Origin of the sequence: Pseudomonas sp. GCM10022186, from assembly GCF_042656385.1 — a bacterium.
Lineage (GTDB): Bacteria > Pseudomonadota > Gammaproteobacteria > Pseudomonadales > Pseudomonadaceae > Metapseudomonas.
Genome location: NZ_JBHSOU010000066.1, coordinates 271,994 through 324,960 on the forward strand (window position 1 = coordinate 271,994; position 52,967 = coordinate 324,960).

The window sequence follows — 52,967 nt, forward strand, 5'->3', positions numbered from 1 at the left end:
CCGCGCCCTCAGCCTTGTCGCTTCGCCTCGCGATACTCCCCCGGCGTCCGCCCGGTCCAGGTCTTGAAGCTGCGGTGGAAGGAGCGGGACTCGGTGAAGCCCAGGTAGCAGGCGATGTCCTGGATCGGCAGGTCGCTGCGCAGCAGGTAGTGCTCGGCCAGCTCCCGGCGCAGTTCATCGAGTATCTGCTGGTAGCTGGTGCCGGCTTGCTGCAGGTGGCGCTGCAGGGTGCGCACCGTCATGTGGAACTTCTCCGCGACCTTTTCCTTGCGTGGCAGGCCGTCCTTCAGCAGCAGGCGCAGGGCGTTCTTCACCCGTTGCGGCAGCGGTTCGTCGTCGTCCAGCCCCGCCATCAGTGCCAGGGCGTGTTCCTCCAGGGTACGCAGCAGGTTGGCATCCGCCTGGCGCAGGGGGACGGCCAGGTAGTCCAGGGGCACCAGCAGGGCGTTGCAGGGCTGGTCGAAACGTACAGGGCAGCCGAACACCTCTTCGTAGTCGTCCGGTACCGTCCCCTCGGGTTGGCTGTGCTCGAACCAGACTTCCCGCGGCGAGCGCTGCATGTCGGCGATCCAGCGCGCATAGAGCAACCAGGAAGCCAGCACGTTCTCCACCATGTGGCGGCGGATCGCCGGGTCCTGGTGGCGGCAGTTCCAGATCATCCGCACCACATCGTCCGTGGCTTCCATGCGGCTCACCCCCATGTCGCCCACCAGCTTCTCGTAGGGCGCGATGCGGCCCATGGCCTCGCCCAGGGTGGCGCAGTTCATGGTGATGTAGCCCAGCACGCTCCAGGACCCGGGCTGCACGTAGCGCGCCGAATGCAGGCCGAAGAGGGTATCGCCCGACTCACGGATCAGATGGGCCAGCAGGCGCTCGTGGGCTTCGCTGGGCAGGCGCTTGCCGTTGTCCGCCAGGTCCTCTGCACGGATGCCGGCGGCAGCGAGGGTGGTGGCCTGGTCGAGGCCGAGCTGTTCGGCGTGGCGCAGGTATCTGAGCAGGGCGGGAACCGAGGTATAGCCGAGCGAATGCATGGGGGTTCTTGTCATGTCCTGATTGGCGATGGCCACTGTCCCGATCCGACAGTGACGCCTTTGGGCGGGCGGCTAGTATAGGCAGCCATCGAAACCCTCCGAAACAACCCGAACAAGGAGAACGGCATGCGACGCTGGAATGGCTGGGGCGACGAGGCGACTGTGGTGGAGCTGCCCGCCAATGGGGCGGGTTTCCTGGCCGAGCGCATAAGCGCGGGCCAGCCCTTGCCCGATGCCGGCCTGGACCAGGTGCTGGCCCTTGTGCCGGTCTCGCGCCTGCAGGCCCATCCCTTGATCAGCCTGGATGCCGAGACCCGCGTGCGCCATGCCCGTGGCCAGAGCCTGCCGGACTGGCTGGCCATGCGCGAAGGCCGGTTCGGCCAGTTCCCCGACGGCGTGGCCTTCCCGGAAACCCCGGAACAGATCCGCCAGTTGCTGGCGCTGGCCGCCGAGCGCGACCTAGTGGTGATTCCCTATGGCGGCGGCACCTCGGTGGCCGGCCATATCAATCCGCAGGCCGGTGAACGGCCGGTGCTGACCGTCTCGCTGGAGCGCATGAATCGCCTCGTCGAACTGGACGAGGAAAGCCTGGTCGCCACTTTCGGCCCCGGGGCCAACGGCCCGCAGGTGGAAAGCCAGCTGCGCGCCCGTGGCTATACCCTGGGGCACTTCCCGCAGTCCTGGGAGTTGTCGACCCTCGGCGGCTGGGTGGCCAGCCGCTCCAGCGGTCAGCAGTCGCTGCGTTACGGGCGCATCGAGCAGCTCTTCGCCGGCGGCATCCTGGAGACCTTTTCCGGCCCTATGGCGCTGCCCACTTTCCCGGCCTCGGCCGCGGGGCCGGACCTGCGCGAGCTGGTGCTGGGCTCGGAAGGGCGCTTCGGGGTGATCTCGGAAGTGCGGGTGCGGGTCACCCGCCTGGCCGAGCAGGAGGCCTTCTACGCCGTGTTCCTGCCCAACTGGAGCCAGGCGCTCAAGGGCATCCGCAGCCTGGCCCAGGCGCGGGTGCCGCTGTCCATGCTGCGCCTGTCCAACGCCATCGAGACCGAGACCCAGCTGGCCCTGGCCGGCCATCCAGGGCGGATCGCCCTGCTGGAGAAGTACCTGGCCTTGCGCGGCGCCGGCGCCGGCAAGTGCATGCTGACCTTCGGCGTAACCGGCAACCGCGCACAGAACGCCGCGTCGCTGAAGCAGGCCCGGCGGCTGTTGAAAGGCTTCGGCGGGGTCTTCACCGGTACCCTGCTGGGCCGCAAGTGGGCGGAGAACCGCTTCCGCTTTCCTTATCTGCGTCACGCCCTGTGGGACGCCGGTTATGTGGTGGACACCCTGGAAACCGCCACCGACTGGGTCAATGTCGACAACCTCTTGGGCAAGGTCGAGGCCAGCCTGCGCAACGGGCTGAAGGCCGAAGGCGAGCGGGTGCACGTGTTCACCCACCTGTCCCACGTCTATGGCGAGGGGTCGAGCATCTACACCACCTACGTCTACCGCCCCGGTGGCAGCTATGCCGAGGCGCTGGCGCGCTGGCGCAAGCTGAAGGCCGCCGCCAGCGAAACGATCGCGCAGAACCGCGGCACCATCAGTCACCAGCATGGCGTCGGCCGCGACCACGCGCCCTGGCTGCCTGCGGAGAAAGGCCCGCTGGGCATGGCGGCATTGCGCAGCCTGGCGCGGCATTTCGATCCCGAGCAGCGACTCGCTCCCGGCGTGCTGCTCGAGGACTGACCATGGCTGCCTGGAACGCCGAATGGCGCGCCGCCGCCTTGCCGGAACTGGCCAGCCGCGACTGGGACCTGATAGTGGTCGGTGGCGGCATCTGCGGCGCCGGAATCCTGCGGGAAGCGGCCCGGCGGGGCTGGAAATGCCTGCTGCTGGAGCAGCGGGATTTCGCCTGGGGCACCTCCAGCCGTTCTTCGAAGATGGTCCATGGCGGTTTGCGCTATGTCGCCAAGGGGCAGTTCGGCCTGACCCGCGCCTCGGTGCGCGAACGCCAGCGCCTGCTGGCGGAAGCGCCGGGCCTGGTGGAGCCGCTGAGTTTCCTCATGCCCCATCGCGGTGGTTTCCCGGGGCCACGGGTGTTCGGCGGCCTGCTGGCGGTCTATGACGCCCTGGCCGGTCGGCGCAACCACCTCTATTACCCGCTGCAGCAACTGCGCTACCTGGTGCCCGGCCTGGCCGAAGCCGGCCTGCAGGGCGGTACCCGCTTCTTCGATGCGGTGACCGACGACGCCCGGCTGGTGCTGCGGGTGCTGGGAGAGGCGCGGGCAGACGGCAGCGAAGCGCTCAACGGCATGCGCGTGCTGGAGCTCCGGCGCGACCAGGGCAGGGTGACCGGCCTGGAAGCCGAGGATCTGGAAAGCGGTGAGCGCTACGCCTTCCGCGCCCGTGCCGTGGCCTTGGCCACCGGCGCCTGGGCCGATCGACTGTGCCAGGTGCAAGGGGCGGAGCATATCCGGCCCTTGCGCGGCAGCCACCTGCTGCTGCCGGGGTGGCGCCTGCCACTGGCCCATGCCATCAGCTTCATGCACCCGGCCGATGGCCGGCCGGTGTTCGTCTTCCCCTGGGAGGGCGCCACGGTGATCGGCACCACCGACCTCGATCATGGGGAAGGGCTGGACCAGGACGCGCGCATCAGCGCGGCGGAAGTGGACTACCTGCTGGAGGCCTGCGCCCTGCAGTTCCCGACAGCGCGGATCGGCCGCGGCGACCTGCTGTCCACCTGGGCGGGGGTACGGCCGGTGGTGAGCGACGGCGGGGTGCGACTGAAACCCTCGGACGAGAAACGCGAGCACGTCCTCTGGCGCGAACCCGGCTGCGTGACCCTGGCCGGCGGCAAGCTGACCACCTTCCGCCTGTTGGCGCTGGAGGTGTTGCGGGCCTGCGCGGAGTTTGTCGGCCAGGACCTGACGGACGCGGGCGACCCGGTGTTCCGGCCCGTCGCCGTACCGCCCCTGCCGGCCCTGTCGCCGGCCCAGCGCCTGCGCCTGGCCGGCCGCCACGGGGGCGCCTTGCCGGAGCTGTCGCGCTGGCTCGAGTCGCTGGGCAACGAGCGGGTCGGCGCCACCGACACCCTCTGGGCCGAACTGGCCTGGGCGGCGGAAGGCGAACTAGTGCTGCACCTGGATGATCTGCTGCTGCGCCGAACCCGCCTCGGCCTGCTGTTGCCCGAGGGCGCACGTGGCGTGCTGCCGCGTATCCGCGCCCTGTGCCAGCCGCTGCTGGGCTGGGACGACGCGCGCTGGATGCGGGAAGAGGCCGACTACCTGGCGCTCTGGCGGCGCTGCTACAGCTTGCCCGAATGACAAGAACAAGGATGCATCGTGAACGAGAAGAGCTATCTGCTGGCCATCGACAACGGCACCCAGAGCGTGCGGGCGCTGCTGTTCGACCTGGAGGGCAACCTGGTGGGCAAGGGCAAGGTGCCGCTGGAGGCTTACTACTCCCGCCAGCCCGGCTGGGCCGAACAGGACCCGGAGTACTACTGGGCCAGCCTGGGCGAAGCCTGCCGGTTGCTCTGGGAGTCGGTGGACATCGACCGCCGCCTGATTCGCGGGGTATCCCTGACCACCCAGCGCGGCACGGTGATCAATGTGGACGAGCAGGGCCGGGCGCTGCGTCCGGCGATCCTCTGGCTGGACCAGCGCCAGGCCAGCGTGCAGGGGCGCATCAAGGGGGCCTGGGGCTGGCTGTTCAAGGCGCTCGGCCTCGGGCCCACGGTGGATTACTTCCGCGCCCAGGCCGAGGTCAACTGGGTGGCGCAGCATGAGCCCGAGCTCTGGGCGCGCACCCACAAGGTGCTGTTGCTGTCGGGCTTTCTCAGCCACAGGTTGTGCGGCCGATTCGTCGATTCGGTGGCGTGCCAGGTCGCCTACCTGCCGTTCGACTACAAGCGCCTGCAGTGGGCGCCGCCGCGGGACTGGAAATGGCAGTCCATGCCGGTGCGCCGCGAGCAGCTGCCGGAACTGTTCAAGCCCGGCGAGCGCCTGGGCAGCATCACTGCGCAAGCCAGTCGCCATACCGGTATTCCGGAAGGTCTGCCGCTGATCGCCGCGGGCGCCGACAAGGCCTGCGAGGTGCTCGGCGCCGGTGGCGTGGAGCCCAGCGTGGCCTGCCTGTCCTACGGCACCACCGCGACCATCAACACCACCCGGCGCAAGTACCTGGAGACCATTCCGCTGATCCCGCCCTATCCGGCGGCCATACCGGATCACTTCAACACCGAAGTGATGATCTACCGGGGCTTCTGGATGGTCAGCTGGTTCAAGCAGGAGTTCGGCCTGCGCGAGATGCAGCGGGCGAAGGAGCTGGGGGTGGAGCCCGAGGTACTGTTCGACGAACTGGTCGCCGGCGTGCCGCCCGGTTCCATGGGGCTGATGCTGCAACCCTACTGGTCACCTGGCATTCGTGAGCCGGGGCTGGAGGCCAAGGGGGCGATCATCGGTTTCGGCGATGTGCACACCCGCGCACATATCTACCGCGCCATTCTCGAAGGCCTGGCCTACGCCTTGCGTCAGGGCAAGGAGCGGATCGAGAAGCGCTCCGGCACGCCCATCACCCGGCTGCGGGTATCGGGTGGCGGCTCCCAGAGCGATGCGGCCATGCAGCTCACCGCCGACATCTTCGGCCTGCCGGCGGAGCGGCCCCATGTCTACGAGACTTCGGGTCTTGGTGCGGCTATCGACTGCGCAGTGGGCCTGGGGCTGCATCCGGACTTCCCTACGGCGATCCGCGCCATGACGCGGGTGGGGCAGGTCTTCCAGCCGAACCCCCAGGCGCAGCGGACCTACGAGCGGCTCTACCGGGAGGTCTACCAGGGGATGTACAAGCAGTTGCGGCCGCTGTACCGGAAGATCCGCGAGATCACCGGCTATCCGGCGTAATGCATGCTGAGGCCCCCGTAGCGCGTAGGGTGGAAATCCCTTTGGGGATTTCCACCCTCGGTGTCTTGCTCGGCCTCGATGGTGGATAGAAAAGCGCTATCCACCCTGCACGGCACCACCTTGAGGGAGGCAGGTCAGGCCACATCCACCAGCACGATCTCGCTGTCTTCGCTGGCGGTGAAGCTGAGCACTTCCACATCCCTTACCGCGACTCCGTCGCGCGCCTCGGCGGCGACGCCATTGACCTCGTAGCGGCCCTTGGCGGCCACCAGGTAGGCCTTGCGGCCTTTTTCCAGGCGGTACTCGGCGCTCTGGCCGGCCTTGAGGGTGGCCGCGGCAAGCCGGGCGTTGGCGCGGATGTGCAGGGCGTCGCCACCCTCATCGATACCGCTGGCCAGGGTCACGAAGCCACCGGCGCGTTCGCCTTTCGGGAACGGGCGGGTACCCCAGGAGGGCGCCGCGCCGTACTCGGTGGGCATGATCCAGATCTGGAAGATCCTGGTGGTTTCGTCTTCCAGGTTGTATTCGCTGTGGGCGATGCCGGTGCCCGCGCTCATCACCTGTACGTCGCCGGCTTCAGTTCGCCCCTTGTTACCCAGATTGTCCTGGTGGGTGATGGCACCTTCGCGGACGTAGGTGATGATTTCCATGTCCTGGTGCGGGTGCGGCGGGAAACCGGAGTGGGGCGCGATCTCGTCATCGTTCCATACGCGCAGCTGGCCCCAGTTCATCCGCTGGCTGTCGTAGTAGCCGGCGAAGGAAAAGTGGTGACGGGCATTGAGCCAGCCGTGGTGAGCACCACCCAGTTCGGCGAAGGGGCGTACTTCGATCATGTTCGAGTCTCCTGTCTGCTCGCGGAGGGGGTTCTCCGGGAGGAATGGGCAGCATGATCAATCATCATATAAGCAGGTAAAAGCGCAATTTGTTCGAATTATATATCTTGAAATTAGATATATTTGTTGGCCGGGCGATAGTGCATGACGCCATTTCCCTGAGCGCGCGGTCCTATACTCCGGCGATTGCGGATCGATGGAGGTGATCATGGGCGAGCGAAAGGCCTGCTTGATCCTGCACGGCAAGCAGGCCACCAACGACGAGGTGCGCGCAGCGGTGCAGGCGCGCCGCGACGCGGGCTGGGACCTGGCGGTACGGGTCACCTGGGAGAGTGGCGACGCCCGCCGCCTGGTGGACGAGGCCCTGGCGGCGGGCTACCGGACCCTGATCGCCGGGGGCGGCGACGGCACCCTGCGCGAGGTGGCCGAGGCGGTGGCCCTGGCCGGGAGCGACGCGAGCCTGGTGCTGCTGCCCCTGGGCACTGCCAACGACTTCGCCCGCGCGGCGGGCATTCCCCTGGACCCGGAGCAGGCGCTGGGGTTGCTGGATGTGCCGCCGCGCGCCATCGACCTGGGGGACGCCGGTGGCCATCTGTTCCTCAACATGGCCACCGGCGGCTTCGGCTCGAAGATCACCGCCAATACCTCCGAAGACCTGAAGAAGGTCCTCGGCGGGGCTGCCTACTTCCTCACCGGCCTGACCCATTTCGCCGAAGTGCATTCGGCCTTTGGCCGCTTCCATGGCCCGGATTTCGACTGGGAAGGCGAATTCCTCGCCCTTGGCATCGGCAACGGGCGCCAGGCTGGCGGAGGCCACCCCCTGTGCCCGCAGGCGGCGGTCGATGACGGCTTGCTCGACCTGTGCATCGTCCCCGCGCCCCAGGACGTGGTGGGCACTCTGACCACGCTGCTGTCGGGCGGCATCCTCGGGCTGGAGGCGGTGTCCGTTTGCGCGCGGCTGCCCTGGGTGGAGGTGGAGGCGCCGGAGGGGCTGGACCTGAACCTCGACGGCGAGCCCCTGGAGAGCGCGCGGCTGCGCATCGCCGCGCGAGAGCGGGCGCTGCGGGTGCATTTGCCGGAGGATTCGCCGTTGTTGCTGTCCGCCTGAGCGACGGGTGGCTGGCGTCATGGGATTGGCTGCGGCATGATGGCGACCTGCCATGTCTCCAGTTTTCCAGCCGTCTGCCGACACGCTGCCATGGCAATCCAGCCCCATTGCAATCGCAGCAGAGGACCTTCCGTGGCCGGCATTCTCGACAGCGTCGACCAGCGCACCCGACTGGTGGGTGAAAACCGCCTGGAAATCCTGATGTTCCGCCTGAGCGGCCGTCAGCTCTTCGCCATCAATGTGTTCAAGGTGCAGGAAGTGCTGCAGCTGCCGAAGATGAGCCTGATTCCGCAGCGCCATCCGATGGTGTGCGGCGTGGTCAACCTGCGTGGCCGGACCCTCCCGGTGATCGACCTGTCGCGGGCCATCGGCATGCGCCCGCTGGTGCCGGACGAGCGCAGCACCATCATCGTCACCGAGTACAACCGCTCGGTGCAGGCTTTCCTGGTGGGCGGCGTGGACCGCATTCTCAACCTCAACTGGGAGTCCATCATGCCGCCGCCCGGCGGTGCCGGCCGCCAGCACTACCTGACGGCCATCACCAGGGTGGATGAGCAGATAGTCGAGGTGATCGACGTCGAGAAGGTGCTGGCGGAGATCGTGCCCATGAATACCCGGGTGTCCGCCGAGCGGCTGGACAACCCGCTGCTGCAGCTGGCTGTGGGGCGCGAGGTGCTGCTGGTGGACGACTCCAGCGTCGCGCTGACCCAGTTGCGGGAAACCCTTGCGCAACTCGGCATGCGCATGCACATGGCCAGTGACGGGCTGAAAGCGCTGCAGATGCTCAAGGCCTGGGCGGACAGTGGCGAGGACATGACCGCGAAATTGCTGATGGTCTTCACCGATGCGGAAATGCCAGAGATGGACGGCTACCGCCTGACTACCGAGATTCGCAACGATCCGCGCCTGCGCGACCTCTATGTGGTACTGCATACCTCGTTGTCCGGCAGTTTCAACGAGGCCATGGTGAAGAAGGTCGGCTGCGACAACTTCCTCTCCAAGTTCCAGCCCGACAAATTGGTGGACGTGGTGCTGGATCGCCTGCAGCGAGACCGGCGAGCTTGAGCTGAGGGACCGCGGCTGCGTATAAGGGGGGCTTCGCTCGAACGCCGATCAGGAAGCTGGCCATGCTGCGTCTCTCGTCCCTCTACCGTTTCCCCATGAAATCCGCCATTGGCGAAAGTCTGCAGCAGGCACGGGTGGATGCCCTGGGCCTGGCGGGCGACCGCCGCTGGATGCTGGTCGATGCCGAGAACGGCCGTTTCCTGACCCAGCGCGCCTTTTCCCACATGTCCCAGCTGTCGGCACGCTGGAGCGCGTCCGGTGGCTTGACCCTGAGCGCCGAGGGGTTGCCGACCCTCGAGGTACCGCTGCCCGATGCGGATGCCAACCTGCGTGGTGCTTTCGTCTGGGGTTCCCCCATGGTCGTGCCGGATGCCGGCGACGTGGCGGCGGAATGGCTCAGCCGCTTCCTGGGCAAGGCTTGCCGCCTGGTGCATGTGCCGGACCACCGCGCGCGGGATATTCCCGGCAGCCTGCTGCCCGAGGAGAAGGTCGGCTTCGCCGATGGCTTCCCCTTGCTGCTGATCGGCCAGGCCTCCCTCGATGACCTGAGCGGACGGGTAGGGCGGCCCCTGGAAATGCTGCGCTTCCGTCCGAACCTGGTGGTGGAAGGCAGCGATCCCTATGCCGAGGACGGTTGGAAGCGCATTCGCATCGGCGGCATCGAATTCAGCGTGGCCAAGGGCTGCAGCCGCTGCATCCTCACCACCATCGACCCGGCTACCGGTGAGCGCAGCGCCGACCGCGAACCGCTTGCCACCCTCAAGACCTACCGCGAGCGGGAAGGCGAGGTGTACTTCGGGCAGAACCTGATCAACCGCGGCACCGGTGTGCTGGAGGTGGGGATGGAGGTCGAAGTCCTGGCGTAGCGCACCGACGCCGGCCCGCGCTGGTGGACCGGTGAAGCGTGGTCCACCCTACGAAGGGCCTGGGTAGGGTGGAAATCCGCGTGGCGGATTTCCACCGGCTCCGCGTATTCAAGGCCGGCACGCCCAACGAACGAGGGCGCCATCCGGCGCCCTTGTGCATTCTTCACTGATCGTCGAAATACCGCTCGTGCCAGTCCACCAGGGGCTGGGGCGCATTGAGCTTGTGCCCGTAGATCACCGAGTAGGACAGTACGTTCTGCACGTACTGGCGGGTTTCGTCGAAGGGAATGGTTTCCACCCAGACGTCGTAGGACAGGTGATTGGCTCCCCGCAGCCATTGACGCACGCGGCCGGGGCCGGCGTTGTAGGCGGCCGAGGCCAGTACACGGTTGCCGTTGAACTGGCCATGGACCTGGCTCAGGTAGGCGGCCCCCAGCTGGATGTTGATGTTGGGGTTGAACGCTTGCTGCGGCGAGCCGAGCGGAATGCCGAACTTGCGCGCGGTTTCCTTGGCGGTGGCCGGCATCAGTTGCATCAGGCCCATGGCGCCGACACCTGAGCGGGCGTCGGCCATGAACGCGCTTTCCTGGCGGGTGATGGCGAACACCCAGCTGGAGTGCAGGCCGCGCACCTTGGCCTGCTGGGTGAGTGCGGAGCGGTGGGCCATGGGGAAGCGGATGTCCAGGTCGTCCCAGTATTGGGCCTGGCTGATGGTGCGGATGGCCGGGAAGTACCACTGCATGTCGTAGGCGATCTTCGCCTGGGCCACCAGCTCGTCGCGGTTGAACAGCCGGCTGACGTGATACCACTCGCGGCGGCCGTTGACGATCTCTCCACGGTCATGGAATTCCAGGGCGCGTCGGATACCGGCGGTATTGCGCACTTTCTGCACCACCTTGGGATCGAGGGCGAGCGGCTTGTTGTTCAACTGATAGGGCGCCTGCAGGCGGTCGGCAGCCATGAAACCGTAGAAGTCGCGCTCGCGGGCAACCGGCTGGTAGAGCGGAATGGGCTGTTGGCTCTGGGGCTGTGCCAGTTGCAGGCTGCGGGCCTGCCAGTAGCGCCAGCGGTTGGTCCTGGCCAGCTCCTCGGGCATCTGCTGGGTCAACTGGTAGGCGTCATCCCAGCGGCCCAGGCGCAGCAGCAGGCGGGCGCGCCATTCGCTGACGGTGTTGTCGCGCAGCTCGGGGTCGTACTTGGCCATGAGGGGGAGGGCGCGGGAGTCGAAGCGCTTGGCCAGGGTCAGGCCGATTTCACGGGCGATGGCCACCTTCTCTTCCTTGGAGAAGGACATGCGCGCGGCGTAGACATCCAGCAGGCCGAGGGCCTTTTCCGGGTCCTGGCGGGCCAGGCGGCGCAGGCCAAGGCCGACGGCGTCGGCCATATGGCGGTCGGCGGGCGTGAAGCGGGCGGTCTGGCTGAGCAGCTGCGGTTTCTGCGCCACCTCCACCATCAGCTTGCCCTGGGTGCCCAGGCGCGGCATGGTCTTCACCAGATGGTTGGCCAAGCCATAGTTGCGGGCTTCAGCCGCCAGCTTCGCACGCTTCCAGCGCAGCTCTTCGGTCAACTGGCCCTGGGCGCTCCACATGCCGAACAGCACGTCGCAGGCCTCGGGTTGGGACTTGCCCACCAGCCAGAGCTTCTTGGCGGTGGCGTAGCCTTCCTTCTTCATGCCGTGCTTGATCTGGTACTGGCCGAACAGGCAGTCCAGTTCGGTGAAATTCAGCTTGGGGTCGTAGTGGTTGACGAAGGTCTGCCATTCGCCGCGTTCGGCCAGCCAGCGCAGCCAGCGCAGCTTCATCCAGCCGGCCTGGGGCAGGTCGCCGTGTTCGGCGAGGAATTTCTCGATTTCCTCGTTGCTCGCCCATTTCAGACGGGCGGTCAGCTCGTCGTAGGCCAGGTAAGGCTCCAGCGGATAGTCGCGCAGGGCGCTGGCGTAGCGTTGGTAGGGGCCGGAATCGCCCTTGGCCAGGGCGCGCTTGGCCTCGTCGTACATCAGGCGTTGCTGGGCGAGGGAAGCCGAGGCGGCCTGGGCGGCTTCCAGGCCGATGGTGGAAAGGAGCAGACAGGACAACAGGCTGAGCAGACGACCGCGCATGACACTTCCGGGCAGATATATCGTTATGGATGTCCCAATTCGGGCATCGAATAGCGCCTAGCTTAGCCGTTAGGCCGGGGCGGTTAAAGCATTGCGCCAGCTTGCGAAATCGCCGGCAAAAAATGCCCGAGAGCCGGTTCGGCAAGTCAGGTAGAATGCGCGCCCTGATTCCGGAGGCCCCCCATGACGCTGCTCAAGTTCACCGACGTATCCCTCGCCTACGGCGCCATGCCGCTGCTGGATAAGGTGTCCTGGCAGATCGCCCGTGGTGAGCGGGTGTGCATCATCGGCCGCAACGGCACTGGCAAGTCCAGCCTGCTGCGGCTGGTCAAGGGCGACCAGTTCGCCGACGACGGCGAGATCTGGCGCGCCCCGGCGCTGAAGATCGGCGAATTGCCCCAGGAGCTGCCGCGCGCCGACGAGCGCACCGTGTTCGATGTGGTGGCCGAGGGCCTGGCGGATGTCGGCGCGCTGCTCGCCGAGTACCACCACCTCAGCCAGCACATCCAGTCCGACGCCGACCTGGCCAAGCTGACCCGCGTCCAGCAGGAGCTGGAAGCCCGCGACGGCTGGCGCCTGCAGCAACTGGTGGACAGCACCCTGAGTCGCCTGCAACTGCCGGCGGACAAGACCCTGGCCGAGCTTTCCGGTGGCTGGCGCCGCCGCGTGCTGCTGGCCCAGGCCCTGGTGGCCGAGCCCGACCTGCTGCTGCTCGACGAGCCCACCAACCACCTGGACATCGGTGCCATCGCCTGGCTGGAAGAGGCGCTGCTGGGCTTCAACGGCGCGGTGCTGTTCATCACCCACGACCGTTCTTTCCTGCAGAACCTGGCCACCCGCATTCTCGAACTTGATCGCGGCCACCTGATCGACTGGAACGGCGACTACGCCAGCTTCCTGGTGCACAAGGAACAGCAGCTGGCGGCCGAGGAAGCGGCCAACGCGCTGTTCGACAAGCGTCTGGCCCAGGAAGAGGTGTGGATCCGTCAGGGCATCAAGGCCCGTCGCACCCGCAACGAGGGCCGCGTGCGTGCGCTCAAGGCCATGCGCGCCGAACGTGCCGAGCGCCGCGAACGCCAGGGCAAGGCGACCTTCCAGCTGGAGGCGGCGGAGAAGTCCGGCAAGCAGGTGATGGTGGCGGAGAACGTCAGCTTCGCCCATCCCGGCGGCGAGCCGTTGATCCGCGACTTCAGCCTGGTGCTGCAGCGCTCCGACCGCATCGGCCTGCTCGGCGCCAACGGCACCGGCAAGACCACCCTGCTCAAGCTGCTGCTGGGCGACCTGCAGCCCACCAGTGGCACCATCGAGGTCGGCACCCGCCTGGAAGTGGCATATTTCGACCAGTTGCGTCACCAGCTCGAGCCGGAAAAGACCGTGATCGACAACCTCGCCGAGGGTCGCGAGTTCATCACCATCGATGGCCAGAACCGCCATGTGCTGAGCTATCTCGGCGATTTCCTGTTCAGCCCGCAGCGCGCCCGCACGCCGGTGAAGGCGCTGTCCGGCGGTGAGCGGGCACGCCTCTTGCTGGCCAAGCTGTTCAGCAAGCCGGCCAACCTGCTGGTGCTCGACGAACCGACCAACGACCTGGACGTGGAAACCCTGGAACTGCTCGAGGAAGTGCTGCTGAACTTCCCCGGCACCGTGCTGATGGTCAGCCACGATCGGGCCTTCCTCGATAACGTCGTCACCAGCACCCTGGTCTTCGAAGGCCAGGGTCGGGTGCGCGAGTACGTCGGTGGCTACCAGGATTGGCTGCGTCAGGGTGGCTCGCCACGCCTGCTGGGTGTAGGCGAGATCCGCGAAGCCAAGGCCGAGGCGGCCAAGGTCGCGGAGCCGGCACCGGTGGCCAAGGCGGCCCCGGCGGAGGTGTCGAAGAAAAAGCTGAGCTACAAGCTGCAGCGTGAGCTCGAAGCCATTCCGGGGCAGATCGAGGCCCTGGAGGCGGAACAGGCGAAGGTGCAGGAGGAAATTTCCGATCCGGCCTTCTACCAGCGTCCGCCGGAGCAGACTCGCGTGGTGCTGGAGCGCCTGGACGGCCTGCAGAAGGAACTGGACCGCCTGATCGAACGCTGGGCGGAACTGGAAGACAGCTGAGGGAGGCAGCCGGAGAGCCCCATGGCCATCGAATACCGCATCAGCCTGGATGACCTGCACGAATTCAGCTATCGCATCGAGCCGGACCGCGCGTACGACCCGCAGCGCGCCACCGCCGCGCCGAAGTGGACCCGCCTGGAACACCAGCAGTGCAGCAACTGCCCGCTCAGTCGAGAGGCCTACAGTCACTGCCCGGCGGCGGTGGACCTGCATCGGGTAGTGGAAGACTTCCAGGGCTTGCCGGCGTTCAAGAAGGTGCAGGTCTGGGTGCGCACGCCCGAGCGCGAGTACGCCAAGCTGGTGGGGCTGGAGGAGGGGCTGCGAGCCCTGCTGGGGGTGATCATGGCCACCAGCGCCTGCCCGGTGCTGGGCAAGCTCAAGCCCATGGCCCAGCAGCACTTGCCGTTCGCCAGCAACCAGGAGTTCATCCTGCGGGCGGTATCGCTCTACCTGGCGCGGCAGTATTTCAATTTCCGCGAGGGGCGCCACGCGGACTGGGAGCTGAAGGGGCTGGTGCGCCTCTTCCAGCAGTTGCAGTTGGTGAACCAGGCCTTCTGGCAGCGTATCCACGATACCTGCGAGGGCGATTCCAACCTCAAGGCCTTCCTGACCTTCTTCTCCATGGCCTCCAGCATGACCTACTCGCTGGAAACCCAGTTGCAGAAGATCCGGCCGTTGGTGATGAGCGCGGGCGAAGGCTTCGATTGAAGCCCGCGCCCGCCGGGACGGTTTCTACTTATTCAGGTTTCTTCAGGCGTACCGCCAGCACGTCGCAGGGCGCGCCGTGGAGGACGTCATTGGCGGTAGAACCGAGCAGCAGGGCGAGTCCGTGGCGGCCATGGCTGCCGACGACGATCAGGTCGCAATCCTGTTCCTCGGCCAGGCGGTGGATTTCCTGCCGTGGCTGGCCATAGGCCAGGTGGCGCTGGTCCGCGGTCAGCTCGGAATAGATGCCGGCGAAGGTCTGCAGCCGTTCGCGGGCCTGATCGAATTGTTGTTGCTGGAGCATGGACAGGTCCATGGGTACGTCACCGCCGAAGGCCATGGCCATGGGCTCGACTACGTGCACCAGCGACAGCTTGGCTTTGTTGGCCTGGGCCAGCGCCTGGGCACGACGCACCACCGGATGGCATTCATCGGTCAGGTCGACGGCGACCAGAATGTGCTGGTAGGGCATGGGTGACTCCTCCTTAAGGTTGCGCATGATCACAATTATGGCTGGGCGGAACGTTTAACACAGGCTTTTGCGCGGGATATTACCTTTATGACCCTCTGGATCGTCCTATTGCTCCTCCTTGTGGCGCTCAGTCCCCTGGTCTGGCTGGTGCCGTCCAGAGGGCAGCGGGGGCGCATGGAGCTGCGCATGCAGGCGCGGCGGATGGGCCTGGCCATGCAGTTGTCGCGCCAGGAGTGGCCGCACTGGCTGGCCCAGGAGCCACCCCATTCCTGCGCCCAGTACCACCGGCCGCGTCTGCGCGGACGCGACGCCTGGTGCTACTGGCAGAGCGAACCGGGGACCTGGCTGAACCAGTGGCGCGAGCCCTGCGAGGATCAGGCGCTGCTGGTCCACCTGGCCAGGTTGCCGAAGGATGTCTACAAGGTCGAGGCTAGTTCGCAGATGATCGCCCTCTACTGGGGGGAGCGCGGGAGCGCGGAAGACTTGCAGTGCATTGCCGAGGCGCTCAAGGCGCTGGCCTGAGTGGCTGGAGCGAAGGGGGCGCCCTCGCGCAGCCTCAGCTCTGGGCCGCCGCGTAGCGGGCGGAGACGTCTTCGAGGCCTTCGATGATGCGGTCCGAATATTTGTTGATGAGGAACGGCACGCTTTTCTCGTTGTAGTTCTTCAGCGATTTCTCGATGTAGCGCCATTTGGTGCTGATGCCGTCGAGCCTCTGGCGGATCTCCGCGGTGTTCTGTGGCGCCTGCTCCAGGCTGGCCAGCCGGTGGGCGAACTCGCCGGCCAGTTCGTCGATCGCCTTGCCGCCGGCACTCCCTATGAAGCTGCCACCGATGGAGGCGCTGCGGGAGGCATAGTCCACCGCAATGGCCTGCATCAGCAGGCTCTGGTCGCGGCTGCGCTGGGTCAGGGGCGGCACCTGGGTCGCGCCTTCCTGCTGGATCCTGGTGTAGAGCTCGTTGCTCATTTCCATCAGACGCCGGTTGCGCTCGGTCAGGTCGGCCACGGGCTGCAGGTCGGTGTAGCCATTCTGCTTGAGGCCGGTGACCAGGCCGGTCAGTTCGCCGATATAGCGCTGCCATTCCTGTGCCAGTTGCGCGCGCAGGGCCGTCGAGGCGTCTCCGGGCATATCGCCCAGTTCCTTCAGGCGGGCGTCCGCCGTTTGCACCGACTCGTCGATCATCCGCGCGTAGCGCTGGTCGCCTTCCATGCCGTTGTACATATAGAAGTCGCCGAGACTGCGCTGGGCGGCCAGGCGCATCTGGTGCAGCTTGAGCAGGTCGTCCGCGGGGGCGTCCTGGGCGGAACCTGAGGCGGGGAGGGTGAGCAGGGCAGCCAGCAGAATGGCAGGCAGGCGGCTCTTCATGGGCGCTTCTCCGTGGGCCGGTGGCCTCGTTGTTGTTGTTGTTCTGGAGTTCGAAGCCTGGCGGCTCGAGTGGCACGAATGTACCCGCGGAGCAGGCAATTTGCCAGCGGTCCGCCAGGGCCTCTCATGGCCAGCCGAGGTGGTGGTGATGGGGCGCGATCACTGGTGTGAATCATTGCCCGAATCATCGCTTGACGCGCCGCGAAGCCAGTCGCAGAGCTTTGCATTCGTGGCCGGCCGGTCACGCTGCGTGATTGACAAGCGCCGACTTTTCCGTGAATCTCCGCTCACCCAAATCAAACGGGCGTATGAATCAAGCGTTTGTCTTGTATGACGTTTCCAACCATACGGTCCGAAAATCGTATCGGCGGGTGTGCCCTACCGATCGGGACTATGCTCCGGCAGCGCCGGGGGTGAGTCCGCCGGTTGGCTCCGATGCGTACAGTCCAGTTTCCCAAACCGTGGAGATCAGTTGATGATTTACGAAGGTAAAGCCATCACGGTTAAGGCTCTTGAGGGCGGTATCGTCGAACTGAAATTCGACCTCAAGGGTGAGTCCGTCAATAAATTCAACCGTCTCACCCTGAATGAACTGCGTGATGCAGTCGCAGCCATCAAGGCCGACGCTTCGGTCAAGGGCGTGATCGTCAGCAGCGGCAAGGACGTATTCATCGTCGGCGCCGATATCACCGAATTCGTCGACAACTTCCAGCTTCCCGACGAAGAGCTGGTGGCCGGCAACCTCGAAGCCAACAAGATCTTCAGCGCCTTCGAAGACCTGGAAGTCCCCACCGTCGTCGCGATCAACGGCATCGCCCTGGGCGGCGGCCTGGAAATGTGCCTGGCGGCCGACTACCGCGTGATGAGCACCGAGGCCAGGATCGGCCTGCCGGAAGTCAAGCTGGGCATCTACCCCGGCTTCGGCGGCACCGTGCGCCTGCCGCGCATCATCGGCACCGACAATGCCATCGAGTGGATCGCCTCCGGCAAGGAGAACCGTGCCGAAGACGCCCTGAAAGTCGGCGCCGTCGACGCCGTGATCGCTCCCGAGCTGCTGCAGGCCGGTGCCCTGGACTTGGTCAAGCGCGCCATCGCCGGCGAGCTGGACTACAAGGCCAAGCGCCAGCCCAAGCTGGAAAAACTCAAGCTCAACGCCATCGAGCAGATGATGGCCTTCGAGACCGCCAAGGGCTTCGTCGCCGGCCAGGCCGGTCCGAACTACCCGGCTCCGGTCGAAGCCATCAAGACCATCCAGAAAGCCGCCAGCTTCGGTCGTGACAAGGCCCTGGAAGTCGAGGCCGCCGGTTTCGTGAAGCTGGCCAAGACTTCGGTCGCCGCCAGCCTGATCGGCCTGTTCCTCAACGACCAGGAACTGAAGAAGAAGGCCAAGCAGCACGACGAGATCGCCCACGACGTGAAGCTGGCCGCCGTGCTTGGCGCTGGCATCATGGGCGGCGGCATCGCCTACCAGTCCGCCTCCAAGGGCACTCCGATCCTGATGAAGGATATCCGCGAAGAGGGTATCCAGATGGGCCTGAAGGAAGCGTCCAAGCTGCTCGGCAAGCGCGTCGAGAAGGGCCGCATGAAGCCCGAGAAGATGGCTGAAGCCCTGAACGCGATCCGTCCGACCATGTCCTACGGCGATTTCGGCAACGTCGACATCGTGGTCGAAGCCGTGGTCGAGAACCCGAAGGTCAAGCACGCGGTGCTGGCCGAGGTGGAAGGCCACGTCCGCGAAGACGCCATCATCGCCTCCAACACCTCGACCATCTCCATCAGCTACCTGGCCCAGGCCCTGAAGCGTCCGGAGAACTTCGTCGGCATGCACTTCTTCAACCCGGTGCACATGATGCCGCTGGTGGAAGTGATCCGTGGCGAGAAGTCCAGCGATGTGGCCGTGGCCACCACCGTTGCCTACGCCAAGAAGATGGGCAAGAACCCCATCGTGGTCAACGACTGCCCCGGCTTCCTGGTCAACCGCGTGCTGTTCCCGTATTTCGGCGGCTTCGCCAAGCTGCTGGAATTCGGCGTCGACTTCGTGCGCATCGACAAGATCATGGAGAAGTTCGGCTGGCCCATGGGCCCGGCCTACCTGTCCGACGTGGTCGGCATCGACACCGGCCACCACGGCCGCGATGTGATGGCCGAAGGCTTCCCGGACCGCATGGCTGTTGCCGGCAAGACCGCCGTCGACGTGATGTACGAGGCCAACCGCCTGGGCCAGAAGAACGGCAAGGGCTTCTACGCCTACGAGATGGACAAGCGCGGCAAGCCGAAGAAGGTCTCCGACCCGGTGGCCTATGAAGTGCTCAAGCCCATCGTCAAGGAACAGCGTGAGCTGACCGATGAGGACATCATCAACTTCATGATGATCCCGCTGTGCCTGGAAACCGTGCGTTGCCTGGAAGATGGCATCGTCGAGACCGCTGCCGAGGCCGACATGGGCCTGATCTACGGCATCGGCTTCCCGCCCTTCCGTGGTGGTGCGCTGCGCTACATCGACAGCATCGGCGTAGCCGAATTCGTGGCCATCGCCGACAAGTACGCCGACCTGGGCGCGCTGTACCACCCGACCGCCAAGCTTCGCGAAATGGCCAAGAACGGCCAGAAGTTTTTCGGCTAATTGAGCGAGAGTGAAGAATATGAGCCTGAATCCCAGAGATGCAGTCATTGTCGACTTCGGTCGCACCCCGATGGGTCGCTCCAAGGGTGGCATGCACCGCAACACCCGCGCCGAGGACATGTCGGCCCACCTGATCAGCAAGCTGCTGGAGCGCAACACCAAGGTCGACCCGGCGGAAGTCGAGGACGTGATCTGGGGCTGCGTGAACCAGACCCTGGAGCAGGGCTGGAACATCGCCCGCATGGCGTCGCTGATGACCCAGATCCCCCACACCAGCGCCGGCCAGACCGTCAGCCGCCTGTGCGGTTCTTCCATGAGCGCCCTGCACACTGCCGTGCAGGCGATCCAGACCGGCAATGGCGACGTGTTCGTGGTCGGTGGCGTGGAGCACATGGGCCACGTCGGCATGATGCACGGCGTCGATCCGAACCCGCACCTGTCCCTGTATGCCGCCAAGGCGTCCGGGATGATGGGCCTGACCGCGGAAATGCTCGGCAAGATGCACGGCATCACTCGTGAAGCCCAGGACCAGTTCGGCCTGCGTTCGCACCAGTTGGCCCACAAGGCCACCGTCGAAGGCAAGTTCAAGGATGAAATCATCCCGATGCAGGGCTACGACGAGAACGGCTTCCTCAAGGTGTTCGACTTCGACGAGACCATTCGTCCTGAGACTACCCTGGAAAGCCTTGCCAACCTCAAGCCGGCGTTCAACCCCAAAGGCGGCACCGTGACCGCTGGTACTTCCTCGCAGATCACCGACGGCGCCTCCTGCATGATCGTGATGAGCGCCCAGCGCGCCCAGGATCTGGGCATCCAGCCGATGGCCGTGGTGCGTGCCATGGCGGTGGCCGGCGTCGACCCGGCGATCATGGGCTACGGCCCGGTGCCGTCGACCAGGAAGGCGCTCAAGCGTGCCGGCCTGACCATGGACGACATCGACTTCATCGAGCTCAACGAAGCCTTCGCCGCCCAGGCCCTGCCGGTGCTGAAGGATCTCAAGGTCCTCGACAAGATGGAACAGAAGGTCAACCTGCATGGCGGCGCCATCGCCCTGGGTCACCCGTTCGGTTGCTCCGGTGCCCGTATCTCCGGCACCCTGCTGAACGTGATGAAGCAGAACGGCGGTACCCTGGGCGTGTCCACCATGTGCGTGGGCCTCGGCCAGGGCATTACCACCATCTTCGAGCGCGTATAAGTCGTCTCATCGCGCAAGAAGGATGAGAAAACCGGGGCCCAGTGCCCCGGTTTTTGCTTTCATGTGGAGAAGCACCCCAGGAAATTTCGATCGAGGGCTGGCTTCGGACCGCATCACGCGGCACCATGCGCAACCTTTGCGGGATAGCCTGCATTCATCACTGTGAGGCAACCATGAGCCTGCAACCGGGTCTCTATCGTCACTACAAGGGTCAGCAATACCGTGTCATCGGTGTTGCCCGGCATTCCGAGACCGAGGAAGAACTGGTGGTCTACCAGGCTCTCTACGGCGAATACGGCCTTTGGGTGCGGCCGCTCAGCATGTTCACCGAGACAGTCCAGGTGGATGGCGAGCAGATCGCGCGCTTCGCCCTGGTGAGCGCCGAGCCAAACCCCTTCCCGCAGCCCTGACGGCTGTGGCCGCGGCCGGGGGCGCGCTTGACCGCGCCGCGCTGGCCACTATATATAGCGGTGCCGCGACAGGCGGCTCTCGCCTTTTACATTTTTCATTCAGGAACACACCGATCCATGGGCAAATCGCTGGTCATCGTGGAATCCCCGGCCAAGGCCAAGACCATCAACAAGTACCTGGGCAGCCAGTACGTGGTGAAGTCGAGCATCGGCCACATCCGTGACCTGCCTACCAGCGGTTCGGCCAGTGCGAGCAAGGAGCCGGCCAAGCGGGGCAAGACCGCGTCCGAAGCTCCGGCCCTGTCCGCCAAGGAAAAGGCCAAGCGCCAGCTGGTCGCGCGTATGGGCGTCGACCCCGAGCATGGCTGGAAGGCCAAGTACGAGATCCTGCCCGGCAAGGAAAAGGTGATCGACGAACTGCGCCGCCTGGCCAAGGATGCCGACACCATCTACCTCGCAACCGACTTGGACCGCGAAGGGGAGGCCATCGCCTGGCACCTGCGGGAATCCATCGGTGGCGATGACAGCCGCTACAAGCGCGTGGTGTTCAACGAGATCACCAAGAAGGCCATCCAGGAGGCGTTCTCCCAGCCCGGCGACCTGGATATCAACCGCGTCAACGCCCAGCAGGCCCGCCGCTTCCTCGACCGCGTGGTGGGCTACATGGTCTCGCCGCTGCTCTGGCAGAAGATCGCCCGCGGCCTGTCCGCCGGCCGCGTGCAGTCGGTAGCGGTGAAGCTGGTGGTGGAGCGCGAGCGCGAGATCCGCGCCTTCGTGCCGGAAGAATACTGGGAAGTGCACGCTGACCTCGGGACCGCCAAGGGCGCCAAGGTGCGCTTCGAAGTGGCCCGCGAGAACGGCGAGGCCTTCAAGCCGCTGAACGAAGCCCAGGCCATGGCGGCCCTGGAGAAGCTCAAGGCCTCCAGCTACACCGTGGCCAAGCGCGAGGACAAACCGACCTCCAGCCGTCCGTCCGCGCCCTTCATCACCTCCACCCTGCAGCAGGCCGCGAGCAATCGCCTGGGCTTCGGGGTGAAGAAGACCATGATGATGGCCCAGCGTCTGTACGAGGCCGGCTACATCACCTACATGCGTACCGACTCGACCAACCTCTCGGCCGACGCCATCGGCATGGTGCGTGGCTTCATCGAGGGCGAGTTCGGCCAGAAGTACCTGCCGTCCAAGCCGAACGTCTATTCCAGCAAGGAAGGCGCCCAGGAGGCACACGAGGCGATCCGCCCGTCCGACGTCAACCTCAAGCCGACCCAGCTGTCCGGCATGGAGCGCGATGCCGAGCGCCTGTACGACCTGATCTGGCGCCAGTTCGTCGCCTGCCAGATGCCGCCGGCCGAGTACCTGTCCACCAACGTCAGCGTCAGCGCCGGCGGCTTCGAACTGCGCGCCAAGGGCCGTATCCTCAAGTTCGACGGTTACACCCGCGTCCTGCCGCAGCAGAGCAAGCCGGGCGAAGACGACGTGCTGCCGGAAATGAGCGAAGGCGAGTTGCTCAAGCTGCTCAAGCTCGAGCCCAGCCAGCACTTCACCAAGCCGCCGGCGCGCTACTCCGAGGCCAGTCTGGTCAAGGAACTGGAAAAGCGCGGTATCGGCCGCCCGTCCACCTATGCGGCGATCATCTCCACCATCCAGGAGCGTGGCTACGTGACGGTGCACAACCGTCGCTTCTACGCGGAGAAGATGGGTGACATCGTCACCGAGCGCCTCAACGAAAGCTTCGCCAACCTGATGGATTACGGCTTCACCGCCGGCATGGAAGAGCACCTGGACGATGTGGCCCAGGGTGAGCGCGACTGGAAGCACCTGCTGGACGAGTTCTACGGCGACTTCAAGAAGAAACTGGAGCTGGCCGAGGGTGCCGACAAGGGTATGCGCGCCAACCAGCCGACCCTGACCGACATCCCCTGCCGCGAGTGCGGTCGTCCGATGATGATCCGTACCGCCTCCACCGGCGTGTTCCTCGGCTGCTCGGGCTACAGCCTGCCGCCGAAGGAGCGCTGCAAGGCCACCATCAACCTGGTGCCGGGCGACGAGATCGCCGCGGACGACGAAGGCGAGTCCGAATCCCGCGTGCTGCGTGGCAAGCACCGCTGCCCGATCTGCTCCACCGCCATGGATGCCTACCTGCTGGACGAGACCCGCAAGCTGCACATCTGCGGCAACAACCCGGATTGCTCGGGTTACGAGATCGAGCAGGGCCAGTACCGCATCAAGGGCTATGAAGGCCCGAGCCTGGAGTGCGACAAGTGCGGCAGCGAGATGCAGCTGAAGACCGGTCGTTTCGGCAAGTTCTTCGGCTGCACCAACGCCAGTTGCAAGAACACCCGCAAGCTGCTGAAAAGCGGCGAGGCAGCGCCGCCTAAGATCGATCCGATCCGCATGCCCGAGCTGAAGTGCGAGAAGGTCGATGATGTCTACGTGCTGCGCGATGGCGCTTCCGGCCTGTTCCTGGCCGCCAGCCAGTTCCCGAAGAACCGCGAGACCCGCGCGCCGCTGGTGCAGGAACTGATCCCGCACAAGGACGAGCTGGATGCCAAGTACCATTACCTGCTCGATGCGCCCAGGAAAGACCCCGAAGGGCGTCCGGCGGTGATCCGCTTCAGCCGCAAGACCAAGGAGCAGTACGTGCAGACCGAGGTCGACGGCAAGCCCACCGGCTGGCGCGCCTTCTACGACGGCGGCAAGTGGAAGGTCGAAGACAAGCGCTGATCGACTGCTGCGCGCCCGGCTGCGGGCGCGCATACTACTGCCCGAGTCACCTGTGGAGGGCGCCCTCATGGCCCATGAGCTTTACACCCGCACCAATCAGAAACTCTTCTTCGCCGGCCTGTCGCTGGAGTCCTGGCGCAAGGCGGAAGAGGGCAGGGCGATGAACGCCCAGGCACTGGTGCAGTCCGAACGCGAAGCGTCGCTCTTCCACCTCTATGGCGCCTTGCTCGGCCTGTGTCACGAAATCGCCGGTTACTACCGCTTGTCCGAGGCCGGTGCGCCGCGCGTCGAAATGCTGCTGACTCCGGAAGTGCTGGCTGCGGCACCCAGTCCGGAACTGGCCGAGCTGGTGGAAATGGCCCAGCAACGGGAAACCTGGCTGGCCGAACTGCTCGCCGCGTACCGTGGACTCTTCCAGCCGCCCCAGGCGCCGAAACAGGCCAAGGTCGACCCGACCCTGCCGCTGATCACCGCGGTCAGCGTGGAAGAGGAAGTTGTGCCACTGTCCCAGGAAACCCTGGAGTCCTGGCGGCAGAACCTGAAATCCCTGGCGCTACGTTTCCGGGAAACCCTGAGCGAGTGCTGATTTGATCGACGGGCTAGGGCGTGCTGGCGGCTGGCTGCTACAATAGCCGCCTTTCGTGGAGATCTGAGCTATGCCTACGTCCTTTCTGGAAATAGTCGAACTGCCTGACGGGCGCATCATCCTGCGCCGGGCCGAGGACGAGGAGGCGTTGGTAACGCTGGACTTCTCCTCCGATGCCAAGGCCTTCCTCCAGGGGCATCATCTGGAGGTCGCCAAGGCCATGCTGAATGTCGGCGTGCAAATGGCCGGTCGCCTGGCCGAAGGCGATATGGGCCACGACGAAGGTCCGCGCGTCCTGCATTGAGGCCTGGAGCCGAATCTTCCGCTGATTCGGTTACCGTCTGATGTCACTCGGCGCAAGTCGTGCCCAGCGCTTGCAGCTCTTCAGCCCAGCAGAATGTTCAGGCTTTGCGCGCCGCCCTGGCGTGCCGCCTGGGCGAGTTGGCGCTTGGCCTTCTGCCCCAGATGCAGCCAGCTCACCACCGTGTGGCTGCGGCCGAGGCGTAGCGCTTCGCAGGCCAGTTCCAGGGCGCTCTGCTCGCCCCGCGGTTGCAGGAGCAGGATGCGTTCGCGATTCAGCCCGGAGTCACGCAGCCAGTCACGGGTAAGGCCGGCAGGGGCGCCGATCAGTGTCAGCCAGCGCGCATCCTGCTCTTCGCTCAGCTCCCGGAGCACGGAGGCCAGCAGGTTCCGGCAGTGCCCGGTGGCGCCACGCAGCGACAGTTCGCTGAAGGCTTCCGGTTCTTCCTGGCGGGGTTCTTCCACCACATCGGTCAGCATCGGTACCACGGGGTTTGCCAGGATGGCATCGTGGAACAGAGGGAGCTGGGACCGACCAAGGGACTGCGGGAACTGCATAAGGCCTCCTTTAGCGGCGGATCACGCCGACACTCAAACCTTCTATCACCAGATCCTGTTCATCCAGGTTCACCTCGATGGGGGCGAACTCGGCGTTCTCGGCGATCAGCCAGACCCTGTCGCCATCGCGCTTGAAGCGCTTGACGGTGACCTCGTCACCGAGGCGGGCCACCACCACCTGGCCATTGCGCGCTTCGCGGGTGCTGTGCACGGCGAGCAGGTCGCCGTCGTAGATGCCGATGTCCTTCATGGACATGCCGCGAACGCGAAGCAGATAGTCGGCGCGGGGATGGAAGAAATCGGGGTTGATGCGGCAGGATTCCTCGATGTTCTGCTGGGCGAGGATCGGGGCGCCGGCCGCGACCCGGCCGATTACCGGCAGGCCGTCCTCATCGTTGGCGCCGGGCTCGAAACCGGGGATGCGTATGCCGCGGGATGCGCCGGGTGTCATCTCGATGGCGCCCTTGCGGGCCAGGGCCTTGAGGTGTTCCTCGGCGGCGTTGGGTGACTTGAAGCCGAGCTCCTGGGCGATTTCCGCGCGGGTCGGGGGGAAGCCGTTGTCTTCAAGGCAGCGCTTGATGAATGCGAGAATCTCGGCTTGGCGGGGCGTCAGTTTCAGCATGGCGGCGCTCTGTCTTTTTATACAGTGACTGGGATTATATACAGTGCCGAGGCCTTGGCAATGCTTCTTTTTCCCGGGCGGGTCGAGTCGCGGGCAGGGCTGGCACGTTTCGCCTCGCCATTGCTTGGGTGGAAGTGACTGCTGCGTCGGATTATGGTGTGTTCGGCTTGACAAGCCGGCCGGCTGAAACGTATGTTTCAAACGAGTGTTTGTCAGGCGGAGGAGCCATGGCCCAGTCGGAAACCGTTGAACGCATTCTGGATGCTGCGGAACAGCTGTTCGCGGAAAAAGGCTTCGCCGAGACTTCGTTGCGCCTGATCACCAGCAAGGCTGGGGTCAATCTGGCAGCGGTGAACTATCACTTCGGCTCGAAGAAGGCGCTGATCCAGGCGGTCTTCTCGCGCTTCCTCGGTCCTTTCTGCCAGAGCCTGGAACGTGAACTCGATCGTCGTCAGGCCAAGGCGGAGAGCAAGGCCAGCCTCGAGGAGCTGCTGGAAATGCTCGTCGAACAGGCCCTGGCGGTAAAGCCCCGCAGCGGCAACGACCTGTCGATTTTCATGCGTCTGCTCGGTCTCGCATTCAGTCAGAGCCAGGGCCACTTGCGCAAGTACCTTGAAGAGGTTTATGGCAAGGTTTTCCGCCGCTACATGCTGCTGGTTAACGAATCCGCGCCGCGTGTGCCGCCGCTCGAACTCTTCTGGCGGGTGCACTTCATGCTCGGCGCCGCGGCCTTCAGCATGTCCGGCATCAAGGCGCTGCGCGCCATGGCGGAGACCGATTTCGGCGTGAACACTTCGATCGAACAGGTCATGCGCCTGATGGTGCCCTTCCTCGCCGCCGGCATGCGCGCCGAGACCGGGGTCACCGACGAAGTCCTGGCCAAGGCTGTGCTAAAGCCTCGCAACAAGGCGCCTGCCGCCCCGGCCAAGGCGTAAAACGATGGGCGCGAGCGGGCTGATCGGCTAAGCTTGCGGCCCATGCAAAACCTCGATCTTCTGCATATCTCCATCGCCGACCAGCAGCTCTACGGCTTCGCCGAAGGGCGGCTGGTACTGCGCATGTCCGTGTCCACCGCCCTGAAGGGCGTGGGCGAAACCAATGGCTCCAACTGCACGCCCCGTGGTCTGCACCAGGTGCGCGCGCGGATAGGCGATGGCCTGCCCCTGGGGGCGGTGCTGCGCGGTCGGCGCTGGACCGGGGAAGTCTGGAGCGCCGAGCTGCACGAGCGTTTCCCGGGGCGGGACTGGATTCTCAGCCGGATCCTCTGGCTGAGCGGCTGCGAACCCGGCCGCAATCGCCTCGGCAACGTGGACAGCTTCCGCCGCTACATCTACCTGCACGGCACGCCGGACACCGAACCCATGGGCGTGCCCCGTTCCCATGGGTGCATTCGTCTGCGCAATGCCGACGTGCTGGAACTCTTCGACCGGGTACCCGTCCACTGTGCGGTACGCATAGACGAAGCGCCGTGCCCGGCCTGGGCGGCGGCAGAACTCTCGTAAGGAATTTCAATGCAAGGCTCCCTGATGCTGGATATCGGTGGCACCTGGCTGACCGCCGAGGATCGGCAGATCCTCCGTCAGCCGGAAGTCGCCGGCCTGATCATCTTCGCTCGCAACATCGAAAGCCCGCGCCAGGTGCGCGAACTCTGCGCGTCCATTCGCGCCGTGCGCCCCGACCTGATCCTCGCCGTCGACCAGGAGGGCGGGCGGGTGCAGCGTCTGCGCCAGGGCTTCCTGCGACTGCCCGCCATGCGCGCGCTGGCCGACAATGACAATGCCGAGCAACTGGCCGAGCAGTGTGGCTGGCTGATGGCCACCGAAGTGCTGGCCGTGGGGCTGGATATCAGCTTTGCGCCGGTGCTGGACCTCGACCATCAACGCAGCGCCGTGGTCGGCAGCCGCGCCTTCGAGGGCGACCCGGAGCGCGCCGCGCGTCTTGCCGGTGCCTTCATTCGCGGGCTGCGCCAGGCCGGCATGGCCGCCACCGGCAAGCACTTTCCCGGCCACGGCTGGGCGGAGGCGGATTCCCATGTGGCGATTCCCACCGACGAGCGCAGCCTGGAGCAGATTCGCCGGAGCGACCTGGTGCCCTTCGCGCGGCTCGCCTCGGAACTGGACGGCATGATGCCCGCCCATGTCATCTACCCACAGGTGGACAACCAGCCCGCCGGCTTCTCGCGGCGCTGGCTGCAGGACATCCTGCGTGGCGAATTGAAGTTCTCCGGGGTCATCTTCAGCGATGACCTGTCCATGGCCGGCGCTCACGTGGCGGGTGACGCCGCCGAGCGCATCGAGGCGGCGCTGATCGCCGGTTGCGACATGGGCCTGGTATGCAATGACCGCGCCTCTGCCGAACTGGCCCTGGAGCGCCTGCAGCGCCTGGGCGCCAAGCCGCCGGCCAGCCTGGCGCGGATGCGCCGCCGCGCCTTCCCCGGTACCGAATACCGTCAGGACCCCCGCTGGCTGCAGGCCGTTGCAGCCCTGCGCGAAGCACAGTTGATCGATTGAGGAATCCACATGACCGTCTACGCCATCATCGGTGGTACAGGCCTGACCCAGCTCGAAGGCCTGAGCATGAGAGCCCTGCTCAACCCTGAAACGCCCTATGGCGCGCCCTCGGCCGGTATCGTCCATGGCGAGTACGCCGGGCACGATGCGCTGTTCCTCGCGCGACACGGTCATCCGCACCGGATACCGCCGCACCAGGTGAACTACCGGGCCAACCTCTGGGCCCTCAAGCAAGCCGGTGCCCAGGCGGTGATCGCGGTGAACGCGGTGGGCGGCATCCATCCGGCCATGGGCAGCGGCCACCTGGTGGTGCCGCATCAGGTGATCGACTACACCCACGGCCGCATCGATACCTTCTTCGAGGGCGACCTGGACCACGTCACCCATATCGATTTCAGCCATCCCTACGACGAGGCCCTGCGCGGCCAGCTGCTGGCGGCGCTGAACGCCTGCGATTACCCCCACAGCGATTTCGGCGTCTATGGCTGCACCCAGGGTCCGCGCCTGGAGACCGTGGCCGAGATCGTCCGCCTGGAGCGTGACGGCTGCGACATCGTGGGCATGACCGGCATGCCCGAGGCAGCCCTGGCCCGCGAGCTGGACCTTCCCTATGCCTGCCTGTCCCTGGTGGTCAATCCTGCCGCCGGCAAGTCCGAAGGCATCATCACCATGGCCGAGATCGAGGCCGCATTGGCCGAGGGAATCGGCAAGGTACGCAACGTCCTTGCCCATGTCCTGAAGGGCTGAGGTCCGCAGGCCCGCCGAGGCCCGCCGCCGCTTTCACAGCCTCTGGAAGAAGGTTGGATAGCGGTTCACCAGGCCATCGTCATCCAGGGTCAGCACCGCCTCGAAACCACTGCCATCGAGGTTCTGGTAGAGGTAGTGGGCCTGGTCGAGACGGGTGTAGGCCTGGCGCATGCGCCGCACCGTCAGTTGCGGCGCTTCGACGAACACCACATCGATTTCCCGGCGCTCGCCCAGGTTGAGGAAGAGCCGCCAGATGCTCGGGCTGTTGGTGAAGGGCGTCGGCCAGAGGTCCAGGTCGAGGCTGCCGGACAGCTCCGGCAGCTTGCGGCCTTCGCCTTCGAACCAGTGCAGGCCGTCGCGGCGCAGCGTCAGGCTTCGGGTGCCGTCGGCATCTCGCACGGTGGCGCTGAAGGCCCGAGGCTCCCAGCCCTTGGTGTATTCCAGGGTGTAATTGAGGCGATAGGGCTTGCCGTCGTCGTCGAAGGCCACCATTCCGCTGTCCGCCCGTCGGCCCTCGAGACGGAAGTCCTCCAGACCCTGGGTGGGCGCGCGGGCGTTCCAGAGGTGGGACCAGAGGGCGGTGGTTCTCATCGATTCTTGCCTCGCAGCGCGCGGGGTCGCGCAGATTCAGGGAAAAGGGTAGCAACTGGGCCCTGAGCGGACCCGGTTCCGCCAGAATTCAGCCCAGCAACAGCCCCACCTGGCGGATCTTCGGCAGGCGCGCCACCACCAACTGATGGGAGCGGGTGATCAGTTCGCGTAGCTCATCGTCGCCCATGGGGTAGGGGTGCTGCATGCTGATCCACTGGGCGCGTGCCAGGTAGGGCGCGGGACTGATGCCGGGGCGGTCGACGTAGCCGAGGAAGAGGTCCTTGTCGACCTTGAAGGCCAGGCCGTCTCCGAGGAAGTCGAGGATGGCGAACATCTTGTTGCCGGCCACCGAGAACACCCGGTTGCTGCCCCATTTGAGGTCCTCCCGTGCGCCGGGCAGTTGCAGGCAGAAGGTGGCGACTTGGTCGGGGGTCATGAGTGCTCCTGTTCCTTCAGGTTCTGGATTCGCTGCGCAGCAGCCACAGGGAGAGCAGCATGCCGGTCAGCGCCATCAGGGCGGCCACCAGGAAGATCGCGGCGAAGCCCGCGCCGCCTGCGATGGCGCCCATCAGCGGGCCGGCGATGCCCAGGGCCAGGTCGAAGAATACCGCGTAGGCGCCCAGAGCCGAACTGCGGCTGGCGGCCGGAATGCGGGTCACGGCTTCGACACCGAGGGCAGGGTAGACCAGGGACAGGCCGAAGCCCGTCAGCGCGGCGCCTGCCAGCGCGAGCCAGGGCGTCGGCGCCAGCCAGAGGAGGAACAGGCCGAGGCTTTCCACCGTCAGGCAGGCGATGGCCACCCGGTAGCCGCCGACATGCTTGATGCTATTGACGAACAGCAGCCGCGCGCCGATGAAGGCGCAGCCGAAGGCGGTCAGGCAGTAGGCGGCGCCTTGCCAGCCCAGGCTCGCGTAATAGAGGGTGATGAAGGTGGCCAGGGTGCCGAAGCCGATGGAGCCCAGGGCCAGCGCCATGCCGTTGGGGGCAATGCGCAGGAAGACGTTGGAAAACGGCAGCCGCTCGCCCTGGACGATGGGCGCGGGGCGCTTCGGCCAGGCCAGCAGGAGGGAGATGGCGCAAAGTAGCGCGATCAGCCCGCCGATGCTCCATAAACCCAGGGTGCCCACCATCACCACGCCCAGCGGTGCGCCTATGGCCACCGCGCCGTAGGAGGCGATGCCGTTGAAGGAGATCACCCGCGCCATGTTCTCCGCGCCTACCAGGCCCACCCCCCAACTGATGGAACCGGTGCCCACCAGGCCCTGGCCGATGCCCAGCAGCACGCGCCCGCCCAGCAGCAACGCCAGGCTCAGCGTGGAGAACTGCGCCAGGGATGTGGAGAGCAATGTGAGCACCCCGGAAAGGCCGCAGCAGGCCATGCCGTAGATCACCGCGCGCTTGGCCCCCAACCGATCCGCCAGGCTGCCGGACATGGGCCGGGAGAGCAGGGTGGAGAGGTACTGGGTGCTGATCACGACGCCCGCCATCACCGAACCGTAGCCCATGTCGTCATGCACGTAGCCGGGCAGCACGGCGATCGGCAGGCCGACGCAGAGGAAGCTGATGAAGGTGAAGAAGACGATGGAGATGATCTGCAGGGTGGTGGAGGACGCGGACGGCAGGGGCGTGCTCATGGCAGAACCTGGAATCGGGGCGCAGTGGAAAGCTGCCCATCATCCCCGACTCGAGATGGCAAAGGAAGCTAGCTAATGGTTGTCTTGCTGGCGGTGGCTCAGATGACGGGGAAATCGTTGTGGGAGAAGGCCGTGGCCAGGTGCTCGATCCAGGCCCGCACCGCCGGCAGCATGCCGCGCCTGTGGGTGTAGACCGCCTGCAGGTAGCCACCGGGCATGCTCCATTCGGGCAGCAGGCGCACCAGGCTGCCGTCGCGCAGTTCGGCCTCGCAATTCATCTGCGGCAGCATGCTGAAACCCAGTCCCGCCAGCACCGCGTGCTTGCGCACATCGAAGTCCTCGATGCCCAGCCGCGCCTCCAGCACCACCTCGCGGCGATTGCCGTGGCTATCGCGCAGATAGTGGTGGATGCGCCGGTCCGCCTCGAGGGCGCCGAGGGCGGGCAGGTGCTGGAGGTCGTCCGGGGTCTGGATGCTGATGCCCTCCAGCAGGCTGGGCGCCGCCACCAGGAAGGCTTGGGCCGGGCTCAGCTGGCGGGCGATGAGCGTCGGATCCTCGTCGCCTGCCTCGCGCACCCGCAGGGCCACGTCCACGCCCTCCTCGCGCAGGTCAACGCGGCGATTGGTGAGGAACATGTCCAATTGCACCAGCGGATAAAGCTGGAGGAACTCGACGATGACGGACTTCAGCATGGCATGCGCCAGTTCCGTGGGGCAGGACACCCGCAGGCGGCCACGGGGCTCGGCGGTTAGGCTTGCCACTGCTTCGTCGGCCTGTTCGGCCTCCAGCAGCATGGCCTGGCAGTGGCGCAGGTAACGCTCGCCGACGTCGGTCAGCGCCAGCTTGCGGGTGGTGCGCTGCAGCAGGCGGACGCCAAGGCGCGTCTCCAGATCGGCGATGCGCCGCGACAGGCGCGACTTGGGCACGCCCAGCAGGCGGCCGGCGGCGGAAAAGCCACCGTGCTCCACGACTTTGGCGAAATAGAAGAGATCGTTGAGGTCTTGCATGGCGTCGTCCTGCGGGTGGGACGAAGTATCGCTCCGGGGCGCTTTGGTGCGCCATTGTTTTGTCCAGCAGGACTGCGCCGCTCATTGCCGGGCGGCCAGCCAGGGGCTATACCTGTGCCTCTTCCCCACCCGAAAACGGAGTGTTCACCATGTCCTTGTCCATGTACGAGGCGTCGATCCCGGTACTGGCGCGCATGCTCGGCAACCTGTCCAACATCCTCAGGAAGGCCGAGGCCAATGCCCAGGCGCGCAGCATCGATCCCAAGGTGTTCATCGAGTCGCGCCTGGCGCCGGACATGTATCCCCTGGCGCGCCAGGTGCAGATCGCCAGCGATATGGCCAAGGGCTGCGCCGCCCGCCTGGCCGGTGTCGAGGTACCGAGCTGGGCCGATACCGAAACCACCTTCGACGAGCTGCAAGGGCGCATCACCAAGACCCTGGACTTCATCAAGGGCATTGATGCTTCCCAGCTGGATGGCAGTGAATCCCGCACCGTGGTGTTGAAGATGCGTAGCGGAGAAATCAGCTTCAGCGGCCGCGACTACCTGCTCAACTTCGCCCTGCCGAACTTCTATTTCCATATCACCGCGGCCTACGCGATCCTGCGCCACAACGGCGTGGACGTGGGCAAGATGGATTTCCTGGGCGGCGTCTGATTTCCAGCCTGCAGGGTGGATGGCGCTCTTCCATCCACCGTCGCGCTCACCCCACCTATCATGGTGGATCGGTGGAGCGTGATCCACCCTACGGCTTTGTCCTGCGGATGGGACGCTGAATCACGAAATCGCCGTCTAATCAGCCTTTATCGACATGGATAGGATTACCCCCAATCCGATCGGCCGTCGCCGGTCGCCCAACTGAGGGTAACCATCCATGAAACTCCTGCACCTCGATTCCAGCATCCTCGGCGACGCCTCCGCCTCCCGCCAACTGAGCCGCGCCGTGGTCGACGCCTGGCAGGCCGCCGAGCCCGCCGCCCAGGTCATCTACCGCGACCTGGCCATCGATGCCATCAGCCACCTGTCCGGCCTGAGCCTGGCCGCGGGCGCTACCCCGGCCGAACTGCGCGACGCCGCGCAGAAGCACGAAGCTGAACTCGGCGAAACCACCCTGAACGAATTCCTCGCCGCCGACGCCATCGTCATCGGCGCGCCGATGTACAACTTCACCATTCCGACCCAGCTGAAAGCCTGGATCGACCGCATCGCCGTGGCCGGCAAGACCTTCCGCTACACCGAGAACGGCCCGGAAGGCCTGGCGGGCGGCAAGAAGGTGGTGATCGTGTCCACTGCCGGTGGCATCCACGCCGGTCAGGCCACTGGCCAGGCCCACGAGGACTACCTGAAGCTGGTGCTGGGCTTCCTCGGCGTGACCGATATCGAGATCGTCCGCGCAGAAGGCCTCGCCTATGGCGAGGAGCCGCGCGCCAATGCGATCAAGGGCGCCAACGAGCAGATCGGCGAGCTGTTCGCCGCTGCCTGATCCGGCCCCCGGAAAACACAAAGCCCCGCATTGCGGGGCTTTGTCGTTTCCGGAGGCGGCGATCCCTGTAGGGGCGAATTCATTCGCCAAGGGGCGCGAAGCGGCCCCCTTGAGGTGTCGAAGGCCGAACTTTCGGTCCGGTTGGCGAATGAATTCGCCCCTACAAGTACAGCCTTCGCCGATACACCTGCCTTAGACAAGCACCCCCTGGCCGCGCAGGTAGTCGTCATAGGTGCCGCTGAAGTCGGTCACGCCGTTTTCCGACAGCTCGATGATGCGGGTGGCCAGGGAGCCGACGAATTCGCGGTCGTGGCTGACGAAGATCAGGGTGCCCGGGTAGTTCTCCAGGGCCAGGTTGAGCGCCTCGATGGATTCCATGTCCAGGTGGTTGGTGGGTTCGTCCATCACCAGCACGTTGGGCTTCTTCAGGATCAGCTTGCCGAACAGCATGCGGCCCTGCTCGCCACCGGAAATCACCTTCACCGACTTCTTGATCTCGTCGTTGGAGAACAGCATGCGGCCGAGGGTGCCGCGCACCAGCTGCTCACCGCCCTGGGTCCACTGGGCCATCCAGTCGAACAGGGTGACGTCGTCCTCGAAGTCCTCGGCATGGTCCTGGGCGAAGTAACCGACATCGGCGCTCTCGGTCCACTTCACGTCACCGTTCATCGGCGCCATCTCGCCCACCAGGGTGCGCAGCAGGGTGGTTTTGCCGATGCCGTTGGGGCCGATGATGGCCACGCGCTCGCCGGCTTCGATCTGCATGGACAGGTTCTTGAACAGCGGGGTGCCGTCGAAGCCCTGGCTGACCTTCTCCAGGGTCACCGCCTGGCGGTGCAGCTTCTTGTACTGCTCGAAGCGGATGAAGGGGCTCACGCGGCTGGACGGCTTGACCTCTTCCAGCTGGATCTTGTCGATCTGGCGGGCGCGGCTGGTGGCCTGCTTGGCCTTGGAGGCGTTGGCCGAGAAGCGGCTGACGAACTGCTGCAGTTCGGCGATCTGCGCCTTCTTCTTGGCGTTGTCCGACAGCAGGCGCTCGCGGGCCTGCTCGGCCGCGGTCATGTACTCGTCGTAGTTGCCGGGGAACAGGCGCAGCTCGCCGTAGTCCAGGTCGGCCATGTGGGTGCAGACACTGTTCAGGAAGTGACGGTCGTGGGAAATGATGATCATGGTGGAGTTGCGCGCGGTGAGCACGCCTTCCAGCCAGCGGATGGTGTTGATGTCCAGGTGGTTGGTCGGTTCGTCCAGCAGCAGCACGTCCGGATCGGAGAACAGCGCCTGGGCCAGCAGCACACGCAGCTTCCAGCCCGGGGCCACGGCGCTCATCGGGCCGAAGTGCTGGTCCAGCGGAATGCCCACGCCCAACAGCAGTTCACCGGCGCGGGATTCGGCTGTGTAGCCGTCCATTTCGGCGAAATGGACTTCCAGTTCGGCCACGGCCATGCCGTCGTCTTCGCTCATTTCCGGCAGCGAGTAGATGCGGTCGCGCTCGGCCTTCACCTTCCAGAGTTCTTCGTGGCCCATGATCACGGTGTCGATCACGCTGAAGTCTTCATAGGCGAACTGGTCCTGGCGCAGCTTGCCCAGGCGCACGTTGGGTTCGAGCATCACCTGGCCGGCGGAAGCTTCCAGCTCGCCGCCGAGGATCTTCATGAAGGTCGACTTGCCGCAGCCATTGGCGCCGATCAGGCCGTAGCGGTTGCCGTTGCCGAACTTGACGGAAACGTTCTCGAACAGCGGCTTGGGGCCGAACTGCATGGTGATGTTGGCGGTAGAGATCACGGTGGAATCCTGAGCTGGGGGCGCACGCGCGCAAAAAAGGCGCGATTGTAGCGGTTTCAGCCAGGTTCGGGGGGATAGGTTGTCGGTTTTTTGACCGCTGCGCGGCCCTGTCGCGGAACCGTCATCTTGCGGCGTTAGGCTGGCTCGGCTTCCACGGCACTTCGATGCACCAGCGCATCGCCCCTACCTTCGCGGTACAGGCCAACCTGATCGGTTGGCCTTTTTTCTGGGCCCGCGAAGGCCGTGGTCGCACAGCGACATGCAGGCGGAGCATCCATGGAAATCGCGATCCAGCAGGTCAGCCGTGGCGGCAGGGAAGAGTGGCAGGTGGAGGCGCTCGGCATGAGGGTGGCTTTCCGCGACCGGGCTTCGGCCCTGGCATTCGCCGTCAGGCTGCAGGAGCGTATCGAAGCGCCGCACCGGCTGCCGGGGCTGGGGGCGCCGCCGCAGCCGTGCAAGGAGGACTGAAGGACCGGCGATGTCGCTTTCGGCTATTGCCTGTCGGGTATCCACTGCGGCAAGAATGTGCCTCCAGGACCCGCAGGAGAAAGCCGGTGAAGAAGACTCTGTGTTTCGGCGTACTGGCCTTGCAGGCCTGTGCCTTTGTAGCGGTGGCGGGAGAGTGGCCGCAAGGCGGTGGCGAGAAGTTCAACCGCGAATGCGTCGCCAGCGCGGCCACCCAGGTGCCACAGGACAAGGCGGTCGCCTATTGCCAGTGTTCCACCGGGATGATGCAGGAGGCCTTCACCTCCCAGCAGCTGGTGGCCGTGACCGAGGGTCGCAAGCCCACCCAGGAAGAGTTGGCCGTGCTCACCGACATATCCCGTTCCTGCGCCCGTGAAACCTTGCAATGAATCGGCAATGAAGCCGTCACATGGCGATCCTAGGATGGGCACTGCGCCACGGACGGTGCCCATTCTCGCCAAGCCCCTCAATCCCGGAAGAACACCTGCACCAGGTGATAGCCGAACTGGCTCTTCACCGGGCCATGGATGACGCGCACGGGTTTCTTGAAGATCACCTGGTCGATCACCCGTACCATCTGGCCGGGGCGCACTTCACCCAGGTCGCCGCCGCGCTTGGCGGAAGGGCAGATGGAGTGCTTCTTCGCCAGGGCCGCGAAGTCCTCGCCCTTGTCCAGGCGCTTCTTCAGTTGTTCGGCTTCCGCCTCGGTCTTGACCAGGATGTGACGGGCAAGTGCCTTGGCCATGGGATTTCCTCTTGGACTGTGGAGCGGTTCATTGTGCCAGCATGGCCGGCCGCCATACAGTTGCCGGCCTATGATCCGCTGCGCGGATGCCACGACCCCACATTGGATGCGGACGCCCCATGGACCTCTCCTCGATGCTGAAAATCCTGGCCACCCAGGATGGTTCCGACCTCTACCTGTCCACCGGCGCGCCGCCCTGCGCCAAGTTCAATGGCCTGTTGCGACCGCTCAGCAACGAGCCGCTCAAGGCCGGCGACGTGGCGAGGATTGCCGACTCCATCATGGATGCCGAACAGCGCGCCGAGTTCGACCGTGAGCTGGAGATGAACCTGGCCATCTCGCTGCCGAACATCGGCCGCTTCCGCATCAACATCTTCCGCCAGCGCAACGAGGTCTCCATCGTCGCGCGGAACATCAAGCTGGATATCCCGCGCTTCGAGGACCTCAAGCTGCCCGAAGTGCTGCTCAAGATGGTGATGGAGAAGCGCGGCCTGGTGCTTTTCGTCGGCGGCACCGGCTCCGGCAAGTCCACCTCGCTGGCGGCGCTGATCGACTACCGCAACCGAAACAGCGGCGGCCATATCATCACCATCGAAGACCCGGTGGAGTACGTGCACCGGCACAAGAAATCCATCATCAACCAGCGCGAGGTGGGGGTGGATACCCGCAGCTTCCACGCCGCCCTGAAGAACACCCTGCGCCAGGCGCCGGACGTGATCCTGATCGGCGAGATCCGCGACCGCGAGACCATGGAGCACGCCCTGGCCTTCGCCGACACCGGCCACCTGGCGATTTCCACCCTGCACGCGAACAACGCCAACCAGGCGCTGGACCGCATCATCAACTTCTTCCCCGAGGAGCGTCGCCCGCAGCTGCTCAACGACCTGGGCAACAACCTCAAGGCCTTCGTCTCCCAGCGCCTGGTGCGCACCCAGGACGGCAAACGCCGGGCGGCGGTGGAAGTGCTGCTGGGCACCTCCACCATCAGCGACCTGATCAAGCGCGGCGAATTCCACTCCATCAAGGAAATCATGGAGAAGTCCCGTGGCCTGGGGATGCAGACCTTCGACCAGGCGCTGTTCGACCTGGTGGTGGAAGGTGCCATCCCCGAGGAAGAGGCGATCAAGAACGCCGACTCGGCGAACAACCTGCGGCTGAAGCTCAAGCTGTACCGCGATGGCCCGGCCACCGCGCCCGCACCTGCTGCAGCCGCCCCCGCTCCGGCGGCCGCGCCCGCCCGCACCGAGGATGCCGCCAGCTGGGGCCTGGAGCTGAAGCTGGAGGACCTGGACGAAGGTGAGCCGGAGGAGCCGGGACCGAGGTAGGTCCGGGGCGCGGTTCCTGTGGGGGCGATTTCAATCGCCAAGGGCGGCGCAGCTGCCCCATTCGGACTTGCAGGCCGAGCCTTCGGCCCGGTTGGCGAATGAATTCGCCCCTACAGGCTCCATCGACCGCCTCAGCCTGTATGGCCAAATTTAATTCCCTCTGTACATAGCGCCGGCGTCCCGCTCCCCATAGATTCGCCCCATGCACCCAACCGATCCGGGAGGTCGAGATGCGTATCGCCGTACTGACGTTCGAGGGTTTCAACGAGCTGGATTCATTCGTCGCCGCCGGCCTGCTCAACCGCATGCGCGGGCAGGGCTGGCAGGCGGAGATCACCGCGCCCGGCGAATGGGTCACCTCGATGAACGGCGTGCGGGTGCAGGCCCAGCAGCCCCTGGAATTCGCCAATGAGGCCGACGCGGTGCTGTTCGGCAGCGGCATCAAGACCCGCGAGATCGCCCAGGACCGCAGCATCCTCGACCGCCTGCGCCTGGACCCGTCGCGCCAGTTGATCGGCTCGCAGTGCTCGGGCGCCCTGCTCATGGCGAAACTCGGCCTGCTCGGCAACCTGCCCGCCTGTACCGACCTCACCACCAAACCCTGGGTGATCGAGGCCGGTGTGCGGGTGCTGGACCAGCCGTTCTTCGCCAGCGGCAACCTGGCCACCGCCGGCGGCTGCCTGTCCGCTCCCTATCTCGCGGCCTGGGTGATCGCCAAGCTGGCCGGCGAGGACGCCTGCGCCAGCGCGCTGCACTACGTGGCGCCGGTGGGGGAGAAGGAGGCGTTCGTGGAGCGGGCATTGGATGTGATCAGGCCGTATCTGTAGGGGGATCCGTTTTCCCTGTGGGGGCGATTTCAATCGCCAAGGGCGGCGAAGCTGCCCCTCCCTGAGGATCTGCCGGCGGAACCTTCGGTCCGGTTGGCACCATAGCCCGGATGCATTCCGGGAGCAGTGATGGGCCGAGTGGAACATGAGTGCATCGCTGGTTGGTTCATTGATGCTGCTTGGTCCACCCCCGTGTGCATTGGCGGCTCGTTCTCCAACAGGCCGTTTTCCAGGTTTTCGCGAGTCTGAGACAGACCCTGCAATTCTCGACCCTCGATGCCGCCTGGCATCATTTGAGATTGCAGTAACCGAGATGTCCTCCAGATGCGGGCGCAGCGGCATAGTAAGGCGCTTGCTCATCGGTCAAGGAAACTTGACGCTGCCCGAGCCGGAATGAAGCCCCATGAGTCGTCAGAGCGTTCTTGAAGCTCGGGGTTGCCGGATGCCGGCGATTGCTTAAGAGACTGCGAAAGCTCCTACTCAATAACAGGAATCATTCGTATTTCACGTCCTTGCAGGCAGTGATAAAAATCGCACCACAGTAAGTCGCGTCGTGGATCGCGCTTGGAGTCCACAACGAAAGTACAAGGTGCGCCATGGATGGAATGTCTAGAGGAAGTATCTTTCGTAAGGAAGTACTTCGGAAATCCGATCAACAGGAGCATGGACCGATACTCCTGTCACGCTCGATTAATAGTTGGGGGCTTGTTGGCCTCGCTGCGGCGATATCCATATCTATCCTCATCTATTTATTCTTTGGTAGCTATAAGCCACGAACCACTGCCATGGGCGTACTCGTGCCTGAAAGTGGCGCGATTAGAGTCGTCGCTCCCACGGCAGGGGTCATTTCCGAGCGCAGGGTGCGTGAAGGGCAATTGGTAAAGAAGGGGGACGTTCTCTTCGTTCTCGCTGATGAGAGATTGCAGGTAGGGAATCAATCCAACGGCAAAATTTCCGAACTACGTTTGGCTTCTCTGGCGCAACGCCGAGAGAGCTTGATGCGGCTGCGGAAAACTGCACTGGAACTGGGTAGAGCGACCGAAAATGGACTGCTCGTGCAGCATGAGAACGTTCTGGACGAATTGCAGCGCAACCAACAGGAATTGGCTCTCTACAACAAGCGACTAGCTGCCCTGGGGGAAACCGTCGAGAAACATCGGGCACTGGCAAAGCAGAACTACATCTCCCAGATGGAGCTACAAGACAAGGAGGATCAACTGGCTGCGCTGGAGGCACAGATGCTTGCGGCCCAACGCACGCGCGCACAGCTTTCTCGGTCTGCGGCTACCCTCAAGAGTGAACGGGAACAGGCCCCCATCAAAGCGGCAGCCCAGGTCGCTGAGATTGATCGGGACCTTGCGAGCCTTTCTCTTGAAACCACTGATGTGCAGTCTCGCGACGCCTTCGCAATTACGGCTCCGGTGTCTGGCCGGGTAACCGCCATCAATGCGGAACCCGGACAATCAGTCACGACACATGCATTGGCGGTAATTCTCCCGGAAAGCATCCCTCTAGTGGCGCATTTGTTCGCGACCTCCAAAGCCTTCGGTTTTGTAGAGGTGGGGCAGTCCGTTCGGCTGCGATATCAACCCTACCCATATCAAACATTCGGACTGCAGAGTGGAACAGTCGCCGAAGTCGCTACCAGTCCTCTACGACCTGAAGAGGTCGCATTACTACCGGAGTTAACTACAAAGGAGGCTATGTATCGCATCATCGTTACACTTGATAGTCAAAGTATTAAAGCGCACGGGAGACAGATTGACCTTTTTCCGGGAATCTTGCTCGATGCGGATATTGAGCAAGAAAAACGCCGCCTCATTGACTGGTTTCTTGCCCCGGTAGCCGGTGCAGGCAGATATCTGTAGTAAGTCAAAGAAAAATATGGCTCTTCCCATGCGTTTGGAATCAAACAATCATGGCAGAGACCGCTTTATCGCGGGAAAACTTCGTCCTACCTAGAGCGGGCGAACATTTAAGGATACGCAATGAAAGAAAAAACTGTATCACCTACGACTCTGGAAAACGTTCAGTTCGATGAGTTTGGCCGCTACGAAGTGCCCAGTATCGTAGCAGATGAAGAGCTGGATCTTGTTGCTGGCGGCATGACCATTATTGGACAAATAAATATTGGTTATTGCCCTCCTGGTACTCCTCCCACTCCTCCCACTCCCCCAAAGCCAAACAGAACATGCGGCGAAGATGGTGATGATGATTACGAGCAGGACTAGTTGATAGGAAGTTTTGGGGCCGGTCTCTGGTTAGGCTATTTGTCGTGCTGGAGGCTGGTTAGATAAATTGAATCTCACGGAGGAGCAGAATTCCATGCCTAAAACAAATAGTCGGTCGACCTGGTCGACCTTAAATCCTCAGCTTCTCGAGCTTGTACTTATGCCGACGGAACAGTGCAATTTTCGTTGCGCCTACTGTTATGAGGATTTTTCTAACGGCAAGATGAGCCCTAGAGTTCAGGTGGCTTTGAAGACGTTTCTGAAAGTTCGAATTAAAGATCTCAAGCACCTAAGCTTCCAATGGTTTGGCGGAGAACCACTGGCAGCCAAGAGCATTGTTTATGAGCTCAGCGCCTTCGCGCAAAAACTGTGCTTAGATCATGGTGTTGGCTTTGGTGGGGCTTTGACCACAAACGGTTATCTGTTGGATGTGCGGGTGGTTCGAGAACTATTTGACTTTGGCCAGCGAGGCTACCAGATTTCACTAGATGGTATGGAAGACGCACACAATTCAACTAGGAGACTGGCATCTGGCGCTGGCACATTTGAACGTATCTGGGAGAATCTGAAAGCAATACGAGACTCTAGCCTGGAAGTTTCGGTACTGCTCCGGGTACACCTGACGCCCGATAATACGCAATCCATTAAAGCGCTTGCCAAGGTACTGCGCACAGAATTTCTCCACGACTCGCGATTTTCCGTATTGCTCAAGCCCATTGAAAATCTGGGTGGTCCCAATAGCTCGAACATCGCGTCTCTGGACAAAGCAGTGCGAGCCGAACTATTGAGCGAAATCCGAAGCGAGTTGTACCGTGACAGGCCCCTGGTTGCAAAACCCAGAACCACTGTTAAAGAGGCTTGCTATGCGAGTCGGCCGAACTCGTTCGTGATCCGCGCGGACGGTCGGGTGCAAAAGTGCACTGTCGCGCTGTCCGAAGCTCATAACACAGTTGGACATCTGGCTGACGATGGCAGCATTCGGCTCGACAGAGAACTGATGGGGCAGTGGATGAGAGGCTATGAAACCGGCGATCTTCGTGAATTGCGTTGTCCCGCACAACACTTTCCTAGTTCGAGAGAGCATAAAAATCTCATTTCTGTTGCGCTGATTCCATGAAAAATTACATTAATTTTAGAATTCCAAAGAAAAATTTTATTGCCGGCATCGCCGATCAAGATATGCATCTCGTACGAGGCGCGGTGGCGCCCTCACTTTTGAAATGGGCTGACCTCAACGCGGCACTCTACTATATCGATGCCATGCCACCCCATGTCCGGGTTCATAAGAATGGCTTGGTCCCCGAGTCACATTATGTGGAAGACTGTTCGATTGCTGGACTTTCAGGGAAGCGGCTTAACGCGGCTGCGCTTCAAGACTTGCTGTCAAACGGTGCCACGGTCGTACTCAATCATATTGATACACGTCTTGAGTTGGTCCGGAATCTATGCACAGAGGTCGCTGAGTATTCGAACGCGGAAACCCTGGCAAATGGATATCTGGCCTTTTCCGGGCGAGGGAGCTTTGGACCACATTGGGATACGCATGATGTCATGGCTATCCAACTTATTGGCCGTAAACGGTGGAAGGTCTATAAACCAACTTTTCCCTTGCCGCTCGTAGGGCAGACCAGTAAAGAGCACAAAGCCGAGTGTCCAACTGAGCCCGTGTTCGATGGCATCCTTGAGGCGGGTGACCTGCTCTATCTGCCACGAGGATGGTGGCATGACGCGTTACCTATTGGAGAAACATTCCACGTCGCAATCGGTATGTATACGGCAAATGTACCGAATTTTATTTCGTGGATTTGCCGGCGAGCCCTTCGCGAACATGAGGAGCTTCGAGGAACCTTGAGACCGGGATGCAATTTTAATCGGACCATCGCGGTAGCCAGCAAGTTTATAGCAGAACTCATGAATGATCCCAGGCAACAGATAGCTTTCATGGATGAACTAAAAAAATCACGCAGCAAACCTCATCAGCCCTTCGCGCTCGAGTCCCTTGTGAACTCGGAACTAATGACTGATCGGAAGCCGCTCATAGTAGAGGAAGTTAGTTAATGGTTCGCCAGTTCATGACTTTGCTTTTGTTGGTTCTACCGGTGTTTCCCTGCCATGCCGGCACAACGACGAATATCGCTACGGAAGAAAAGGAGCACATTCCCGCCAATTCCAGCTGGAGCCAGGTCGCCGTTCGGAACATCACGCGCGCGCACGAAATCATCCGCGAGGCGCATCCAGGCGTACTGGACCCGACGGACCAGGGATTCCAACAGTGGTTCGTGAAAGGGTACGACGAAGCCCTGGAACTCGCCCGGCAAGCGGACTCCGAAAGCAAGGCGCTGGCTGCTCTACGTTTCTACGTCACGGGCTACAGGGATGGGCATCTGGTCGCATGGACGGAAGAGGCGGTCAATGAGTCCCCTCGCTGGGCGGGATGGCTGGTGCGGCGCAGCAATGGAAGGTACCGCGTTGCCGTCCGTGCGCCGGACTGGCCCGCCGAGATACCCCGGCTCGGCGACGAACTGCTTTCCTGTGATGGCCAGCCCATTGACGATCTGCTGGCGAAAAAGGTCGCGCCCTTTGTGGACCGGCGGCTGAGTCTGGCGGAAACCCGGTCCCGGCTTGCACTGCATCTCACCAGCGAGCCGTCCTACGAAACGCTGTGGGAGCCGCTGCGTTTGAAACAGTGCGAGGTTCGATCGTCGTCAGGGGAGGTCCACCGGTTCGTGCTGCAGTGGCAGCCCTATACGGACCAACAGCAGCGGATGGCCATTCAAGCCGTGCCACGCCAAGGCATCAAGCAACTGCGCCAGGGCATCTACTGGATTCATGCCACTGACTTTTCCTTGTCCAGTCGCAAGGCCTTTATCTCGTTCGAAAGGCTGCTGGAGAAGGTTCGCGGACTGGAAGATGCCGATGCCGTGGTGCTGGACACCCGCGGCAACGGTGGAGGCAACTCCTTGTTCGGCTACCGGCTTCTGGCGGCGCTGTTCAAGGAGGCCCTGTCCGACGACGCAGAGACCAGCGAAGCCAGTGCCAAGGCGTACTGGCGTGTTTCCGCGACCGCTCGCAATTCGCTTGAGACTGTCAAAGCAAGGATTGGTAAACAGGAAGGCCAGAAAAGCCTGTCGTACAAGTTCGCGGATACTCTCCTATCACGCATGAATGAAGCTGCGTCACGCGGCCTAGCCTTTGTCGAGCAAATGGATGTATCGGATGACGAACTGGCGGAACCTGGCAGGCCTTTTGCGGGCAAGCTGGTGCTGGTCACGGACTCGGGCTGCGCGAGCGCTTGCTTGGACTTCGTGGGCTCGGTTTTAGACATTCCCGAAGCGGTTCACGTTGGGAGCGTGACCAGCGGCGATACGCCCTACCTGGACATAACGCCGCTCCCTCTTTCAGACACGGTGAAGATGTGGGTTCCGCTCAAGGTCTGGAAGAACCGCAAGCGTGGGAACAACGAACCCTATGTGCCGCAGTTCAGCTTCGAGGGTGACCTCAGCGATACCGCGGCCGTTCAGGCATGGGTCCTGGACAGCATCTTGCCAACCGCCAGGAAGATTTCTATCCCGTGAGCTCATATCTGCAAACAACGGTTGCGGAATGTGGACTTGCATGCGTGGGTTATATCGCCGCGCACCACAAGCATGAATTCTCCATGAACGAACTGCGGGCGCGCTTCACAGTGTCGATTCGTGGAACAAGCTTGCGCGATCTCATTCGCTTGGGGGAAGTTCTGGGCTTGGGTGCTAGGGCGGTGCGCCTTGAACTCACTGGGCTTTCCAGGCTGCCGTTACCCTGCATATTGCATTGGGATCTGACGCATTTCGTCGTTCTTGTGAAAGTCTCACGCAACAAGATTACGGTGCATGACCCCGCGCGGGGCGAGCGCTCCATGTCGCTGGACGAGGCAAGCGCTCATTTTACGGGCATAGCCCTGGAGATGTGGCCTACGGCAGAGTTTCAGCAGATCAAGCCCAAACCTCCCATCAGTTGGCGCGACCTGATAGGACCCATCGTCGGGCTACGGCGAAGCCTGTCGCAATTGTTCATTCTGGCTGCAGCCTTGCAGGTGGTGGCGTTGGTGCTGCCACTCTTCACGCAATGGCTCATTGACGGCCCCGTTGTCTCGGGCGATGTCGATTTGATTGGCGTTATCGTCACTGGCTTCGTGATGGTTACGCTTATCCGCGTGGTACTGGAATGGACGCGAGGCTGGCTTGGTATCGTCGCCACGTACCAGCTTGGCATCCAGTGGGCGTCGCGCATCGCCGGCCACTTGTTTCGGTTGCCCACGAAGTGGTTCGAGGTACGGCACACGGGCGATGTGCTCTCTCGTTTTCAGTCCGCGCAAAGCATCCAGCAGACTGTCACCGGCAAGCTCGTCGATATTTTGCTGGACGGTCTGTTCGCAACAGTGACCGCCATCGTGATGGTGATCTACAGCCCGATCCTGGCCGTTGTCGTCATGGGCACGATCATGGGCTATGCGGTAATACGCCTGTCGACCCACGGCTCTTTTCACCGACTCAGTGACGAGGCCATGACTCATGAGGCGGTGGCCCAGACCCATTTTCTGGAAAGCCTGCGAGCCATGCAGAGCATCAAGATCGCCGGCCTGGAGGCGCAGAGAACATCCCGCTGGTCGAACCTCATGGTGCGTGCCGTCAATAAGCGAATGCTGGCCAACCGGATGACGCTGGGCTTCAGCGCCAGCTACAGCCTTCTATTCGGCCTCGAGACTGTTGCGGTGTTGGGGGCAGGCGCCTACATGACCGTCCAGGGCACCTTGACCGTCGGAATGCTGATGGCATTCATCTCCTACAAGGACGAATTCTCGTCAAGGATGCAGCGATTCATCGACAACCTCATGTCGATGCGCATGCTGCGCCTGCATGTAGAGCGCCTGTCCGATATCGTCTTGGCCGAGCCGGAAAAGACCACAGGTGCCATGCCGGAGCGGTTCGATACTGCGGATTGGCAGGCTCCCGAGATCCAGTTCGACAATGTGAGCTTTCGCTACACCGAGGGTACGGAATGGGTGCTGAAGGATGTCAATCTCACCCTCCGTGCTGGTGAGCATGTGGCAATCGTCGGCCCTACCGGATGTGGAAAGACTACGCTGGCCAAGATCGTCCTGGGCTTGCTGGAACCTACGACTGGCACCGTGCGCGTTGGAGGCCATCCCCTCGCACATGTAGGCCTCGCGAACTGGCGCCGGCACATTGGCGCGGTGATGCAGGATGATCAGTTGTTCTCGACGAGCCTGAAAGAGAACATCGCTGGCTTCGATGAAGAAATCGACATGCGCCGTGTTCAGGAGGCGGCCGTGGCGGCCTTCATCCATGAGGATATTCTTGCCATGCCGATGGGCTACGACACGCTCAACGGGGACATGGGCAATTCCCTGTCGGGCGGCCAGCGGCAACGTCTTCTGCTGGCGCGTGCGCTCTACCGCCGGCCGTGCGTGCTGGTTCTGGACGAAGCGACCAGTCATCTGGATGTCGAGAAAGAACGTCAGGTCAACGATTCGATCTGTCGCCTGCCCATCACGCGCATCACGATTGCCCACCGGCCCGAAACCATCGCCATGGCGGAGCGGGTGATCGATATCACTCGGCTGCAATCGGCTGTCAGCATGCGTGAAGACTCAGTTCCTGCCGAATGAGTGCTCGCTATTTCTCCTGGATGTTCCCTGCCACGGCTGTTGGTCCTCGTCCCCCAGCAGTCCGAGGCCATGGTTCCAAGGGAGCGGCCACTCTTGTGACGCGATTGCTGGTGGGCATGATCTGCCTGCCTCTGATGGCGTCGTCGCTTGCGCTGGATGTGTTCCAGACGGAAGAGGCTCTCGTTTCCCCCGTCACGTCTGCCTCTGGCCAGCCCTGCGCATTTGGAGCATTACCCGATCCCGTACCGTTGGTTGATGTGGTCGAACGCATGCTTTGCCAAGAACCCAGTGTTCGGCTGGCGTGGGCCCAGGCGAAGGTTCAAGCCGCGCAAGTGGGGATCAGGCGTTCCGCATACCTCCCACGCCTGGATGGCCAATTGGGCGCCAGTGAGGGTCGGAACCATGTGGAGCGTGCGGGCGAATCCAGGAGTGGGGCACGGCAAGCGCGCAGTGGCGACCTGACCCTGAGCTGGGTGCTGTTCGACTTCGGCCGCCGGGAAGCATCGCTGGCGGGTGCGCAGCAACTGCTTTTGGCTGCGAACGCCAGCCAGCAAGCGGCTGTGCAAGATGCGTTCGTCCAAGCGGTTCAGTTGTACTACCAGGCGCAGGCACGGAGTAGACGACTGGCAGCCGCAGAGCAAGTCTTGGTGCTGGCACGGGAGAATTTCGAAGCGGCGGATGCCAAGTTCCGAGCAGGTGCCGCAGCGCTTTCAGACAGACTCCAGGCTCAGACCGCCTTGTCCAGCGCCAGTCTGAGGCGGATTCGCGAGCAAGGCTCGTTGGAGCAGGTCCTGGGCGACATAGCGTTGCGCATGGGGCTTTCCCCAAGCCAGCCATTGCGGATTGAGTTGGGTTCTACTGCGCGACCTGACTCAGCGTTCCTCACCTCCGTTGACGAGCTGCTAACCATCGCCCGTCAGGAGCATCCCACGCTCATGGCAGCCCAGGCACGTTTGAAGGCTGCAGTAGCCTCCGTCGAAGAAGGCCGGGCCTACGGTCGGCCCAGCATCGCGCTCACGGCGAACATCAGACGTGCCCAGAATGACCAGCCTGACATCCTTGGTTCGGACGTCAGGCAATCCGATCGCAGTATTGGCCTTCAGCTCAGCATTCCGCTGTTTCACGGATTCGAACGCAACTACCAGATACGCGAGGCCCAAGCCCGGGTCGCCGCAAGCACGGAGGACCTAGCCGATGCCACGCAGCGGATTTCGTTGGATGTCTGGATGAACTATCAGACGTTGCGTACGGAAACCCAGAGCCTGCAGCGGACCGCCGAAATCGAAGAGCAATCCCGGCAAGCGCTGACGCTGATACGGGGCCGCTACAGGTCTGGCGTGGGCAGCATGACGGAGCTTCTCAACGCGATGAATACATTTGCCGACGCGCAGGAGCTTCATATAGACGCATTGAACGGTTGGCAGACTGCGCGGCTTGGACTTGCGAGCGGTCTGGGGCGGCTTGGATTCTGGACACTGAAGTAGGTTTCGCCATGCGTCAGGGCAGGGGCTCCAGGATTGGGTAACTCGAAAGAATTCGAGACCTGGCCGATGCCCACCGGCCTGCTTGGCAAATGACAGGGTAATGGCAGGGCCTGCTTTCCTGGGGGCGATTTCAATCACCAAGGGCGGCGCAGCCGCCCCCAGGGCTATAGACCGGACCTTCGGCCCGGTTGGCGAATGAGTTCGCCCCTACAGATGAGTCCAATGCATCAGCTCTGCAGTTCCGGCAGATCCCGGTACAACTCCAGCGCCTGCGGATTGGCCAGGGCATCGGTGTTCGTCACCGGCTTGCCGTGCACCACGTTGCGCACCGCCAGCTCGACTATCTTGCCGCTCAGGGTGCGCGGGATATCGGCGACGGCGATGATCTTCGCCGGCACATGGCGGTGCGTGGTGTTGGCGCGGATCACCTGGCGGATGCGCTCGCGCAGGGCGTCGTCCAGGGTCACGCCGTCGCGCAGGCGGACGAACAGCACCACTCGCACGTCGCCCTGCCAGTCCTGGCCGATGGCGATGGACTCCAGCACCTCTTCCACCTTTTCCACCTGGCGGTAGATTTCCGCGGTGCCGATGCGCACGCCACCGGGGTTGAGCACCGCATCGGAGCGGCCATGGATCACCAGGCCGCCGTGGGGCGTTTCCTCGGCGTAGTCGCCGTGGGCCCAGACGCCGGGGAAGGTCTCGAAATAGGCAGACCTGAACCTCGCGCCGTCCGGATCGTTCCAGAATCCCACCGGCATCGAGGGGAAGTGGCGCACGCAGACCAGCTCGCCTTTTTCGCCGAACACCCGCCTGCCGTCCTCGTTCCACACCTGCACGTCCATGCCCAGGCCCTTGCATTGCAGCTCGCCGCGCCATACCGGCAGTACCGGGTTGCCCAGGGCGAAGCAGGAGACGATGTCGGTGCCGCCGGAGATGGAGGACAGGCAGAGCTCACCCTTGATGTCGCGGTAGACGTAATCGAAGCTCTCGTGGGACAGCGGTGACCCGGTGGAGAACAGCGCCTTCAGGCGTTCCAGGCGATGGCTCAGGCGGGGTTTGACGCCGGCCTTCTCCAGGGCAGCGAGGTACTTGGCGCTGGTGCCGAAGAGGCTGATGCCCTCGGCATCGATCAGGTCGATCAGGCGCTCGGGGCCGGGGTGGAAGGGCGAGCCGTCGTAGAGCACCAGGGTGGCGCCCAGGGCCAGGCCGGACACCAGCCAGTTCCACATCATCCAGCCGCAGGTGGTGAAGTAGAACAGCGTGTCGGAGGATGTCAGGTCGCAGTGCAGGCCATGCTCCTTGACGTGCTGCAGCAGGGTGCCGCCGACGCCATGGACGATGCACTTGGGCACGCCGGTGGTGCCGCTGGAGTAGAGGATGTACAGCGGCTGGTCGAAGGGCACCGGGGTAAACACCGGCTCGCCGCCGGTCTGGTAGAAGTCGTTCCACAGGGCCACTCGGGCGCGGCTGGTGAAGTCCGCCGGCCGAGCTTCGGGGCGGGAGTAGGGCAGCACCACCAGCTGTTCGAGCCAGGGCATGCGTTCGAGTATTTCGTTGAGCTTGGCGGTCAGGTCCAGGTTCTTGCCGGCGTATCGGTAGCCGGCGGCGGCGATCAGCACCTTGGGTTCGATCTGGCCGAAACGGTCGATCACCCCCTGGGTGCCGAAGTCCGGCGAGCAGGACGACCAGGTGGCGCCCAGGCTGGTGGCGGCGAGCATGGCCACCACCGTTTGCCAGGTGTTGGGCATGAAGGCCGCCACGCGGTCGCCGACGCCAACGCCGATGGCCTTCAGGCTCTGCCGCAGACCGGCTACCTGGGCGGCCAGTTCGGCGTAGGTCAGCTGTACGCGGCTGCCGTCTTCACTAATGGCCACCAGGGCAGGATGGTCGTCACGGCGGCGCAGCAAGTGTTCGGCGAAGTTCAGGGTCGCACCGGAAAACCAGCGGGCGCTGGGCATGGCCGCGCCTTCTTGCAGTACCGCGACGGGCGGGTTGCTGAAGCGGATGTCGAAGAACTCGACCAACGCCTGCCAGAAGGCCTCGCGGTGGTCCAGGCTCCAGGCGTGCAGGGCAGGGTAGTCGGGCAGGTCCAGGCCCTGTTGCTGGCTGACCTGGCGGCGGAAGGCATCCATGCGCGTGGCGGCGATCCGCACCGGGCTGGGGGTCCACAGTGGCTGGTCCATCTGCGCATCCTCATCGTTCTAGCCGGTTGCTATAGAGCATAGGCCCTGGCTCATGGCCGGGGCAGGTTGAGGCGGCTCCAGTCGCGCACATGCAGCAGCACGTCGCTGAGGGCCTGGGCGGCAGTGGAAAGCTTGTGCTCGGCCAGTCGCAGCAACCCCAGGCGGCGCTCAACCAACGGGCTGTGCAGGGCGACGCAGCGGGCGCCGAGCTCCTGCATCTGCTGGATGCACAGGCTGGGCACCACGCTCACCCCCAGGCCCTGGGCCACCATGCGTCCCACAGTCACCAGCTGGTGGCTTTCGAAGGCCACCGGTAGGCGGCCGTGCTGCGAGGTGACGCTGTCCTCCAGCAGCAGGCGCACCGCCGAGGGCCGTTGCAGGGTGATGAAGTTGCCCTGCAGCAATTCCTCCCAACTCACCTCGGCGCGCCGTGCCAGCTCGCTGTCGGCGGGCACCACGGCGACGAAACGGTCGGTGTAGAAGGGCGTGAAATCCAGGCCGTCGAGGGATTCCGGCTCGAAGGCGATGCCCAGCTCCACCCGCCGGTTGCGCACCATCTCCAGCACCTGCTCGTTGATCACATCGTGTACCGCGACGTTGACCTTGGGATGGCGGTCGCGAAAGGCCTTGAGCGCCTCGGGCAGCAGGTTGCCGGCGAAGGAGGGCATGGCGGCGATGGAGACCTTGCCCAGCTGCAGGGTGAAGTGCTGGCGCAGCAGCTCCTCGGCGTTGTCCCAGTCCGCCAGCAGGCGCCGCGCGATGGGCAGCAGGGTCTCGCCCTCCGGTGTCAGGGTCACGCTGCGGGTGGTGCGCACCAGCAGTTGGCCACCGAGGGAATCCTCCAGGTTCTTGATCGCCAGGCTCAGGGCCGGTTGGGACAGGTGCAGCCGTTCGCAGGCCTGGGCGAAGCTGAGGTTCTGCGCCACGGCGAGGAAGGCACGTAGCTGTTTGACGGTCATTTATTTGGATTCCTAATCAATGGTTAGGAAAAACAAACTTAACAAATCAGTTCGGGCAGGAGAAGCTCTGCCTCACCCAACGGCGGCATCCCCGCCGCATCCAATAAAGACAAGAGGCGCAACAGCATGAGCGGACTCGACAAACGCGTGAGCTCCTATGAAGAGGCCCTGGACGGCCTGACCGATGATATGACCGTCCTGTCCGGAGGCTTCGGCATCTGTGGCATCCCGGAAAACCTCATCGCCGAGATCCGCCGCCGTGGCGTCAAGGGCCTGACCGTGGTCTCCAACAACTGCGGCATCGACGGCTTCGGCCTCGGCGTGCTGCTGGAGGACCGCCAGATCCGCAAGATGATCGCCTCCTACGTCGGCGAGAACGCTCTGTTCGAGAAGCAGCTGCTCAGCGGCGAGCTGGAAGTCGAACTGACCCCGCAAGGCACCCTCGCCGAGAAACTGCGCGCCGGCGGTGCCGGCATTCCAGCCTTCTTCACCGCCACCGGCTACGGCACTCCGGTCGCCGAAGGCAAGGAAGTGCGCGAATTCAATGGCCGCAAGTACATCCTCGAACCCTCCATTACCGGCGACTTCGCCATCGTCAAGGGCTGGAAGGCCGACCATTTCGGCAACGTGATCTACCGCCATACCGCGCAGAACTTCAACCCCATGGTGGCCACCGCCGGTCGCATCACCGTGGTCGAGGTGGAAGAAATCGTCGAGCCGGGCGAGCTGGACCCGGCCCAGATCCACACCCCGGGCATCTACGTCGACCGCATCATCTGCGGCAACTTCGAGAAGCGCATCGAAAAGCGCACCGTCCGCTCCTGAGCCTGACCAAGACAAGAATTCGAGGATATCGACATGGCACTGACCCGCGAACAGATGGCCCAGCGTGTGGCCCGCGAACTGAAAGACGGTTACTACGTGAACCTGGGGATCGGCATCCCGACCCTGGTGGCCAACTACGTACCCGAAGGCATGCAGGTGATGCTGCAGTCCGAGAACGGCCTGCTGGGCATGGGCGCTTTCCCCACCGAGGATGAGGTGGATGCCGACATGATCAACGCCGGCAAGCAGACCGTCACCGCGGTCAAGGGCGCTTCGATCTTCTCGTCCGCCGAGTCCTTCGCGATGATCCGTGGCGGCCACGTCGACCTGACCGTGCTGGGCGCCTTCGAGGTGGACGTCCAGGGCAACATCGCCTCCTGGATGATCCCCGGCAAGCTGGTCAAGGGCATGGGCGGCGCCATGGACCTGGTGGCCGGTGCCGACAACATCATCGTCACCATGACCCACGCCTCCAAGGACGGCGAGTCCAAGCTGCTGGACAGCTGCTCGCTGCCGCTGACCGGCGCCGGCTGCATCCGCAAGGTGCTGACCGACCTGGCCTACCTGGAGATCGAGGACGGCGCCTTCATCCTGCGCGAAACCGCGCCGGGCGTGAGCATCGCCGAGATCGCCGAGAAGACCGCCGGCCGCCTGATCGTCCCGGACGACGTGGTCGAAATGACCTTCTGAGTACCTCGCCGCGCCGGAGGGGGCCACCACGCATGGCCCGCCTCCGGGGCGGTTTTTTCATTTTGCCCTGCCCATGCCCCGTAGGGTGGGTCGGGCGGCGCTCCGCGAGCGGGGCGATGCCCATCAGCCGTCGGTGACCCGCAGTGGCGCCGATGCAATTTGCAGGAGATTGAAGATGCAAGACGTCGTAATCGTCGCCGCCACCCGCACCGCCATCGGCAGCTTCCAGGGCGCCCTGGCGAACATCCCCGCCCACGAACTGGGCGCCGCGGTGATCCG

General features: G+C 64.0%; 50 protein-coding genes. 35 read left to right on the forward strand and 15 right to left on the reverse strand.

Translation table 11 applies throughout. The annotated features are described in order from the left end of the window. Positions 1 to 8: 8 nt before the first annotated feature. Complete coding sequence (locus ACFPU0_RS24480) at positions 9 to 1,031, reverse strand: AraC family transcriptional regulator (RefSeq protein ID WP_377695879.1); 1,023 nt, start codon at positions 1,029 to 1,031, stop codon at positions 9 to 11. 126 nt (positions 1,032 to 1,157) lie between these two features. Here ACFPU0_RS24480 and ACFPU0_RS24485 point away from each other — a divergent pair, with 126 nt between their 5' ends. From ACFPU0_RS24485 to ACFPU0_RS24495, 3 genes are read left to right on the forward strand one after another with little or no spacing between them, the layout of a single operon-like run. Beyond that, a complete protein-coding gene (locus ACFPU0_RS24485; protein WP_377695880.1) occupies positions 1,158 to 2,753 on the forward strand; it encodes an FAD-binding oxidoreductase in 1,596 nt (531 codons plus the stop codon). Positions 2,754 to 2,755: 2 nt separating this feature from the next. After that, positions 2,756 to 4,330 carry a glycerol-3-phosphate dehydrogenase/oxidase gene (locus tag ACFPU0_RS24490; protein WP_377695881.1) on the forward strand — a complete coding sequence of 525 codons (1,575 nt, stop codon included), beginning with the start codon at positions 2,756 to 2,758 and terminating at the stop codon, positions 4,328 to 4,330. A gap of 18 nt (positions 4,331 to 4,348) precedes the next feature. Then, a complete protein-coding gene (locus ACFPU0_RS24495) occupies positions 4,349 to 5,908 on the forward strand; it encodes an FGGY-family carbohydrate kinase (RefSeq protein WP_377695882.1) in 1,560 nt (519 codons plus the stop codon). A gap of 134 nt (positions 5,909 to 6,042) precedes the next feature. Here the strand turns inward: ACFPU0_RS24495 and ACFPU0_RS24500 are convergent, their stop codons facing one another. Continuing rightward, positions 6,043 to 6,741 carry a pirin family protein gene (locus tag ACFPU0_RS24500; RefSeq protein ID WP_377695883.1) on the reverse strand — a complete coding sequence of 233 codons (699 nt, stop codon included), beginning with the start codon at positions 6,739 to 6,741 and terminating at the stop codon, positions 6,043 to 6,045. 208 nt (positions 6,742 to 6,949) lie between these two features. Here ACFPU0_RS24500 and yegS point away from each other — a divergent pair, with 208 nt between their 5' ends. The 3 genes from yegS (at position 6,950) to ACFPU0_RS24515 (ending at position 9,780) form a co-directional block, all read left to right on the forward strand. Continuing rightward, a complete protein-coding gene (gene yegS / locus ACFPU0_RS24505; protein ID WP_377695884.1) occupies positions 6,950 to 7,849 on the forward strand; it encodes a lipid kinase YegS in 900 nt (299 codons plus the stop codon). A gap of 132 nt (positions 7,850 to 7,981) precedes the next feature. Continuing rightward, positions 7,982 to 8,914 (forward strand): chemotaxis protein CheV, encoded by a 933-nt coding sequence (locus tag ACFPU0_RS24510; protein ID WP_377695885.1) that lies wholly within the window; start codon positions 7,982 to 7,984, stop codon positions 8,912 to 8,914. Between the two features lie 62 nt (positions 8,915 to 8,976). After that, complete coding sequence (locus tag ACFPU0_RS24515; protein WP_377695886.1) at positions 8,977 to 9,780, forward strand: MOSC domain-containing protein; 804 nt, start codon at positions 8,977 to 8,979, stop codon at positions 9,778 to 9,780. A 163-nt stretch (positions 9,781 to 9,943) separates the two neighbouring features. On the opposite strand, the gene ACFPU0_RS24520 is transcribed toward ACFPU0_RS24515, so the two are convergent. Continuing rightward, entirely contained in the window at positions 9,944 to 11,878 is a 1,935-nt protein-coding gene (locus tag ACFPU0_RS24520; protein ID WP_377695887.1) for a transglycosylase SLT domain-containing protein, read from the reverse strand. Positions 11,879 to 12,061: 183 nt separating this feature from the next. Between ACFPU0_RS24520 and ACFPU0_RS24525 the strand changes: the two genes are divergently transcribed. Together ACFPU0_RS24525 and ACFPU0_RS24530 are read left to right on the forward strand one after the other, a co-directional pair. Beyond that, positions 12,062 to 13,975 carry an ATP-binding cassette domain-containing protein gene (locus ACFPU0_RS24525; protein WP_377695888.1) on the forward strand — a complete coding sequence of 638 codons (1,914 nt, stop codon included), beginning with the start codon at positions 12,062 to 12,064 and terminating at the stop codon, positions 13,973 to 13,975. A 21-nt stretch (positions 13,976 to 13,996) separates the two neighbouring features. Then, complete coding sequence (locus tag ACFPU0_RS24530) at positions 13,997 to 14,683, forward strand: DUF6901 family protein (RefSeq protein WP_377695889.1); 687 nt, start codon at positions 13,997 to 13,999, stop codon at positions 14,681 to 14,683. A gap of 28 nt (positions 14,684 to 14,711) precedes the next feature. On the opposite strand, the gene ACFPU0_RS24535 is transcribed toward ACFPU0_RS24530, so the two are convergent. Then, positions 14,712 to 15,152: a universal stress protein gene (locus ACFPU0_RS24535; protein ID WP_377695890.1), complete on the reverse strand. Its 441-nt coding sequence runs from the start codon at positions 15,150 to 15,152 to the stop codon at positions 14,712 to 14,714. A gap of 87 nt (positions 15,153 to 15,239) precedes the next feature. Between ACFPU0_RS24535 and ACFPU0_RS24540 the strand changes: the two genes are divergently transcribed. Beyond that, positions 15,240 to 15,674 carry a hypothetical protein gene (locus ACFPU0_RS24540; RefSeq protein WP_377695891.1) on the forward strand — a complete coding sequence of 145 codons (435 nt, stop codon included), beginning with the start codon at positions 15,240 to 15,242 and terminating at the stop codon, positions 15,672 to 15,674. Positions 15,675 to 15,708: 34 nt separating this feature from the next. Here ACFPU0_RS24540 and ACFPU0_RS24545 read toward each other — a convergent pair whose 3' ends face one another. After that, positions 15,709 to 16,515 carry a hypothetical protein gene (locus ACFPU0_RS24545; RefSeq protein ID WP_377695892.1) on the reverse strand — a complete coding sequence of 269 codons (807 nt, stop codon included), beginning with the start codon at positions 16,513 to 16,515 and terminating at the stop codon, positions 15,709 to 15,711. A gap of 475 nt (positions 16,516 to 16,990) precedes the next feature. Between ACFPU0_RS24545 and fadB the strand changes: the two genes are divergently transcribed. From fadB to ACFPU0_RS24575, 6 genes are all read left to right on the forward strand, one after another. Beyond that, positions 16,991 to 19,138, forward strand: a complete 2,148-nt coding sequence (gene fadB / locus ACFPU0_RS24550) for a fatty acid oxidation complex subunit alpha FadB (RefSeq protein WP_377695893.1) — start codon at positions 16,991 to 16,993, stop codon at positions 19,136 to 19,138. A gap of 19 nt (positions 19,139 to 19,157) precedes the next feature. Continuing rightward, entirely contained in the window at positions 19,158 to 20,333 is a 1,176-nt protein-coding gene (gene fadA / locus ACFPU0_RS24555) for an acetyl-CoA C-acyltransferase FadA (RefSeq protein WP_377695894.1), read from the forward strand. 173 nt (positions 20,334 to 20,506) lie between these two features. Continuing rightward, positions 20,507 to 20,743 (forward strand): DUF1653 domain-containing protein, encoded by a 237-nt coding sequence (locus ACFPU0_RS24560; RefSeq protein WP_377695895.1) that lies wholly within the window; start codon positions 20,507 to 20,509, stop codon positions 20,741 to 20,743. Between the two features lie 117 nt (positions 20,744 to 20,860). Further along, the gene (gene topA / locus ACFPU0_RS24565) at positions 20,861 to 23,467 is read left to right on the forward strand and encodes a type I DNA topoisomerase (RefSeq protein WP_377695896.1); all 2,607 of its coding nucleotides are present in this window, start codon (positions 20,861 to 20,863) and stop codon (positions 23,465 to 23,467) included. 67 nt (positions 23,468 to 23,534) lie between these two features. Further along, complete coding sequence (locus ACFPU0_RS24570; RefSeq protein WP_377695897.1) at positions 23,535 to 24,053, forward strand: DUF6586 family protein; 519 nt, start codon at positions 23,535 to 23,537, stop codon at positions 24,051 to 24,053. A gap of 70 nt (positions 24,054 to 24,123) precedes the next feature. Then, complete coding sequence (locus ACFPU0_RS24575) at positions 24,124 to 24,357, forward strand: hypothetical protein (RefSeq protein ID WP_377695898.1); 234 nt, start codon at positions 24,124 to 24,126, stop codon at positions 24,355 to 24,357. 80 nt (positions 24,358 to 24,437) lie between these two features. Here ACFPU0_RS24575 and sulA read toward each other — a convergent pair whose 3' ends face one another. Beyond that, a complete protein-coding gene (gene sulA / locus ACFPU0_RS24580) occupies positions 24,438 to 24,911 on the reverse strand; it encodes an SOS-induced cell division inhibitor SulA (RefSeq protein ID WP_377695899.1) in 474 nt (157 codons plus the stop codon). Positions 24,912 to 24,921: 10 nt separating this feature from the next. Beyond that, a complete protein-coding gene (gene lexA / locus ACFPU0_RS24585) occupies positions 24,922 to 25,533 on the reverse strand; it encodes a transcriptional repressor LexA (protein ID WP_377695900.1) in 612 nt (203 codons plus the stop codon). A 227-nt stretch (positions 25,534 to 25,760) separates the two neighbouring features. Here lexA and ACFPU0_RS24590 point away from each other — a divergent pair, with 227 nt between their 5' ends. Genes ACFPU0_RS24590 through ACFPU0_RS24605 form a run of 4 tightly spaced genes read left to right on the forward strand, consistent with a single transcriptional unit; the run spans position 25,761 to position 28,790 of the window. Then, positions 25,761 to 26,468 (forward strand): TetR/AcrR family transcriptional regulator, encoded by a 708-nt coding sequence (locus ACFPU0_RS24590; protein WP_377695936.1) that lies wholly within the window; start codon positions 25,761 to 25,763, stop codon positions 26,466 to 26,468. 42 nt (positions 26,469 to 26,510) lie between these two features. Next, positions 26,511 to 27,035: a L,D-transpeptidase family protein gene (locus tag ACFPU0_RS24595; RefSeq protein ID WP_377695901.1), complete on the forward strand. Its 525-nt coding sequence runs from the start codon at positions 26,511 to 26,513 to the stop codon at positions 27,033 to 27,035. A gap of 9 nt (positions 27,036 to 27,044) precedes the next feature. Next, positions 27,045 to 28,043 (forward strand): beta-N-acetylhexosaminidase, encoded by a 999-nt coding sequence (gene nagZ / locus ACFPU0_RS24600; protein WP_377695902.1) that lies wholly within the window; start codon positions 27,045 to 27,047, stop codon positions 28,041 to 28,043. 9 nt (positions 28,044 to 28,052) lie between these two features. Next, positions 28,053 to 28,790, forward strand: coding sequence for an S-methyl-5'-thioinosine phosphorylase (locus ACFPU0_RS24605; RefSeq protein ID WP_377695903.1), 738 nt, complete (start codon positions 28,053 to 28,055; stop codon positions 28,788 to 28,790). Positions 28,791 to 28,823: 33 nt separating this feature from the next. Here the strand turns inward: ACFPU0_RS24605 and ACFPU0_RS24610 are convergent, their stop codons facing one another. From ACFPU0_RS24610 to ACFPU0_RS24625, 4 genes are all read right to left on the reverse strand, one after another. Next, the gene (locus tag ACFPU0_RS24610; RefSeq protein ID WP_377695904.1) at positions 28,824 to 29,381 is read right to left on the reverse strand and encodes a putative glycolipid-binding domain-containing protein; all 558 of its coding nucleotides are present in this window, start codon (positions 29,379 to 29,381) and stop codon (positions 28,824 to 28,826) included. A gap of 88 nt (positions 29,382 to 29,469) precedes the next feature. Continuing rightward, positions 29,470 to 29,817, reverse strand: a complete 348-nt coding sequence (locus ACFPU0_RS24615; RefSeq protein WP_377695905.1) for an MmcQ/YjbR family DNA-binding protein — start codon at positions 29,815 to 29,817, stop codon at positions 29,470 to 29,472. A gap of 16 nt (positions 29,818 to 29,833) precedes the next feature. Then, complete coding sequence (locus ACFPU0_RS24620; RefSeq protein ID WP_377695906.1) at positions 29,834 to 31,015, reverse strand: MFS transporter; 1,182 nt, start codon at positions 31,013 to 31,015, stop codon at positions 29,834 to 29,836. Positions 31,016 to 31,113: 98 nt separating this feature from the next. Next, entirely contained in the window at positions 31,114 to 32,022 is a 909-nt protein-coding gene (locus ACFPU0_RS24625) for a LysR substrate-binding domain-containing protein (protein WP_377695907.1), read from the reverse strand. A 149-nt stretch (positions 32,023 to 32,171) separates the two neighbouring features. Here ACFPU0_RS24625 and ACFPU0_RS24630 point away from each other — a divergent pair, with 149 nt between their 5' ends. Both ACFPU0_RS24630 and ACFPU0_RS24635 read left to right on the forward strand, forming a co-directional pair. Continuing rightward, positions 32,172 to 32,678 (forward strand): DUF1993 domain-containing protein, encoded by a 507-nt coding sequence (locus ACFPU0_RS24630; RefSeq protein WP_377695908.1) that lies wholly within the window; start codon positions 32,172 to 32,174, stop codon positions 32,676 to 32,678. A gap of 217 nt (positions 32,679 to 32,895) precedes the next feature. Continuing rightward, the gene (locus ACFPU0_RS24635) at positions 32,896 to 33,504 is read left to right on the forward strand and encodes an FMN-dependent NADH-azoreductase (protein WP_377695909.1); all 609 of its coding nucleotides are present in this window, start codon (positions 32,896 to 32,898) and stop codon (positions 33,502 to 33,504) included. A 192-nt stretch (positions 33,505 to 33,696) separates the two neighbouring features. Here the strand turns inward: ACFPU0_RS24635 and ACFPU0_RS24640 are convergent, their stop codons facing one another. Continuing rightward, positions 33,697 to 35,286 (reverse strand): ABC-F family ATPase, encoded by a 1,590-nt coding sequence (locus tag ACFPU0_RS24640; RefSeq protein ID WP_377695910.1) that lies wholly within the window; start codon positions 35,284 to 35,286, stop codon positions 33,697 to 33,699. 276 nt (positions 35,287 to 35,562) lie between these two features. Here ACFPU0_RS24640 and ACFPU0_RS24645 point away from each other — a divergent pair, with 276 nt between their 5' ends. Together ACFPU0_RS24645 and ACFPU0_RS24650 are read left to right on the forward strand one after the other, a co-directional pair. Continuing rightward, positions 35,563 to 35,754, forward strand: coding sequence for a hypothetical protein (locus ACFPU0_RS24645; RefSeq protein ID WP_377695911.1), 192 nt, complete (start codon positions 35,563 to 35,565; stop codon positions 35,752 to 35,754). 86 nt (positions 35,755 to 35,840) lie between these two features. Then, on the forward strand, positions 35,841 to 36,140 hold the full coding sequence (locus ACFPU0_RS24650) for a hypothetical protein (protein WP_377695912.1): 300 nt from the start codon (positions 35,841 to 35,843) through the stop codon (positions 36,138 to 36,140). Between the two features lie 77 nt (positions 36,141 to 36,217). On the opposite strand, the gene ACFPU0_RS24655 is transcribed toward ACFPU0_RS24650, so the two are convergent. Further along, positions 36,218 to 36,496, reverse strand: coding sequence for a peptidylprolyl isomerase (locus ACFPU0_RS24655; RefSeq protein WP_377695913.1), 279 nt, complete (start codon positions 36,494 to 36,496; stop codon positions 36,218 to 36,220). Positions 36,497 to 36,615: 119 nt separating this feature from the next. Between ACFPU0_RS24655 and ACFPU0_RS24660 the strand changes: the two genes are divergently transcribed. From ACFPU0_RS24660 to ACFPU0_RS24700, 9 genes are all read left to right on the forward strand, one after another. Continuing rightward, positions 36,616 to 37,821: a PilT/PilU family type 4a pilus ATPase gene (locus tag ACFPU0_RS24660; RefSeq protein ID WP_377695914.1), complete on the forward strand. Its 1,206-nt coding sequence runs from the start codon at positions 36,616 to 36,618 to the stop codon at positions 37,819 to 37,821. A 230-nt stretch (positions 37,822 to 38,051) separates the two neighbouring features. Continuing rightward, positions 38,052 to 38,648: a DJ-1/PfpI family protein gene (locus ACFPU0_RS24665; RefSeq protein ID WP_377695915.1), complete on the forward strand. Its 597-nt coding sequence runs from the start codon at positions 38,052 to 38,054 to the stop codon at positions 38,646 to 38,648. 785 nt (positions 38,649 to 39,433) lie between these two features. Further along, complete coding sequence (locus ACFPU0_RS24670) at positions 39,434 to 40,516, forward strand: HlyD family efflux transporter periplasmic adaptor subunit (protein WP_377695916.1); 1,083 nt, start codon at positions 39,434 to 39,436, stop codon at positions 40,514 to 40,516. 120 nt (positions 40,517 to 40,636) lie between these two features. Next, positions 40,637 to 40,879, forward strand: a complete 243-nt coding sequence (locus tag ACFPU0_RS24675; protein ID WP_377695917.1) for a hypothetical protein — start codon at positions 40,637 to 40,639, stop codon at positions 40,877 to 40,879. Between the two features lie 94 nt (positions 40,880 to 40,973). Continuing rightward, the gene (locus tag ACFPU0_RS24680) at positions 40,974 to 41,996 is read left to right on the forward strand and encodes a radical SAM protein (RefSeq protein ID WP_377695918.1); all 1,023 of its coding nucleotides are present in this window, start codon (positions 40,974 to 40,976) and stop codon (positions 41,994 to 41,996) included. Next, a complete protein-coding gene (locus ACFPU0_RS24685) occupies positions 41,993 to 42,937 on the forward strand; it encodes a JmjC domain-containing protein (protein ID WP_377695919.1) in 945 nt (314 codons plus the stop codon). The genes ACFPU0_RS24680 and ACFPU0_RS24685 overlap by 4 nt, the downstream gene beginning before the upstream one ends. Then, positions 42,937 to 44,454 (forward strand): S41 family peptidase, encoded by a 1,518-nt coding sequence (locus ACFPU0_RS24690; RefSeq protein WP_377695920.1) that lies wholly within the window; start codon positions 42,937 to 42,939, stop codon positions 44,452 to 44,454. The genes ACFPU0_RS24685 and ACFPU0_RS24690 overlap by 1 nt, the downstream gene beginning before the upstream one ends. After that, on the forward strand, positions 44,403 to 46,547 hold the full coding sequence (locus ACFPU0_RS24695) for a peptidase domain-containing ABC transporter (protein WP_377695921.1): 2,145 nt from the start codon (positions 44,403 to 44,405) through the stop codon (positions 46,545 to 46,547). Before ACFPU0_RS24690 ends, ACFPU0_RS24695 begins: the two co-directional genes overlap by 52 nt. Before the next feature lie 116 nt (positions 46,548 to 46,663). Continuing rightward, entirely contained in the window at positions 46,664 to 48,031 is a 1,368-nt protein-coding gene (locus tag ACFPU0_RS24700) for a TolC family protein (RefSeq protein WP_377695937.1), read from the forward strand. Positions 48,032 to 48,258: 227 nt separating this feature from the next. On the opposite strand, the gene ACFPU0_RS24705 is transcribed toward ACFPU0_RS24700, so the two are convergent. Beyond that, a complete protein-coding gene (locus ACFPU0_RS24705; protein ID WP_377695922.1) occupies positions 48,259 to 50,214 on the reverse strand; it encodes an acetoacetate--CoA ligase in 1,956 nt (651 codons plus the stop codon). 50 nt (positions 50,215 to 50,264) lie between these two features. Then, a complete protein-coding gene (locus tag ACFPU0_RS24710; protein WP_377695923.1) occupies positions 50,265 to 51,173 on the reverse strand; it encodes a LysR family transcriptional regulator in 909 nt (302 codons plus the stop codon). A gap of 126 nt (positions 51,174 to 51,299) precedes the next feature. On the opposite strand from ACFPU0_RS24710, the gene ACFPU0_RS24715 reads away from it, so the two are divergent. From ACFPU0_RS24715 to ACFPU0_RS24725, 3 genes are all read left to right on the forward strand, one after another. Further along, positions 51,300 to 51,998 (forward strand): CoA transferase subunit A, encoded by a 699-nt coding sequence (locus ACFPU0_RS24715; protein ID WP_377695924.1) that lies wholly within the window; start codon positions 51,300 to 51,302, stop codon positions 51,996 to 51,998. Between the two features lie 33 nt (positions 51,999 to 52,031). Further along, positions 52,032 to 52,688 (forward strand): CoA transferase subunit B, encoded by a 657-nt coding sequence (locus tag ACFPU0_RS24720; protein WP_377695925.1) that lies wholly within the window; start codon positions 52,032 to 52,034, stop codon positions 52,686 to 52,688. Positions 52,689 to 52,863: 175 nt separating this feature from the next. Further along, on the forward strand, positions 52,864 to 52,967 hold a 104-nt coding region (locus ACFPU0_RS24725), incomplete at its 3' end, for a hypothetical protein (protein WP_377695938.1).

Excerpts from the sequence above, each read along its gene's own strand:
- ACFPU0_RS24675 (WP_377695917.1), top strand. The coding sequence starts at position 40,637 with ATGAAAGAAAAAACTGTATCACCTACGACTCTGGAAAACGTTCAGTTC.
- nagZ (WP_377695902.1), top strand. The coding sequence starts at position 27,045 with ATGCAAGGCTCCCTGATGCTGGATATCGGTGGCACCTGGCTGACCGCC.
- ACFPU0_RS24645 (WP_377695911.1), top strand. The coding sequence starts at position 35,563 with ATGGAAATCGCGATCCAGCAGGTCAGCCGTGGCGGCAGGGAAGAGTGG.
- ACFPU0_RS24515 (WP_377695886.1), top strand. The coding sequence starts at position 8,977 with ATGCTGCGTCTCTCGTCCCTCTACCGTTTCCCCATGAAATCCGCCATT.
- ACFPU0_RS24615 (WP_377695905.1), bottom strand. The coding sequence starts at position 29,817 with ATGACCCCCGACCAAGTCGCCACCTTCTGCCTGCAACTGCCCGGCGCA.
- ACFPU0_RS24720 (WP_377695925.1), top strand. The coding sequence starts at position 52,032 with ATGGCACTGACCCGCGAACAGATGGCCCAGCGTGTGGCCCGCGAACTG.
- ACFPU0_RS24610 (WP_377695904.1), bottom strand. The coding sequence starts at position 29,381 with ATGAGAACCACCGCCCTCTGGTCCCACCTCTGGAACGCCCGCGCGCCC.
- ACFPU0_RS24685 (WP_377695919.1), top strand. The coding sequence starts at position 41,993 with ATGAAAAATTACATTAATTTTAGAATTCCAAAGAAAAATTTTATTGCC.
- ACFPU0_RS24665 (WP_377695915.1), top strand. The coding sequence starts at position 38,052 with ATGCGTATCGCCGTACTGACGTTCGAGGGTTTCAACGAGCTGGATTCA.
- ACFPU0_RS24485 (WP_377695880.1), top strand. The coding sequence starts at position 1,158 with ATGCGACGCTGGAATGGCTGGGGCGACGAGGCGACTGTGGTGGAGCTG.
- ACFPU0_RS24635 (WP_377695909.1), top strand. The coding sequence starts at position 32,896 with ATGAAACTCCTGCACCTCGATTCCAGCATCCTCGGCGACGCCTCCGCC.
- ACFPU0_RS24695 (WP_377695921.1), top strand. The coding sequence starts at position 44,403 with ATGGGTCCTGGACAGCATCTTGCCAACCGCCAGGAAGATTTCTATCCC.
- ACFPU0_RS24570 (WP_377695897.1), top strand. The coding sequence starts at position 23,535 with ATGGCCCATGAGCTTTACACCCGCACCAATCAGAAACTCTTCTTCGCC.
- ACFPU0_RS24655 (WP_377695913.1), bottom strand. The coding sequence starts at position 36,496 with ATGGCCAAGGCACTTGCCCGTCACATCCTGGTCAAGACCGAGGCGGAA.
- ACFPU0_RS24490 (WP_377695881.1), top strand. The coding sequence starts at position 2,756 with ATGGCTGCCTGGAACGCCGAATGGCGCGCCGCCGCCTTGCCGGAACTG.
- ACFPU0_RS24705 (WP_377695922.1), bottom strand. The coding sequence starts at position 50,214 with ATGGACCAGCCACTGTGGACCCCCAGCCCGGTGCGGATCGCCGCCACG.
- ACFPU0_RS24630 (WP_377695908.1), top strand. The coding sequence starts at position 32,172 with ATGTCCTTGTCCATGTACGAGGCGTCGATCCCGGTACTGGCGCGCATG.
- ACFPU0_RS24560 (WP_377695895.1), top strand. The coding sequence starts at position 20,507 with ATGAGCCTGCAACCGGGTCTCTATCGTCACTACAAGGGTCAGCAATAC.
- ACFPU0_RS24605 (WP_377695903.1), top strand. The coding sequence starts at position 28,053 with ATGACCGTCTACGCCATCATCGGTGGTACAGGCCTGACCCAGCTCGAA.
- sulA (WP_377695899.1), bottom strand. The coding sequence starts at position 24,911 with ATGCAGTTCCCGCAGTCCCTTGGTCGGTCCCAGCTCCCTCTGTTCCAC.
- fadB (WP_377695893.1), top strand. The coding sequence starts at position 16,991 with ATGATTTACGAAGGTAAAGCCATCACGGTTAAGGCTCTTGAGGGCGGT.
- ACFPU0_RS24700 (WP_377695937.1), top strand. The coding sequence starts at position 46,664 with ATGATCTGCCTGCCTCTGATGGCGTCGTCGCTTGCGCTGGATGTGTTC.
- ACFPU0_RS24500 (WP_377695883.1), bottom strand. The coding sequence starts at position 6,741 with ATGATCGAAGTACGCCCCTTCGCCGAACTGGGTGGTGCTCACCACGGC.
- ACFPU0_RS24520 (WP_377695887.1), bottom strand. The coding sequence starts at position 11,878 with ATGCGCGGTCGTCTGCTCAGCCTGTTGTCCTGTCTGCTCCTTTCCACC.
- ACFPU0_RS24530 (WP_377695889.1), top strand. The coding sequence starts at position 13,997 with ATGGCCATCGAATACCGCATCAGCCTGGATGACCTGCACGAATTCAGC.
- ACFPU0_RS24660 (WP_377695914.1), top strand. The coding sequence starts at position 36,616 with ATGGACCTCTCCTCGATGCTGAAAATCCTGGCCACCCAGGATGGTTCC.
- lexA (WP_377695900.1), bottom strand. The coding sequence starts at position 25,533 with ATGCTGAAACTGACGCCCCGCCAAGCCGAGATTCTCGCATTCATCAAG.
- ACFPU0_RS24535 (WP_377695890.1), bottom strand. The coding sequence starts at position 15,152 with ATGCCCTACCAGCACATTCTGGTCGCCGTCGACCTGACCGATGAATGC.
- fadA (WP_377695894.1), top strand. The coding sequence starts at position 19,158 with ATGAGCCTGAATCCCAGAGATGCAGTCATTGTCGACTTCGGTCGCACC.
- ACFPU0_RS24595 (WP_377695901.1), top strand. The coding sequence starts at position 26,511 with ATGCAAAACCTCGATCTTCTGCATATCTCCATCGCCGACCAGCAGCTC.
- ACFPU0_RS24525 (WP_377695888.1), top strand. The coding sequence starts at position 12,062 with ATGACGCTGCTCAAGTTCACCGACGTATCCCTCGCCTACGGCGCCATG.
- ACFPU0_RS24620 (WP_377695906.1), bottom strand. The coding sequence starts at position 31,015 with ATGAGCACGCCCCTGCCGTCCGCGTCCTCCACCACCCTGCAGATCATC.
- ACFPU0_RS24670 (WP_377695916.1), top strand. The coding sequence starts at position 39,434 with ATGGGCGTACTCGTGCCTGAAAGTGGCGCGATTAGAGTCGTCGCTCCC.
- topA (WP_377695896.1), top strand. The coding sequence starts at position 20,861 with ATGGGCAAATCGCTGGTCATCGTGGAATCCCCGGCCAAGGCCAAGACC.
- ACFPU0_RS24590 (WP_377695936.1), top strand. The coding sequence starts at position 25,761 with ATGGCCCAGTCGGAAACCGTTGAACGCATTCTGGATGCTGCGGAACAG.
- ACFPU0_RS24715 (WP_377695924.1), top strand. The coding sequence starts at position 51,300 with ATGAGCGGACTCGACAAACGCGTGAGCTCCTATGAAGAGGCCCTGGAC.
- ACFPU0_RS24690 (WP_377695920.1), top strand. The coding sequence starts at position 42,937 with ATGGTTCGCCAGTTCATGACTTTGCTTTTGTTGGTTCTACCGGTGTTT.
- ACFPU0_RS24710 (WP_377695923.1), bottom strand. The coding sequence starts at position 51,173 with ATGACCGTCAAACAGCTACGTGCCTTCCTCGCCGTGGCGCAGAACCTC.
- ACFPU0_RS24480 (WP_377695879.1), bottom strand. The coding sequence starts at position 1,031 with ATGCATTCGCTCGGCTATACCTCGGTTCCCGCCCTGCTCAGATACCTG.
- ACFPU0_RS24575 (WP_377695898.1), top strand. The coding sequence starts at position 24,124 with ATGCCTACGTCCTTTCTGGAAATAGTCGAACTGCCTGACGGGCGCATC.
- ACFPU0_RS24680 (WP_377695918.1), top strand. The coding sequence starts at position 40,974 with ATGCCTAAAACAAATAGTCGGTCGACCTGGTCGACCTTAAATCCTCAG.
- ACFPU0_RS24545 (WP_377695892.1), bottom strand. The coding sequence starts at position 16,515 with ATGAAGAGCCGCCTGCCTGCCATTCTGCTGGCTGCCCTGCTCACCCTC.
- ACFPU0_RS24540 (WP_377695891.1), top strand. The coding sequence starts at position 15,240 with ATGACCCTCTGGATCGTCCTATTGCTCCTCCTTGTGGCGCTCAGTCCC.
- yegS (WP_377695884.1), top strand. The coding sequence starts at position 6,950 with ATGGGCGAGCGAAAGGCCTGCTTGATCCTGCACGGCAAGCAGGCCACC.
- ACFPU0_RS24625 (WP_377695907.1), bottom strand. The coding sequence starts at position 32,022 with ATGCAAGACCTCAACGATCTCTTCTATTTCGCCAAAGTCGTGGAGCAC.